Below are 57,671 nucleotides of genomic sequence, written 5' to 3' on the forward strand. Positions count from 1 at the left end.
GCCGAGCTTGATATACAGCTCGACCGCGCGAATTCTGTCAGCATGGGAATACATGAACTACCTCCTGGTGGTCCAAGTTTTAGTCCGCATCCCCAATGGATCATATTCGTGCGATAACCAACAGCCATTTGTCGCCGAGCTTGTCGATCGATCGCTTCCGGATTTTATTGGCAAAGTGCCTGTCGAATTTCTCAGCCCTAAGTCTCACGGTCTGACGAGAGACGATGACCCCACGAGCTGCCAGCACATCCTCGGCCATTCGCAGACTGAGCGGAAACCGGACATAGAGCTAAACGGTATGGGCAATCACGTCAGGTGGAAATCGGTGGCGACGATAAAGAGGATCGCGGGCAAGTCTGGTCATATAGCCTTATTCGACGCCCGGTTAACGTTCACTGCCTTCAGTAGCACTTCCTTCTTGCACCAGCAGGATCAGGCAGAAGCCTGTGCACCTAGACCAAACGAGACCATCGCAGCTTCACACGCACGCGTAAACCGCATCGACGGACCTTCTTTGCCGGCGGCAAGTTTGCTGACGCGTGCTCCCTCTAACAGCATGGATAGCGTATCAGCCAAAAGTTCAGGATCGCTTACACCTGTCGAACGACAAAGATCGGCGAGCCGGGAATGCTGTTCCATCTTCAACGTTTCTATTATCGCATGTGCAGGGTGCGCTTGCTCTTTCAACTCTACCGCAGCATTGGCCAAATCGCATCCATAGGGCTCGCTGGAAAGACATTGTGCGCGCGCTTTAACCCATGCCGCGAGCTGAGCCCTCGGGTCGCCCGGGTTCTCTTTTTCGAGATCTTCCCAGGCTTTATCGAGCGTTCGAGAACTGTGCTTGAGCGCTTCACACACAAGATCGTCCTTGGAACCAAAATGTCGGTATAAGGTCATCTTGTTGGTTGAGGCGGCTTCGGCAATGGCATCAACACCGATGCCGCGTATCCCATGTTCACGAAAGAGTTGGCAGGCCGTTGACACAATCCGGTCACGAGGTGCGATTTTCTGCTCAGAAGCACGATCAGATGTCTCGGATTTCATGAGTTTAATTTTTACCCTCAAGCGGTGTTGACATGCGTGTTACCGATCGGTAACTATCACAAAAGTTACTTACCGGTAACACCTTGGCGCGAGCCCGTCAAGCAATCGCCCGCTTTCACAGCTTAGGAATTATCGAAAGGAGACTGAGATGAGACAGACGATAGACGAGATGACGCTCGCCGAGATTTTCGCAGATCCACTGATCCGTTCAGTCATGCGCGCCGACGACGTTGGTCTGGACGATTTCAAAGAGTTGATGCATTCGGCGGCGACGTCCTTGACGACACGCGATGGCGCAGCATTTGCTGAACAGTTTGAAACGAGCGGGCCTGCAGCTTCATCGAAGCGTACACTCGTAACCGCCGTGCAGCCCTTGTTCGCAGGTTTCTTTAAGCCTTGCGCTGCCCATATGTGAATGTGGCCTGCATCACCATCTCACAAGTCGGGCTTATCCGCGGTGGGATGGCTAATCGCACGCTGATCTTTAGATATTGGTATCTCCTGCGCCCGTTTGGGCATGAAGAAATTGTAAAGTATTTAACTATAACTAATCGCAAGAAAACCAGCGAAGCACGGTCGTGGAACAATCGGTTCTAGCCCGTGTTTTGCGAAATGCGGCCCGGCGTTTCCGCCTGTTGGCGGGGCTGTCGTTTCGCCCGCGGAATGGTGACCTGCCCGTATTTGAAGGGGCAGGCCGGCGTTTTTCGGCGCATGCATGATGCAGTTGCGATCAGAGCCGATGATGCGGCTACCGAAGCCTTGATGATCGAGGTTACGCGACGTGCAATGTCAGTCTTGCCGAACACCTCCGGCACGGGGAAGGAGCGGTATTCATGCCCTGAGGTTATCCGTGTCATTTCTCCAGAATGCCAGTATCCGCACCAAAATTCTGTCGCTCATTTTACCGCTCTGCATCATCGGTCTGGGTGCAACAGTATATATGTCCGCCCGTTACAAAAACGCGGACACGCTCTATTCAGAGTTCATTGCCGGCGACAATGCCGCGCTTGTCGAGCTTTCTCGTGCCAACCGCAATCTTCAGGCGGTGGCTTACGGTGCTTATCAGGTAATGGCATACGACACCTCCATTCCGGATTTCGCCATCGCCAAAGGCGAGTATAATACCGACAAAGGCGAACTGATCTCGCGATTGAACAACGTCAAGGCCATATTCCCGGAAGAGACGGCCACAATCGACAAACTGCTCAAACAATCTCAGAGCATCATCACAAGCACGGATAAGGCCGTCGAGCTTGGCTCCGCTAATCGTAATCAGGAGTCCGCGGCGGAACTCCTGAAGGCTGATGGGCAAATTCGCGCGGCCGGAAACGAAATAGGCTCGTTGCTGGACAAGCTTACCAAGGGTGTTGCAAAAGGCAGCGACGATCTGAGTGGCCAGACGAATTCCACGATCCTGACCTCGCTTGTTGTGGTTGGCATCAGCTTTGCAGCCGGCATCATTCTCGCACTTTTCGTGGCCTCGCGTGGCATCACAACGCCGATCGCCCGCCTGCGGGAGCGTATGGTGTCGCTGGCAGGCGGCGATACGGCAGCCGAGATCGATGGCATGGACCGCAAGGACGAAGTCGGCCAGATGGCGGTTGCCGTTCAGGTGTTCCGCGAGAGTGCGATCGAGCGCATCCGCCTTGAACAGGAAACAGAAGCCAATCGCAGCCTTTCGGAAAAGGAACGCATCGCGCGCGAGCAGCAGAAGGCCAAGGAAGCTGCCGACGTCAAATTTGCCGTCGACAATCTGGCAACCGGTCTTTCGAAGCTTTCGGATGGCGATGTGTCCTACCGCATCGGCCAGCCGTTCACGGCGACACTCGACGGTGTTCGTAACGACTTCAACATGTCCGCCGAAAAGCTGCAATCGGCATTGACCCGGGTTGCGCAGAATGCCGGTGGCATCGGCGCGGGCGCAAACGAGATCAAATCGGCCGCCGACGATCTGGCCAAGCGTACCGAACAGCAGGCAGCAGCCGTTGAGGAGACCGCTGCCGCTCTGGAAGAGATCACCACGACAGTGAAGGATTCCACCAAGCGCGCGCAGGAGGCCGGCCTGATCGTCAGCCGCGCCAAGGCAGGTGCCGAACAATCCGGCGAGGTGGTACGTCGCGCCGTGGTCGCCATGGAGCAGATCTCCAAATCCGCCAACGAGATCAGCAACATCATCGGCGTGATCGACGAAATCGCCTTCCAGACCAATCTTCTGGCGCTCAATGCTGGCGTAGAAGCCGCGCGTGCGGGCGAGGCGGGCAAGGGCTTTGCCGTTGTCGCGCAGGAAGTGCGCGAACTGGCGCAACGCTCCGCCAATGCGGCCAAGGAAATCAAGGCGCTGATCACCACCTCGAACGATCAGGTGCAGCAGGGCGTTCAGCTGGTGGGCGACACCGGCAAGGCACTGGCGACGATCGTATCGGAAGTGCAGGAAATCAACCGGCACGTCGTCTCCATCGTGGAATCCGCGCAGGAGCAATCCTCTGGCCTCCAGCAGATCAATACCGCGGTCAACCAGATGGACCAGGACACGCAGAAAAATGCGGCGATGGTGGAAGAGACCAACGCTGCCAGCCACAATCTGGCCAAGGAGGTCGCTTCGCTCAACCAGCTTCTCGCGCAGTTCAAGCTCGCCGATACCGCCTATCAGCAGAAGAGCCAGCCCGCTCCGGTTCGCAATGCCGGCGGCAACGACAGATACGTAGCATCCCCCGTACGCGCGCTTGGCCGCAAGATTGCATCCGCATTCTCTGGTAACGCTGCTGTCGATACGTCAAAGGACGACTGGCAGGAGTTTTGATCGGCGATCGGTCAACGACATGAGCATCGGCGGGGGATATCCCCGCCGCCAATCAAGGACTATGCCACGCAATCGGAAATCGTTTGCGTGGCATAGTTTATGCCAGAGGGGCGGTGACGAACATGTCTGGCAATCTTCGCAATACATTATCCTTCACGCAGCGCGTCGCGACTATGGCCGTGGGGATCTTTTTGGGCACGGACTCATTCTCGATGATGTTTCGGATTCAATTGGTGTGATTTCCGAAGTGGAATCAGCGCCATGCGAGCCCAGTTTTGACTTCCGACCTGATCCCGGCCAGTTTGAACGTTGAATCGATGCATGATGCCACCGATGCGATCGTTGTCACTGCGTCCGCCGGGTCAACGGACTCCATATGTCCCCGTTGCGGGACCGTTTCCCGTCGAGTTCATAGCCGTTACCCTCGGGTGATCGGTGATCTGCCGCGTACGGGTCGACGGATCGCATTGCATCTGTCCGTCAGGCGCTTTGTCTATAGTGCTACCAACTGCCATCGAAAGATTTTTGCCGAGCGCTTCGGTGAGGGTGTGACCTCACGCTCCCTAACCAACTTCACTGCCTCAAGCTTGTACTCGCGGCTGAACTCCCTTCGTTGCATTTATGCACTCCAGTTTCATTGGAAGCACCTTAACTTGGTGTCCACGAAACCGGCAGCAGGCCAACACTCACTTTACCGAGTTTATGATCACGGGTATCCGTTGAGTCGGGCAATAGCCCCACCAGCAGTGATGTAAGGGCAATTCCGGAGACAGTGCCGTGGACGTTAATCTCAAAGAAGCTGAGTGGCTGAATAAACCTGTAGTGTGGGAAGCCACCGAGACGGGTCTCTCTTTAACCACCGAAGCAAACACTGACTTCTGGCGTGAAACACATTACGGCTTCACGCGCGACAGTGGCCATTTCCTAGGTGTAATGGTCGTGGATGGTTTCACAGCGAGTGTCCGCGTCCAAGGCGAATTCCGGTCTCTCTACGATCAGGCCGGTCTTATGGTGCGCATTGATGAAAATCGATGGGTGAAGTCAGGCGTTGAGTTTACAGATGGCGAACGGTTTCTCAGCACAGTCATCACCGATGGAAAATCCGACTGGTCAGTGTCCCAGCCCTTCAAGGAGCTTGAAGATTTCTATATCCGGATCACATTGAAGGAAGGCACGATGCGTATTCAGGCATCCTCCAATGGGAGCATTTGGCCGTTGCTGCGGCTTGCTCCGTTTCCTAAAGTTTCCCATTATTTCGTTGGTTTGACTGCATGTACGCCTGAGCGTGGCGGACTGGATGTCCGGTTTTCGGAGTTTTCAGTCGGTGCGGCGATCACTACCGATCTCCACGACCTGTCCAGCTAGCAGCTATTTAAGAGAGTTCTTCACAAATGCCGTCTCGATCTATCGTCCTTGTAACAGGTGCCAGTAAAGGGATACGAGCAGCCACGGCCTCTCGGCGCCAGTGCCGCCTGGTCAGACACTACACAAATCAGTCTTGGTCAACCGGTTCGCCCGATTTCGACACGACGGTGGACCCGTACGGTTCTCGCGACGAAATAATCAACGCATCGTCCTGAAGCGGGCGGACAAGATGTTTTGCCTCGTCCCACGGCGCCCGCATCCAGATGTCCGTGTCCTCTTTCGTCAGCAACAGAACCGGCATGGCTTTCTCATGGATCGGTTTAACGAGATCGTTGGGGTCTGTGGTCAGAAAACCATAGAGATCGTCGGTCGTGAGCCCGTCCCGAACCTTTCGGACGCTTTGCCATTGCGGCACATGGATGCCGGCAAAAAACATCAAAGATTTCTCGTCATCGCGGGCAAACCAGGCATTGGGCACATTGCCGCCTTCCTCTCTGCTCGCCGGATCCGGTTCGGCGAAGCTGGTGACTGGGACAAGGCATCTGTGTTCGACGTCGAACCATCGCGTCCAGTGCGGGAAATTGAGCTTACGCACGTTTGTCGTGCCGCGGTCGGCCTCCATGCGGATCAGCTCCTCGAGATCAAATGGCTTGCCCTTGGCCGCGAGCTTCTCGGCCTTGGCTTTGGCCGCTTTCTCCAAGGCGAAGCGAGGGGAAGGTAATCCCCATCGCGCATGCACAAGCTGCTTCTTGCCTTCCGCCGTGTTGCGGACGATCGGCCCCATTTGGTCGGGGTTCATCTGATAGGCTGGCATCAGGTTAATCAGGCTTTCGGCGTCCTGAGCCCATTTGGAGACCCAGTCCTTGTCTTCCATCCGATATAGATTGCACATGGCAGCAATTCCTCCGTTGCGACCGAATGCAGTTGTGTGGTGAGTTCCGCCTGCGTCGCTAGTCGAGCTTGTAAACGTCGGCATTGTCTTGCCGTTCCCGCAAGCCTTTGTAGGAGGCATGGCGTAGCTTGCCGTCCGCCGTCCACGCCCGGAACTCGATCTCCGCAATGAGGGTCGGCTCGACCCAGACAATGTCTGCGTGATCGGCATAGGATGCAGGTAACTGCTTCCGTTTCCAGCGCAGCTTGTCGAGCATCTTGCGCAGCCTGGTCATCTCGGCGTCCCTGAAGCCCGTGCCAACATTCCCGACATGAATGAGCTCGGCACCGCGATAGGCAGCAAGCACCAGAGAGCCGAAGCCGCCGGGCGATGTCGTCGATGGCTCGTAGCCAACAACCATGAAGGCTTCGCTCTTAACGCACTTGATCTTGACCCAGTCGCCGGTCCGGCCGGAGCGATAGGGTTGATCCAATTGCTTGCCGACAATGCCTTCGAGACCAAGGCTGCCAACGTGTTCCAGCAGGATCGCGGGATTGGCGTCAATGGTTTCCGAAAGGCGGATCGCGCCGTCGTGCCCCTTCAGCGTATCCTCGAGAAGATGCCGGCGCGAACGGTACTCCACGTTGCGCAGGTCATGGCCGTCGAGATAAATAAGATCGAACGCGTAGAGGATGGCGTCCGAAGCTCGGTTGCCAGCCGTCTTTCCAGACGCACCCAACGATTTCTGCAGCAGCCCGAAATCCGGCCGCCCTTCATCGTCAAGCACAACCGCCTCGCCATCAATGATCATCGTTGCCGGGCCAAGCGCCCGGGCAGCCTGCTCGATCGCCGGAAACCGGTGCGTCCAGTCATGGCCACCACGCGTGAGGATGCGGACCCCTGTCGGCTCGATATGGATAGCCAGGCGATAACCATCCCATTTCAGCTCCCAGCTCCATTGGTCGCCTTGTGGAGGGTGCGCCTTCAATTGGGCGAGCGCCGGCTCGACGCGATCGGGCATCGGATCAAACAGCAGCTGTGGCTGTGCGGGATTGCGCTTCCGACGCGGCTTTGACCGTAGCGGAGCTTCGGTATCACGAAGGAGCGGCTTTGATCTCGGTGGCTTCGTCATGCAAACGAGTTCAGCACGAAAACCTTAAGAAGATTGTGACGCCGTTCATCTATCCCCGCTATCCACCGTTTTAAACCCGACGGACGCAAGGGCTGCAAAAATTTCTGTTTCCCCTTACCTCCTTGAATCCTATTCGAATCTTCGACTTTGCTAATACTGGGATAATATTCCTCAACCATGTGGTGCTTGACTCTTTTGCATTACGAGAACAAACAATGAACATATAGCCCGTACGACATAATGTCGATCCTTTGAACACGACCTTGAAGGGAGCCGTGAACGATGACTGCTGCCCGCCAGAGGGTGATTTGCGACTTGCGAGACCGCATCGCGTCGATGGAAGGGGTATCCGCGAAGCGGGCCGGAACACTTTCTTTTGGCGTTTCCGAGATCGATGCGGCCTTGCCTGGCGGGGGCCTCGCCTATGGCGCGCTGCACGAGTTTGCAGGCGGTGGCTCCGGTACTGTCGATGGTGCAGCGGCCGCCCTTTGTGTTGCCGGCATTGCCGCAAGAACAAAAGGCCCCGTCATCTGGTGTCTGACGCGGCCGGATCTTTTTTTCCCAGCTCTTGCCCATGTGGGTCTGCATCCCGACCGCGTCAACTTTGTTGAATCCGACAAGGAAGAGGATGTGCTGGCCAATATGGAGGAGGGCCTTTCCTTCGGCGGACTTGGTGCCGTCGTCGGTGAACTTGTTCGCCTGCCTATGGTCAGTTCCCGCCGCCTGCAGCTTGCAGCCGAGCGAACCGGGACCATGGCGCTCGCGGTCCGCCGATGGCGGCGACAGACGGAGGCCAATGACTTTGGGCAGCCGACGGCCTCGACCACGCGGTGGCGTGTCAGCGTGATGCCGTCAGAGGAGTTGCCGGTACCCGGGGTGGGCAGACCTCAATGGTTTCTGGAATTGATGCGCGTGAAAGCGGGTGAGTGTGCTGAGTTTCTCGTGAGGGCGTGCGATGACAAGGGTCGTCTCGATCTATCTTCCGGATCTGCCGACGGATCGCATTCGTCGGGCCGATCCGTCTATTCCGCCTGAACAGCCAATCGCCGTGATCGCGAGAAGCGGTTCGAAGCGATGGGTGTCTGCTGCCGATCCGGCTGCCAGAAAGGCGGGCGTGCATGCCGGCATGGCGGCGGCAAAGGCGCAGTCGCTGTTTCGCGGCCTGATGCTGGTTGACGCAGATTCGCAAGCCGATCAAGCCGCGCTGGAGCGCATCACGCTCTGGGCGCTGACGATCTATTCGCCGATCGTCGCCGTCGACGGGATTGATGGTATCGTCATGGATACGGAAGGCGCCGATCATCTGCAGGGTGGTGAACTGCCGATGGTGACGAAGATCGCCAACCAGTTTCTTGCCCGAAAACTGACGGCGCGCGTGGCGGTTGCCGACAGCTGGGGTGCTGCCCATGCTTGCGCCCGCGCAATCAATCGCGAAACGATTGTCGTTCCTCCGGGCGAGACGGCCCGTGCCGTCGAAAAACTGCCGATTTCGCTTCTGCGCCTGCCGTCAAAGATCGTCTCTGATCTGCGCATTCTCGGTTTCCAGACAATCGGCGAGCTTGCCAACACCCCGCGGGCCCCGCTGACATTGCGCTTCGGTCCGGAGGTCGGCCGCCGTCTCGACCAGATGCTCTGTCGTGTCGCCGAGCCGATCGAACCGATCCGGACCGCAGAGCTGGTTGAAGTCTCCAAGGCCTTCGCCGAACCGATCGGGGCTGCGGAAACAATCAATAAATATGTTGGCCGTCTGGTTGTCCAACTCGTTGACGAACTCCAGAAGCGCGGGCTTGGCGTTCGCCGTGCCGACCTGATCGTCGAGAAGGTCGATGGTACGAGACAGGCCATCCGCGCCGGAACCGCCAGGCCCGCCCGCGATGTCGCCTGGCTGACAAAACTGTTTCGGGACCGGACGGAAAAGATCGAGCCGGGCTTCGGGATCGAAAAGCTGATCCTGCTCGCCGTGATAGCCGAGCCTCTCGAGGAGGCTCAGAAAGCCTCTTCTCTGGTCGAGGATGAGGTCACTGATGTCACGCCGCTGATCGACCTCTATGGAAACCGGGGGCAGAGGGTCTATCGCGTCGCACCGGTCGCCTCCGATGTGCCGGAACGCTCTGTCCAGCGCATCAGCCCCGTCGCCGAACCGATCGCCGTTGCCTGGGTCAGCCATTGGCGCCGCCCCGTTCGTCTCTTGCCGAGACCTGAGTTGATCGAGGCGATCGCGCTGATGCCGGACCGGCCCCCAGTCTCCATCGTCTGGCGTGGCAAACGCCGCAAGGTCAAATGTGCCGACGGCCCGGAACGCATTTTTGGGGAATGGTGGCAGCGAGATGCCGAAATGGACGCCGTGCGCGACTATTTCGTCATCGAGGATGAAGCAGGCGAGCGCTTGTGGGTGTTCCGCTCCGGCGACGGTATTGATCCGGAAACCGGGTCACACCGCTGGTTCTGCCACGGGATATTCGCATGAGCTATGCCGAGCTCCAGGTCACGACACATTTTTCGTTTCTGCGTGGTGCCTCGTCGGCGCAGGAGTTGTTTGATACTGCAAAACTCCTTGGGATCAGTGCGATCGGCGTCGTCGATCGCAATTCGCTCGCAGGCATCGTCCGCGCCCTTGAAGCATCCCGCGCGACAGGTCTCCGCCTCGTCGTTGGCTGTCGCCTCGACCTCGCCGACGGTATGTCGTTGCTGGTCTATCCGATGGATCGTCCGGCATATTCGCGCCTGACCCGGCTGATCACGCTTGGCAAGTCGCGCGGCGGCAAGAACAACTGCATTTTGCACTGGGACGATGTCATGGCTTACTCGCAAGGCATGATCGGGATTCTGGTGCCGGATTTGCCGGACGCCACATGCGCAGCACAGCTTCGCAAGTTGGCGCACGTTTTTGGTGATCGCGCCTATGTATCGCTGTGCCTGCGCCGGCGACCCAACGACCAGATGCGGCTCCATGAGATTTCCAACGTGGCGGCACGGTTCAGGGTCAAAACCGTCGTCACCAATGACGTGCTGTTTCATGAGCCGGGTCGGCGGCAGTTGCAGGACATCGTCACCTGCATCAGGCACAATACCACGATCGACGATGTCGGCTTCGAGCGCGAGCGTCATGCCGACCGATATCTGAAGCCTCCGGAAGAAATGGCTCGCCTATTTCCGCGCTATCCGGAGGCCCTGGCACGAAGCATGGAGATCGTGCGTCGTTGCAAGTTCTCGCTTGAGGAACTGACCTACCAGTACCCGGAGGAAGCCATTGTGCCGGGCAAGGATGCGCAGGCCTCGCTGGAGCATTATGTCTGGGAATGCGCGCCTGACCGTTATCCGGAAGGCCTGCCACCGGATGTTTTAAAGACCGTTCGGCACGAGCTCGATCTCATCCGCACCATGAAATACGCGCCGTATTTCCTCACCGTGTTTTCGATCGTGCGCTTCGCCAGAAGCCAGGGCATTCTCTGTCAGGGCAGGGGATCGGCGGCCAACAGCGCTGTCTGCTATATTCTCGGCATCACATCGATCGACCCCTCGACCAATGACCTCCTGTTCGAGCGTTTCGTCAGCCAGGAACGCGACGAGCCACCGGATATCGATGTCGACTTCGAGCATGAACGGCGCGAGGAGGTCATCCAATGGATCTACAAGACCTACCGACATGACAAGGCAGCCCTCTGCGCCACCGTTACGCGGTATCGTGCCAAGGGAGCGATCCGCGATGTCGGCAAGGCGCTCGGCCTGCCGGAAGACGTGATCAAGGCGCTGTCATCAGGCATGTGGTCCTGGTCGGAGGAAGTGCCCGACCGAAACATCCGCGAGCTCAATCTCAACCCCGACGACCGGCGCTTAGCGCTCACCCTGAAACTGGCGCAGCAGCTGATGGGTGCGCCACGCCACCTTGGCCAGCATCCAGGAGGATTTGTCCTCACCCATGACCGGCTGGACGATCTCGTGCCGATCGAGCCGGCAACGATGAAGGACCGCCAGATCATCGAGTGGGACAAGGACGATGTCGAGGCGCTGAAGTTCATGAAGGTGGATGTGCTCGCACTCGGCATGCTCACCTGCATGGCAAAGGCGTTTCATCTCATCCGTGAGGATAAGGGCGAGGATCTCGATCTGTCTACGATCCAGCAGGAAGACGCAGCCACCTACGCAATGATCCGAAAAGCCGATACGCTCGGGACCTTCCAGATCGAAAGCCGCGCGCAGATGGCGATGTTGCCGCGCCTGAAACCACGCACCTTCTATGATCTCGTCGTGCAGGTGGCGATCGTCCGGCCCGGTCCTATCCAGGGCGACATGGTGCATCCCTATCTTCGCCGCCGCGAAGGCAAGGAGCCGGTAGAGTATCCCACACCCGAGCTTGAGGCCGTGCTCGGCAAGACGCTGGGCGTGCCGCTGTTTCAGGAGAGCGCCATGCGCGTCGCCATGGTCTGCGCCGGTTTTACCGGTGGCGAGGCCGACCAGCTGCGCAAGTCGATGGCCACCTTCAAGTTCACCGGCGGGGTCTCCCGCTTCAAGGAAAAACTCGTCTCCGGCATGGTCAAGAACGGTTATTCGGCGGAGTTCGCCGAAAAGACCTTTTCCCAGCTCGAAGGTTTCGGCAGCTACGGTTTTCCGGAAAGTCACGCGGCATCTTTTGCGCTGATCGCCTATGCATCGAACTACATCAAATGCCATTATCCGGATGTCTTTTGCGCGGCGCTTTTGAACAGTCAGCCGATGGGCTTTTATGCGCCCGCCCAGATCGTCGGCGATGCGATCAAGCATGGCGTCGAGGTGCGACCTGTGTGCGTCAACCGCTCGCGCTGGGACTGCACTCTGGAAAAGATCGGCAGCATTGATCGGCATGCTGTCCGGCTTGGGTTTCGGCAGGTAAAGGGACTGGCTGTCGCTGACGCAGCGCGGATCGTGACGGCACGAATGAATAGTCCTTTCTTATCCGTCGATGACATGTGGCGCCGGTCCAGCGTGCCGACGGAGGCCCTTGTCCAGCTGGCAGAGGCCGATGCCTTTCTGCCATCGCTCAAACTCGAGAGGCGCGACGCGCTTTGGGCCATCAAGGCGCTGCGTGATGAGCCATTGCCGTTGTTTGCCGCCGCGACTGAGCGGGAGATGGCGGCAATTGCTGAGCAGCAGGAGCCGGAGGTCGCCCTTCGGCAGATGACGGATGGGCACAACGTCATCGAAGATTACAGCCATACGGGCTTGACGCTACGGCAGCATCCGGTTGCGTTCCTGCGCAGGGACCTGTCGGCACGCAACATCATCCCTTGTGCGGAGGCGATGAATGCTCGGGATGGGCGATGGGTTTATACTGCAGGTCTGGTGCTGGTGCGCCAGAAGCCCGGGTCGGCCAAGGGTGTCATGTTCATCACCATCGAGGACGAAACAGGCCCTGCCAACATCGTCGTCTGGCCGTCACTGTTCGAGAAGCGCAGGAGCGTGGTGCTCGGATCCTCGATGATGGCAATCAATGGGCGGATTCAGCGGGAAGGGGAGGTCGTGCATCTTGTCGCGCAGCAACTCTTCGACCTGTCAGCGGACCTTGTCGGTCTGGCTGATCGGGATACCGGGTTCAGGCTGCCGGCGGGGCGGGGCGACGAGTTTGCCCACGGCGGCGGCTGGCCGGATTCGCGTGATCGACAAAAGCCTGTTGTCCCGCGGGACATGTTCACACCCGATCTCCATATCGATACGCTGAAGATAAAAAGTCGGAATTTTCAGTGATTTTTCGCTATCCCGGGAGCCGCGCCGCTTGGCGTCCCTCGAGGGCCCCCGCAGCATTTTTTTGGAAAACAGTAGAGTTGGCGTGCAGCCATGGGTGCCACATCAGCGCGATCATTACCGAACGAGGCTGAGCATGTATGGGAGTGGGACGACAGCGCGCTCTACAGCGGCGAATGGTTCGAGATCGCCGACGCATCCCACGACTACACGTTTGAGATACTGCCGCCGCTCTCGATCAAGGCCGGGATATTCGCCATGCGCGAATTCCCGAACGGTTTGGTCACCAGCATCCTCTTCTCTCTGCCGGTCGACGGGTGCCTCTGGCACTTCCGCGGTTATTGCGACCTGGCCGACAAGAGCTCGCCCGAACGCATGCAAAGCGCTGTCATCGAACGCGAATCCAGGCCCTCCCTTGTGATGACGCACGACGAGAAGCTGGAACATATTTGGTCGCGCATTGCGGACGATTGTCTCGGTTATGCGGCATAATTCCTCCGTCGATGGACTTTCGTGAACGCTCGCGCGACAGGAGGATGCAATCGCATCATTGCGTGCCCGTGCACATCTGCCGGGTGGCTCAGGCCAAACGGGACCACGAGCCGATAGTGACGTCGGCGGTTGTGATGACTGGGCAAGCTGCGGCTTGGACGTTGGATCGGCGCGGCCTGGCGCAGGTCTAGCGTGGTTTCCTCTCAGCTTCGGCATCCGAGGTTTGCCTCTGGCCGTTCCGTCCTTCGGTTTCGTGGCGTCTGAACCGGCGCCCGTTCGGTTCAAGGCCGCTGTCGCGCCGCGGGGCGGCCGGTCATGCCGCTCTCGACAAAGCAGGCACGCGGGCTTCGCAAGGGCTTGTCACCCCTGCTTGACCGCCTGACTGCTTCGCTCGATCTGGCCTGCCCGAGCCCTGATCCGCCCGGATAGCGCCTGTTCCTTTCGACCGCACCGAAGGACGGAACGGCCAGGGGGCCGACACTTCGGCGAAGCAAAGGAGACCACCATGGCAAAGTCAGCAACCCAATCCCGTCAATCAATCCGCCAATCCGCCCGCGTCGTGCCGCTGCGCAGAGGCGCCACCCTCGAAATGGTCCGCCTTTCATGCCCCGATGAAACACAGGCGCTTCGGATCGCCGAAAGCTTCGGGATCGCCATTGTCGACAGCGATGGCATCCGTGGCATGCACGAGCGCCTGATCGTCGAAACCGCCACCGCACTTTCCGATGGCCTTGGCGACCGGGCGATGCAGATCCATCTGCAGCGCATCGTCGGGGCCTATGTCGGATCGGCCCATGGCGCCGGCCAGTTCTACTCCCGCGCCGTCACCGAGGCGCGGAACGCCACCGCCAAGAGCGCTGCGGATGCCCGCGACGAGGATCTCGACGGTCCGGTCGGCTATGAGAGCGCCGCCCAGCGCAAGCGCGAATTCGCAGCCGACATGGGCATCCAGGCACATGCGCTCAGAATGGCGGCCGTCGGCGCTGTCGCAGCCTATGAGCAGGTGGTGGGCGAAACATGGAAGCCCTTCGACCGGCCGGTCGAAAATCCCGGCCAGACGCTCGACCGCAAGGCGGCAGCAGTCCAGCTGTCAGCCTTCGAATAACATCCATCACGGCGTGGCTCCGGCCCCGCCTTTGTTCACGTCGACGAAGGTGTCCTGTTCTCGTCAGCTCGAAGTAACGAGGGCCTGTGCCGGCCACCGCCTTCGGATCAACGACGGGACGCGACTTCAATGCGTCGACAGAAGGTCCCAACCTCAACCGCGCCGTTGCTAAGATTCCATCGGCTACCGTGCGGCAGAAAGTGGTCCTGCTGGCGAAGCCCTCGCATTGGCTGCGGATGAAGATCGGGAATCTGTCCATTGCGACCCCGTCCCGCCTTCGGTCTGCCGGGCCGAGGGTCTCGCGCAAGGGCTTCGCCCTCCTTCACGTTGTTACGGCGCGTTCCGCGTGCGCTCATCCCTGATCTCCCCGGCTTTTGACCGACGTGACGGGGTCGCGATGGTCGCGACCTCCGAAAACGGAGGTTCAAGGATATGAAAAGAAAAGGGCAGGGCGAGCGCGCCGATCTCTATGCGCGGATCACCGACAGGATCGTTGCGGATCTGGAAAAAGGCGTCCGTCCGTGGATGAAGCCCTGGTCGGCCGCAAACACGACCGGACGGATCACCCGGCCGCTGCGCCACAACGGCGAAGCCTATAGCGGTCTCAACGTGCTGCTGTTGTGGTCGGAGAGCACAGCGAGGGGCTATGTCTCGCCGACATGGATGACGTTCAAACAGGCCTTGCAGCTGGATGGAGCTGTTCGCAAGGGCGCGACCGGAACGACGGTCATCTATGCAAGCCGCTTCACCAAGTCGGAGACCAACAGCAATGGCGGCGAGGTGGAGCGCGATATTCCGTTCCTTAAATCGTACACGGTGTTCAACGTGGCGCAGATCGACGGCCTGCCTGACCACTATCATGGTGTACCCGAACCGCTCCTGAGCCCGATCGAGCGGATCGGTCACGCCGACGAGTTCTTCCGCAATACCGGCGCAGTCATTCGGCACGGCGGCAAACAGGCATACTATTCTCCGGCCATGGACTATATCCAGATGCCACCGTTCGAAGCCTTCCGCGATGCCGCCGGGTATGCGGCAGTCCTCAGCCATGAGGCGACCCATAATGCCGACATCCGGATTATGCCGACAACTCTCCGGATGAGCCGGAAGCCGTTGCCTCCGGCTCACGGGTCCCGGCATAATTAGAGGGATTCAAGGAAGGCGAGCAACTTGTCGTCCGGTCGATATCTTCCTGGATTATCGGCGGGAGCCGTTAATCGGGAAAGGGCCTTTTCCTTGAGCCGCAGATCCGCATGAACGTAGACCTGCGTGGTCTCAACATTTTCATGCCCAAGCCACAGCGCGATAACCGTCTGGTCGATCCCGTGGTGCAAAAGCTCCATCGCGGTGCTGTGACGCAGGACATGCGGACTGACCCGTTTACCAACAAGCGACGGGCACGATTTCGATGCGGTGAGCACGTGCCGATGGACGATGTCTTCCAGCGCGTCCCGACTGAGCCGTGTCCCACGATTGCTTGGGAAGAGCGGATCATCTTGACCGCCCCTCCGTTCCTTCAGCCAGGATTCCAAAACCTTGACGGTTTCCCGCCGCAGCGGTGTTGTCCGTTGCTTGCGACCTTTGCCCTCGCACCGGATGTGAGCCCCTGTGCCGACCACGACATCGCAGCACCGGAGGCCGGTGATCTCCGAGGCTCGCAAGCCTCCCTGCAACGCGATCAGCAGGATTGCGTGGTCACGGCGCCCAATTCCGGTCGACCGATCTGGGGCTGCCAGCAGAGCATCGATTTCTTCACGATCGAGGAACTCGACAGTTCGCCGGACATGACGTTTGCTCGGCATGGCCAGTATCTTCTGGCAATGCAGCATGTATTGCGGTTCGCTCATCGCCACGAAGCGGAAGAATGAGCGGATGCCGGCAAGTCTGGTATTTCGGCTGCGAGCGCTGTTGCCGCGCCGGGTCTCAATGTCGCAAAGGAAGTCGGCAACCAGTTCGATGCCGAGATCGTCAATCGACAACTTTGTCGGTGATTTGCCGATCTTTTCACTCGCATAGCGCAGCAATAAGCGGAAGGTGTCGCGATAGCCGGCGATCGTGTTCGGACTTGCATTCATCTGGGTGCACAGCCGGTCGGTGAAGAACTGCTGTACGAGCGAGGGAAGCAATGATCGGCTCATAAGCTTCCCTCCAGCGCCAGAGCGCGCTCAGCGCGGGCGGAGGCGAGGGCCAAAAGTTCCGGCACAGCCTCGATATACCAGTAAGTATGCTCGGGGCTGACATGCCCGAGATATGTCGTCAGCTTGATCATCTCGCGAGTGACGTCCATGCCGGATCGATACCAGATCAGCATGGTGCGGACGGCAAAGGTGTGGCGCAGATCATGGATTCGTGGACCACGTCCGTGCTTATGGAATCTCTGCCTCGCCCGCAGACCAAGAGTTTGGCAAACGAGGGCGAAGTTGTATCGAACACCGCAGTCACCGACCCGTTCACCATGGTCCGCGACGAAGAATGGCCGGGAGCGACGTTCAAGCAGCCGATCCCGCTCCTTCGCGTAAGCCGCAAGCTGAAGTGCGGTACACCTCGACACCGGGATGAGCCTGGCCTTGCCGAGCTTACCCTTCCGCAGTGTGAGAACGCCATTCTCAAGATCGACATCGCCGCTGTCGAGCGAGATCGCTTCGCTGATCCTGAGCCCGGTGACCGCGATCAGGCCGAACAAGACCGCATATGTCAGCGGCCGGATTCCGTTGGTCGATGGCAATGCTGCTGCCGCTTCTATGATGGCGCGGATTTCTTCCGGCTTGTAGATGTAGGGCCTGCTTCGCCGATGACGGCTAGGGATGAGGTCACTTGAAGGGACCTGGTGCTGAGGATCGATGCTGTGGAGCCACTGCGCAAATATCCGGACGATACCGAGCCGTCGTGACCACGTCTGCTGGCTGGCAACGCCGAAAGACTCACGCCATCCGATAAAGACCTCGGCGCTCACATATTCCGTGCCCATCTTCTCAGCATGTTCGATGAAGCGCCTCAGTATCCGCTCATCCGTGCGAAGTTCGAACCCGAGGCCACGGCGGACGGCTAGATAGCGATCCAGTTCTTGAGACAGCGTGCTCATGCTGCACCTCCTGTAGTCGGCCACGGCTGAGCAATGGTACGCAGACCCTCGACATCAAGCCTTGCGTAAATCATCGTGGTCGCACGGGAGCGATGGCGCAGCGTGTCGCTGATTTCCTCCAGAGAAGCGCCATTCTGAACCAGATTGGTCGCCAGACTGTGGCGCAGGATCTGGGCCCCGACATAGGGTGCTGGTGGCTTTAACCCTGTGTGTTCGTAAGCCTTGCGCAGGATCTGATTTAGAACTTGCGCATCTTTGAACGGACGGTGCGGTGCTCGGTCTATGACAAACAGAGATCGCGACGTCGTAACGCGCTCGAGCTTGATGTAGTCCGCAAGCGCCTTTCCGACCTCGGGCAATAGCGGCAACCTGTCGTGTCTGTCGCCCTTCCCACGAATGAGGATTTCACCTGAGCGCCAGTCGATGTCATCGATCTGTATGGCGACTACCTCTTGAGGACGCAGAGCAAGGCGCGCCATCAACAGAACCATCGCGTAGTTGCGTAGGGTGGATGGTGCCGTGTCGCGCACCGCGGCCAGGATCATCTCAACCTGTTCCAGCGAGAGATGACGTGGAAGCCGAGTTCCGAACCGCTGCGCCACACGCGGCACGGCCTTCGCCAGGTTTGCAGACGTCTTCCCAGCCTTGAACAAATAGCGGAAGAAGTTTCGCAGGTGTGACGGCACGGTTTTGTCTCGCGGTGCCCTTTGGACGACGCGCATATGCAGGAACCGGGCGATGTCGGAGGCGGATATACTCCCAAGATCATCGGTCTCTTCAGGGAAGCGGAAGTCAAGGAACTGCCCCGCAAACCGCCAGCTATCGGTGATCGTGCGTTCACTCAATCCCCGCTGACGGCGCAAATAGTCTTCATAGGCTATCCGTAGTTCCAGCCGCGCCGCTTCTCTGGGCGACAGCGCCGGACGTTGCCTCGTCACGCCACGCTCCGCAAGAAAGCGCCCAAATCGCTTCATCATGAACTTCGCGTAGGACGCTCGGGATTCGATCCACCCCATGGCTGCGATGAGTTCGGAGGCTCGCCTTTGATCGAGGTCAGATGCAGCCATCCCGGCCCCGTGCATTGCTTTCGCAACATCGTTGATGCAGCTCAGGTACAGGGTGATCGTGCTTTCTGCATGATCGAGCGCGACCATCTCATCGACAAAGGCCACGAGATGGTCCTCGAACAGCGAGAAGGCACAGGCGTAGAAGTAGCGATAGCGACTGATCGTCATGGTATTCTCCTTGTTTCGAACAAGGAAAGACGGCGATCAATTCACATGCCGTGCAAGATGTATGGCGGTGAATCGAGGATGTGGCTGTTGTCCTTTAGCCGGAACCCCGGGCGTAGCGGTTGGCGCAGAGATCCATATTTAGCGACATGTGCGATATGCACGTTCTGCCCATAATCGGAAGCACAGCCGTTCTTGACATAAGATTCGATAAAGCTTTTAGTTTGCTGGCGGCTCAAACAACAGTTGGGTTTGCGAATTCAGAGTCATTTGCTCATAGAGGTCCCAATGCGCCGAGTCCCTTCTCACGAAAATCACGTTCGAATTTCTGAGAAGTTGAGGGTTCATGCGCACTTTGAATCTGGGCATCCTGGCCCATGTGGATGCAGGAAAAACTAGCCTAACCGAACGACTCCTTTTCGACGCCGGCGTCATTGACAAGCTCGGTAGTGTCGATAGCGGCAACACCCAGACCGACAGCCACGAGCTGGAACGGCAGCGTGGTATCACGATCCAGGCCGCTGTTGTCTCCTTCAATCTCGGCGACACGACGATCAATCTCATCGATACGCCCGGCCATCCCGATTTCATCGCCGAAGTCGAGCGGGTGCTCGGGCTGCTCGACGCGGCCGTGGTCGTCGTTTCTGCAGTCGAGGGCGTGCAGGCGCAGACGCGGGTGCTGGTGCGGGCCTTGCAGCGACTATCCGTTCCCTTCGTCTTCTTCGTCAACAAGGTCGATCGCCTTGGAGCGCGTTATGAGGAGGTGCTACAGTCCATCGCCGGTCAGTTGTCCGTCCGCCCGATCGCCATGTCATCCGTCAGCAATGCCGGCAGTAAACTTGCTGAGGTGGTGGTTCTTGATCCGCACCGAGAACCGCTTTTTACCGCCCTGTGTGAGGCTTTGGCGGAGAACGACGATGAACTACTCGGCGACTTTCTACAGGCACCGGATCGTCTGACAGCCGAAAGGCTTGAATGCGCGCTGCGGAAACAGGTCGCCGACGGCATGGTGCAGCCGGCATTTGCCGGCGCTGCGATGACCGGCGTCGGCGTGCCGGCTCTGGCATCGGCGATTGCTACCTCGCTTCCCGGCCGCCGTCTCGATCCAGGGGCTAAGGTTGTCGGCAAGATATTCAAGATTGAGCGCGGATGGGGCGGCGAGAAGCTGTGCTATCTCTACCTCTCATCCGGTACCGTCCAGGTCCGGCAATATGTGAATCTTCCCCAAGGACCGGCGCGCGTGACCGGAATCCATCTTTTCGAATCCGGCAAGGTTCACAGCGCCGACAGTTTCAGGGCCGGGCAGATCGCCCGCGTCAGCGGTCTCAACAATGCTCGGATCGGGGACTTCGTGGGTTCGGATCTCCTCGCAGATATCAAGCCAAATTTTGCGCCGCCGACGCTGGAATCTCGCGTTCAAGCGCAGCGTCCGTCTGAGAGTGCGGCGCTTTGGCTCGCGCTAAACCAGTTGGCTGAACAGGATCCGCTAATCGACCTGCGCAGAAATGAGGATACGAATGAGATGTTCGTATCCCTCTATGGCGAAGTGCAGAAAGAGGTCATCCAATCTACCTTGGTAACGGATTTCGGCGTCGAAGCGACGTTCGAAGATAGCACCGTCATCTGCGCGGAGCGGCTCGTTGGAACAGGTACCGGCCTTCAGGTCATTTTCAAGGAACCGAATCCATTCCTGGCGACCGTTGGCCTGCGCGTTGAACCGCGACCGGAAGGGGCGGGAAACAGTTTCGCTCTGGAGGTGGATATTGGCCAGATGCCAGCAAGTTTCTATCGGGCGGTGGAGGAAACCGTGTTTGAGACGCTCAGGCAAGGAGTCTTCGGCTGGCAGGTCATCGATTGCCACGTGGCCATGACGGCAGCCCGCCAGAGCTCGCCCTCGACCACTGCGGCCGACTTCCGGCAATTGACGCCCTGGGTCTTGGCGACGGCACTGTCGACGGCGCAAACCATCGTCTGCGAACCGATCGACCAGTTCCATCTTGAAGCGCCTGGTGAAAGCCTCAATCGGCTGCTGACCGTGCTTACCAAATCGGGCGCTGTGATAAAGGAGACGGCCATCATGGAAGGTATGGTACGGTTGGAGGGGCATGTCGCCTCCGAGAGAATCCAGGCCATCCAGCAGCAATTGCCTGGCCTGACGAGCGGCATCGGGACTATGGAGACATTCTTCCATCACTATGCCCCGGCAACCGATCCCCAACGTTCGCGCAGGCGTTCCGGCATCGATCCGTTCAGTAGTCGCGAATATCTGCTCCGTTTGTCCCGAAAATAGTGATTTTCTGGCACTGAGCTTCTGTTGTTGGCGCGGGAGGGCTATCCGCATCCGTCCTCGAATCCCTCTAATTATGCCGGGCCCAATGAGCCGGAGGCTAACGCTTCCGGCTCAACCGAACAGTTGTCGGCATAATCCAGATGGCGGCATTATGCGTCTTATGCCGATATCGGCATAAGACCCACTGGACGGCGGCAGAACATCGCGTGGGACGCGACCTGTCGCGCTATGCCAAGGACCGGACGGAGCGAGCGCGGGAAGAACTCATTGCCGAACTTGGCAGTTGCTTCCTCTGCGCTGACCTCGGTATCGCGCCGGAACTTGAGCCGCGGCCGGATCACGCGTCCTATCTGCAGTCATGGCTCTCGGTGCTGGCCAACGACAAACGGGCAATTTTCCAGGCGGCCGCGCATGCGCAGCGGGCGGTCAATTATCTCCACGGTCTTCAGCCAAGGGCGGATGCCTGCGCGACGAGGGAGGCAGTGTAATAGCGCCCCTCTCTTTTTAGAGCGTCCTTTGGTACTGCTCCCAAAATCTGAATCCGGGCAGCGCGGATTGACCGTTCGGGAGGAAAGCGAAGGCGATCTTGTTCCGTGCGGGCGCGAGCCAGTTTTGCTGCGACTGGCCCTAATGCGTTGCGCATCAGCAACAGGTCATGTTTGCGGATACGAGCAAGCATGGGCAACATGTGCCCGATTGAAAACCGGAGCCGCCATCGAGAAGGAAAGTTCGGCGACGCTCACCGGACTTGTCGCATTGGCCCGGCAATGCCCAAACGATCGATGTGGCCATTGCTGCCATCCATTCGGGCATAGGAAGTGGGCGCGGCCAACGCGGCCTCGATTTGACATGTCTGATCGAAGAGCGGCTGCGCCTCGATCGTTCTCCCGCAACGGCATCGCCCCCTTTCTTCCCCTGCGACCTGCGTTCGCATTCCTCGCGGTCCAAGAAAGCCGTCTCCCGCCGCCCTCCATTGCATTCCGGTCCCTTAAGGATGCGGTCCGATCGTCCCCGATCAAATCGACAGTCATCGAGGACGCGATGGTCGCGGCCCGATCAAACCGAAAGGATCACGACAATGGCAATCATCGGCGAATTCACCACCAACGGCAACACCATCCTCGGCCACGTACGCACTCTGACGGTCTCCATGAAGGCCCGCCTGAACCCGATCGAACGCACATCCCGCGACGCTCCCGACTTCCGGATCATGTCCGGAGCGGCCGAAGTCGGCGCCGCCTGGAGCCAGGTTTCCGGCGACGGAGAGCCCTACATCTCGGTCAAGCTCGACGATCCGAGCTTCCCGGCCCCGATCAATGCGGCACTTTGGCCGACCGAGAGGGAAGGCGACTATACGTTGGTCTGGAACCGCCCGAAGCGCGACGCCTGATCAAAGACGAAGCCCTGCCGGAAACGGCGGGGCTTTTCCCTTGTTCAAACCAAGAAGGAACCGGGCATCTAGCCCGCTTCTTCTTCTGGTCGCGATACGGAGAGGCGGGGTCTGCTCAGAGTGACCAATCGTGCCGCGAGCAAATGCCGGCCTCAAGGACTTCGCGTGGCCCCCCGATTTTGCTTCCGCTCCGGTTCCCTGCGCTTCAACAAAACCGGCACCCCACTCGCCGCCTCTGGCGGTCGCCGACGCGATCCCTGACCCCGTCATTTCCTCACGCCCGGCGGCGTCATCTTTCTCAAAAGTCAAGGAGATGACGATGCTACTGGAACAACATATCGAAGAACTGCGCGCCTTATCTTGACAGTCTGCACCGACTCTACCGACCTTGGCTACGTCGATGCGCATGCTGAGGGAAGGCGCTTTCCAGGCCGGTCGCAGCGCTCCCAAATAGCTGGCGGAGGCCGGCCTGGAGAGTGCCGGTGGCTCCAGCACCTCCCGTAGACGCGGGCTCCCGGGTGGGGGTCTGGGGGAGGGTTGGACAAACGATGCATATTCTTGACACTTCATCAAAGATCACGCTCGATGAGCGGCGGGCCGCCGATGGCCTCGATGCCTATGTGCCGCGTATTTTATGCGACGGTGAACTGTACGACGCCGACGTTGACCGTTTCTTTCTCGACCTGCCGCTCAACGGAGTTCGCTCCCGGCACTCTCTTCGCGCTTACAGCTACGACATCATGGTGTGGTTGCGCTTCCTCACGGAAGTCTGCGACAAGACCGTCTGGGAAGCTGCCCGCGCTGATGTCGTAGCCTTCCACCGCATTCGTAGAAGAGGCGAACCGGGAATCCGGATCTCGGCGGCGTCGTGGAACAGATCAATCGCAGCAATCGACAAGCTGTATGAGTGGGGAGTACGCGAGGGACTTCTGCCTTCGAGCCCTTTTTCGCATCGCGAGATCTGGCGACGCAATCGGACGCGTGGTCAAGGCAAGTTAATCACGCGCAATGATGCATTCGAAGGACGTGCCAATCAAAACACCATCCGTTTTGTCACGCTTGAGGATTTTCGACAGTTCCGGGACGTCGGGCTACGCGGCCTTTCTGCAAACGGAGCGGAGCGCCCGGGCGCACGCGACAGGAACGGACTTCGCAACGCGTTGTTTGCGGAGATGCTGGTGGTAACTGGCTTGAGGCTGGAAGAGGCCTCATTTCTTCTGGTGTTCGAGCTCGACGCTTTGCCTGCGGCGAATGCGTCTCGTCGTCAGACATGGCTCAATTTGCCGGCAGGTCTCACCAAGGGCGAGCGCGGACGGGCAATCCTTATCCCCGACGGTCTGCTTCAGCGGCTCCAGACCTACATTCGTGTTGAGCGCACCCACGCAGTCACAAAGTTCAAGGCCCGCGAAGGTTGGAACCTCGTAGAACGTCCAATTCTGGTGCGTCGACCGACCGCGTGCTCAGGGAATCTTTTACTCGTCGACGGGCGAACTGTCCCGCTGGAAGTCTTCTCGCCGGACGAACGGGAGCGTTTGGTCATCTGTGATGCGGATAGCACGCCAATCGAACCAGCGGTTTTGTGGGTGACGGAGGTCGGCCAGCCGGTGCGCCCAAATTCCTGGGAAGTCGCATTCGCACGGGCGTGCCATCGCTGCCAGGCGAACGGACTGCCGATCGACATCAGTCCACATCAACTCCGGCATACCTTCGCAGTCCATATGCTCGCAATGCTGATTCAGCGCCAGCTCGATGGCGGTTCCCTGGCGAGTTCGGCCGGACCGGCGGAAGGCTATCGCAGGATCCTCGGAGATCCCCTGCAACAGGTGCAGCGGCTTCTGGGTCATGCAAGTCTCGAGACCACCTCAATTTATCTGGATCATATCGCCACCCGCGCAGATACAGTCGACACCGCCGTCGCCGAACTGCTTGCACTGCTACCAGGCGGGGACCGGCTATGAGCCAGCATCCTCGCAAAGGCCGAGCCGTCTCTTTCAATCGCGAGTTGGCCATATCCCCGTGCGATGAGCCGGAGACAGTGACCGGTTTACGATTTATCATCGACACACAGGATGGCAGCAAAGTCCTGATCGACTACGCTCATCTTGCCCCGCGATGGCTTGCGATTGCTTTCGCACGAGCGCTACGACGACTTGCTGGTCTGGGTGGTCGCCTGTCCGTCAAATCAACTGTTACGGACTACGTGCGTATCTTGCCGATGTTCTTGACATACCTGATCGAGACAAAAAATGAACCTGATGCCGCTGATCGCCTGAGGGCAGATCATATCGATGGCTTTGAAGACTGGTTGGCGGCAAAGGGCAAGTCGAACATTCATCTGCTGTTTATTTTGACGAAGATCATTGCGGCGCTACGAGAAGTGGCATCCGAAGGGGCTGTTGCATTTTCTGAGCAGCTTCGCGATCGGCTGGCCTATGTGACGCTGAGGCCGATACCACCATCGCATCCACGCAATGCATACAGCCCCTACATTGCACGGCAGCTCCGCGATGCTGCCCGTGCGGATATCATGGGGATCGTGCAACGCCTTCGCGATCGTAAGCCAATGAACTCGCACAGCGGACTGCTGGCTATGGAGAAAGAGATCCATGCGCACATCGAGGCCAACGGTATTGTCCGCCACACAGATCCCAAATACCACGTTCTCAACGATGCCCGAAGGGTCCATGGCCTCTCTTCGGAAAGGCTCTGCCATCAGCTTCACGAACGACACTATTTGACGTCTCACGATGTCATCCCGCTCATGGTGTTTTTGGCGCTTGAGACCGGCCTGGAGCCCGAGTGCTGCAAGAGCTTGAGGGTTGATTGCCTTAGGAACCCTGCAAATGGCACAGTCGAGATTGCTTATGTCAAACGGCGGGCTCGTGGCGCTGAGCATAAGACACTTCGTGTGCACGATGGCGGTCCGCGGACGCCAGGCGGCCTGATCAGGCATGTAATCGCCTGGACTGCTCCCGCCCGTAGACACCGACCCACCGACTGCCTTTGGCTGTACTATGGGCTTGGCGGACTAAAATCCGGTGTCAATCATCCCCAGCACCGCATCGACGCATGGACGGCACAGCACAACATTCGTGATGATGACGGTCGGCCTTTCCATCTAACGCTTTCGCGACTTCGCAAGACGCACAAGGCGCTTTGGTACCTAAAGACCGAGGGACACATGACGCGTTTTGCGGTCGGTCATACCAAAGAGGTGGCGGCGCGGCACTATGCCAATGTTCCAGCACTCCTCCCTCTGCACGAAAGCACGATCGCCGATGCTTTCACCGAGGCTGTCACATCGGCTTCGTCGTCAATTGTTCTGACGCCGGAGGAAGAACAGACCTGGCGAAGCGATCCGGTTGCCGCTTTAGAGGCCGCCCCAGCGGGGTGCGATCCGATGTCACTTCTCGATGGAAAGCAGGATATCTGGCTGGCAAGCTGCGGCGGTTTCTTCTCCAGCCCCTATGCCGATCCCGGCTCGCCTTGTTCGCAACCCTTCTGGGGCTGTCTTGAATGTCGGAACGCTGTCATTACCACTCGCAAGCTCCCCGCAATCCTCTCGTTTCTCGCTTTCCTTGAAGGCCAGCGCTTGTCGCTTTCCGCCAGCCATTGGGCGGCGAAGTTCGCAACCGCACACGCACGCATCACCATGCAGATCTTGCCAGCATTCGGTTCTGCGACCGTCGAGGAAGCACGTCGTGTACTCGCCAGCGAACCGGTGTCCAACTACATGCCGCCGGAGGCGTTACAGTGAAGGCCATCGCAAATCTTCCCATCGTCACTACGGATTTCGACATCCGCCCCGTGCTGACCACCGCAGCTTTGCGCCCCGGTTTCGAGCGGTCGGCCCTGTCGCGCTATGGCGACGACAGATGGGACTTGAACCCTGCGGTTTTTCGCGAGAACGCCCGTAGCTCCGACGCTACTGTGGATTTCAGTGTTATCGACGACCCGAAGATCGCGGCGGCTCTTCGAGATTACCTGTATGTCCGACTGAACACTGATCTGCCGGGATACAAGATGCGAGCGACGCCAGTGAATGTCCGGCGCCTTTTCCGTTGCGCGCGCAGCTTCTTCGATTTCATCAAGGTGGCTCATGGTGTCTTCGACCTCCGCAGCGTCAACCAGGCCCTGCTTGACGATTTCGCCAGGTTTCTTCGTCGTGGTCGGCGGCCGATCATCGTCATGCAATTATTAGGCATTGTGTTCGACCTGTATGTCTTCCGCAAACACCTGACCGTGGCGAAGCTCACCTTTGAGCCATGGGATGGTCGCAAGCCCGCAGAGGTCGCCGGGTATAGATTTAGGGCGGAGGAGAACCGTACACCGCGGATCCCGGAAGCGATCATCAAACCGTTGCTCGCATGGTCGCTCAAATATGTGACTGTATTCGCGCCCGACATTATCGCCGCGCGCAATGAACTGCTGGCACTCCAACAGCACCACGAGGCGCTCAGTGCTGAAGATGCGATCACGCATCGCAACGAACGACGAGCGCAGCGACAAGCTCGCTTGTATGCATATCTCGATGAACGCCGTCGGCAGGGTCGCGGCATTCCAGCCTGGCCTGTCAGGATCGGCGGGCCAGCATCATTTTCGGGGTTAGAACCGCCTCTGAACTGGCAATTGATCTATCTCCATATCGGCGCCGACGCCAATCTTCAACGATCTGCCGGCGGTCAACCCAATGACGAGATGCGGCGCACCGTCGAAGCTGCTATCGCCGAACTGGGGACCGAGATCGGCGGAATGGATACGCAGATTTCAGTCGATCCTGATACCGGCCGGCCCTGGCGGTCTCGTTTTGATGCGCGGTCGTTGGCGATAGAGGAGCGGATGCTGCAAGCCGCCTGCTATGTCGTCTGCGCCTACCTGACAGGCATGCGCGACAGTGAAGTGCAGGCGATGCGTCCCGGCTGCTTGTCGGTCACTCGCAGCGAGGACGGGCTGATCAACAGGCACCGCGTGAAGTCGGTCGCTTACAAGGGCAAGGAAGTGCGGGGCGAAGAGGCGGAATGGATCACCATCGCACCCGTGGCGACGGCGATTTCAGTCCTCGAACAGCTCAACCTCCGCTCTGTGCAGCAGCGAGGCACCCTGACGCTTTGGCCAGTCCTGTCTCTCGCACACGCTCGCAAGCAGGCGCTCGCAACAGACGTCGTCACCCGACTGAATCAGTTTCGCGATTATCTGAACGATCGATTTGGAACCGAGGCCGAGCCGATCATACCGCCAGGCCCCGATGGACGGCCGTGGCAACTGACGACGCGCCAGTTCCGTCGAACAATTGCCTGGCACATAGCCAACAGGCCCTTTGGGACGGTCGCAGGAATGGTCCAGTACAAGCACGTCTCCGTTGCGACCTTCGAAGGCTATGCGGGCTCCAGCCGATCAGGATTTCTGACAGAGGTCGAGACTGAACGGCGCCTCGGGCAGATGGACGATATCCTCACCTATTTCGACGAGAGGCAATTGGGCTCCGGGCTTTCCGGCCCTGCTGCGGTACGGATCGCCAAGTCGCTTGACGGCGCGGCGTCCGAGTTGCACCCGCTTTCCGGCATGATTGCTGACCGTGGTCGCCTCCGCGTGATGTTGGCCGACACGGCGCGCGCCCTCCATGTCGGCGTGTTGGCCGATTGCTTTTTTGATCCTGCTACCGCCGTCTGTCTTCGCCATGCCGCCGGCAACCAGTCTGCTCCGATGATCTCGCTGTGCGAGCCGTCGAGATGCCCCAACGCCTGTATAACGGCACGCCACCGCCCCGCATGGGCAGGGGCGGCGGAGAATGCCAGGGGCGTGCTGAAGGAGAAGAGATTGTCCGAACTTCAGCGCCTGGCCGTCGAGCAAGACCTCCAAAGGATCGAGAAGGTTCTTTCCAATATCGACGTCACAAGACGATAGCTCTTTATGGAATACGGTCGCGTCCCCTGGTCGGGTCCGCGGATTCTCTTCTTTCTGCCGTCCTACTTTACGGCTGCTCACCCCGCCTCAAGGACGAGCGTGGGCCCCCGATTTTGCCTCCGCTCCGTTTCCCTGCGCTCCGACAAAACCGGCACCCCACTCGCCGCCGCTGGCGGTCGCTTCGCGCTCCTTGACCCGGGCTTCGTGCGCACGTCGCCCGTTGACGTCATCAAAAAGGAGACGATCAACATGACCACTCTCGATCAAATCAACGAACTGCGCGCGGAGCTTCGGAGCTGCTATTTCACCAAGACCGAACGCGCTATGGCGGAGGCCGAGCTTGCCGCCCTCGTCGCTCAGGCCCAAGCTGAGGATGAGCAGTTTGCAAGCGACATCGCACTCTATCTCGCTGACCTCGAATGAGGGCGGCGATATTTCTTTCTTATGATGTCGCACGCCGGAGCGACAGCAGCATCTCCATAAGAAGATGTCGAAGGGGCGAGGAATATGCGCCTATACCCGCCGGCTTCCTCGTCGTTTTTTTGCTCAGCCTGGGACCACTTGCAATTTGAGCTTGATCTCACGCCTATTTGCCGCAATATTGCCACCATCAACGGACCCGCCCTGCGGGTGGCTTCTCCGGGCGCCTATCCCCCGGCAACCAGCTAACTCCTGCACATATCTTTCTCGATATCGCTGCCATGAGTATTCCGATTGGATCTCCCCAATGACCAAGACGGCCTGATCACGCCATAAAACCGACGTCGGTCACCACACGGCGCTTGCCGTGCCCTACACGCTCACGATCCGTGCGCGCGACGTCACCCACCCATTCACAATTGACCCGCCGCGCTGACGGACTCCCAAGCGTCGCCGGCATGGAGAACACCAACTTGAATCGCGATTTCATAGGAACCCTCAAAACCGAATGGTTCGGCAACATCCGGGCGGATGTGCTCGCTGGGCTTGTCGTGGCACTGGCTCTCATCCCCGAAGCCATCGCCTTTTCAATCATCGCTGGCGTCGATCCGAAGATCGGCCTCTACGCCTCGTTCTCGATCGCCGTCCTCATCGCCTTTGTCGGTGGCCGTCCCGGTATGATTTCGGCCGCCACTGCCGCCACCGCAGTCCTCATGGTCACGCTGGTGCGCGACCATGGCCTCCAGTATCTCTTGGCGGCCACCGTCCTGGCAGGTCTTATCCAGATCGTCGCCGGCATTTTCCGCCTCGGTTATCTGATGCGCTTCGTCTCAAAGTCGGTGATGACCGGCTTCGTCAACGCGCTTGCCATTCTGATCTTCATGGCACAGTTGCCGGAGCTGACGAACGTTCCGATGCTCACTTACATCCTGGTCGCGGCCGGCCTCGGGATCATCTACCTGTTCCCATACGTGACGAAGGCAGTGCCTTCACCGCTGGTCTGCATCGTGGTCCTGACCGCGCTGTCGATCGGTTTCGGCTTCGACATCCGCACCGTCGGCGACATGGGTGAGTTGCCTTCGACCCTGCCGATCTTCCTCATCCCGCAGATCCCGTTCAATCTCGAAACGCTGATGATCATTCTGCCCTATTCCGTGGCAGTGGCGGCCGTGGGTCTTCTGGAATCGCTGATGACGGCGCAGATCGTTGATGATCTGACCGACACGCCGAGCGACAAGAACCGCGAATGTGTGGGCCAGGGCATCGCCAACACCGCAACCGGTTTCATCGGCGGCATGGCGGGTTGTGCGATGATCGGCCAGTCGATCATCAATGTGAAGTCGGGTGGCCGGGGACGGCTTTCTACCTTCTGCGCCGGCGTCTTCCTGCTGTTCATGATCCTGGTGCTTGGCGATCTCGTCAGCCAGATCCCGATGGCAGCGCTGGTTGCGATCATGATCATGGTGTCGGTCGGCACCTTCTCCTGGTCGTCGATCAAGAACCTGAGGGATCATCCGCGCTCGTCCTCCATCGTCATGCTGGCGACGGTCGTAGGCGTCGTCTACACGCACAATCTCGCCATCGGCGTTCTGATCGGCGTGCTGCTCTCGGCGGTCTTCTTCGCCTGGAAAATCTCGCAGATCTTCCGCGTCACCTCGGCCCTGTCGGCTGATGGCGCACATCGCACCTATACGGTTGAAGGACAGGTCTTTTTTGCCTCGGTCGACGATTTCAACAAAGCCTTCGATTTCAAGGAATCGCTCGACAAAGTCACCATCGATGTCAGTCATGCCCACATCTGGGATATTTCCAGCGTCGCGGCCCTCGACATGATCGTGCTCAAGTTCCGCCGTGAAGGCGCCGATGTCGAGATTATCGGCCTCAATCAGGCCAGCGAGACCATCGTCGACAAGCTCGCCATTCATGACAAGCCCGGCGCCATGGAACGCCTGATGGGCCACTGAGGGAGGAACGAACAATGACAAGAATACTCGGACTGATCGACGGCTCGCCCTATGCCCAGAGCGTATGCGACCACATTGCCTGGATCGCGGGCAAGGCCGACGTGACCGTGGAGCTGCTCCACGTCATTGGCAGGCGGGATCTCGCCTCGGAGCCAGTCAACCTCAGCGGCAATATCGGGCTTGGTGCCCGCACGGCGCTTCTTGAGGAACTGGCCGAACTCGATGCGCAGAAGGCCAAGGTCGCCCACAAGCGCGGGCGCCTGTTGCTGGACGAGGCAAAGGCCCGGCTCAACGAGGCTGGCGTTGCAAACGTCGAGACGAAGCTTCGCAACGGCGATCTGGTCGACACCGTGCTGGAGTTCGAGGCCAACGCCGACATCATCGTCATTGGCAAGCGTGGCGAGGGCGCTGACTTCGCTAAGGGCCATCTCGGCTCCAACCTGGAGCGTGTGGTGCGCTCGACCCACAAGGCGATTGTCATTGCCTCGCGGGCGTTCAAGCAGGTGACCAAGCTGCTGATCGCCTATGACGGCGGTGCCATGGCCATGAAGACGGTGGACCAGGTGTCGCGTAGCCCGATCCTCGGCGGCCTCGGCACCAAACTGGTGATGGCGGGTGCTGATACGCCAGAGAACCGCAAGAAGCTCGATGATGCCGCAGTAATCCTTAAGGCGGCCGGGTATGCGCCGGAAGTGGCCTTGGTGCAGGGCGCGGCCGACAAGGTGATCTCGGAGATGGTGGAAAAGGAAGGTTTCGACCTTCTCGCCATGGGTGCCTACAGCCATTCGCGGCTGCGCTCCCTCTTCATCGGTTCGACCACCACTGAGATGATCCGTTCCTGCAAGGTGCCGGTCGTCATCTTCCGTTGAGCACAGACGGGCGGGCATTTTGCCCGCCTTCTTGTCCGAAGCATTTGGGAGGAGCGATCATGTCGCGACAAAAGCAGACTCTGTTTCTGATCGACGGAAGCCACTATGACCGTTTGCGTTCAGTGTTCGAGACACCGTTCGATCTGCGCAAGCTGGCTGACGCTGCCAATGAAGGCTTGCCCGTCGATCAGGCGGTTTACTACCGTGACGTTCGCGATGATAACGAAGCGGAACGCCAACGGCCCCTTTTTGGCTGGCTCAAACATAACGGCTTCGTCGTGAAGGGCCGCACCCATGATCGTGGAGACCCACGGGAACGATATGGTACCAATCTCGTCCAGATCGCCGTCGATGCGTTTTTGCTCGCAGAACCGGGGGACCACGTGATGGTACTTGCGGGCGATGGGAAGCTGGAGCCGATGTTTGCCGGTCTGCGGGATTACGACATTAAGGTCACGTTGATTTCGACCCTGGATGCGTCTTCAACCATTGCGCCGCCTCCGATGCTCATCGATGCGGCCGACACCTTCATCGACGTGAAGACAATCATCGGGCGACTTGCTCTGGAAAAATCCGACACGCGACAAGCCGATTGAAGTCTCACGCTTTACCGACCAGAAAGGTGGAACCGCGAAGGCGGCTCTGCATTTTCGCCATGCTCAGCGGGAGCCCTAAGCGAACATTCTAGAAAGCCGTAAATGGTTAGAGCCTATTTTGATTTCGCCAGGATCAACTGGCAGCAGCTCCTGTTCGGCGCACTACTGATGGCGCTCTCGAGCTTCGGGCAGACCTATTTCGTTTCCGTGTCTGGCTCGTACTTCCGCGAAACCTTCAGCCTCAGCGACGGCGGTCTCGGAGCAACCTATGCGGCCGGCACCTTCCTGAGCGCATTGACCCTGACCTGGGCCGGTCGGCTGATCGACTACACGACCGTGCGCCGTTTCACCTGGTGCGTGGCTCTGCTTCTCGCCATGGCCTGCGTTCTCGTTGCAGCCAGTTCCCATTTCATCATGCTGGCGGTGGCCTTCTACTTTCTGCGTCTCGGCGGACAGGGCTTGATGACGCACACCGCATTGACCGCAACGGCACGCGCGTTTCCGCAGGATGCCGGAAAGGCGCTTGGGCTGATCGCGCTTGGTCTTTCCGTCGCGCAAGGTCTTTTTCCGATCGCCGGCGTGACCATGATGGAACATCTGGGCTGGCGCACCGCCTGGATGATCAACGCGGGTCTCGTTGTCGCCGGCGTTTCGGTCGCTTTGCTGTTTCTGCCCCGACAAGGCGACCAGGCAATTCGCAGCCGGAAAGACAAACCTCGCAAAGGCGATGAGAAGGCCAAAGCACTCTGGCGCGATACCCGTCTGCTTTTGACTTTGCCAGCCGTTCTCGCCGGGCCGTTCATTGTCACCGGCTTTTTCTTCCACCAGGCGCGTCTGGCCGAGCAGAAGGGCTGGGACATTTCCACGGTCGCCGCAAGCTTTGCCGCCTTCGCCATCGTCCAGGCAATTGCCTCTGTCGTCATAGGACCTGTCATTGACAGGATTGGACCGAAGAGCCTGTTGCCCGTCTTCCTGTTGCCGCAGGCCTTGGCAATGTTTGTCCTCGGCCTTGTCAGCGCACCATGGATCGCGCCCGTCTACATGATTCTCATGGCGATATCGATGGCACTGGGCTCCACCCTGGCAACCGCCCTATGGGTCGAACTGTTCGGAACGCGAGAACTCGCCCGCGTGCGCTCCTCCGTCGAGGCGGGGATGGTTGTCGCAAGTGGCGCGTCCCCCATCATGATGGGCCTGTTGATCGACGCTGGCATACCCCTGTCGTGGCAGGCACTCGGCTGCTCCGTTTATACGTTGATCGCGTCTGCGCTGACATTGAAGGTGAAACGTAAATCGAGCGAAGAAGTCGTTCAGGATACGTGAGGCGCCGCGATTGGCAACCTCTGCGGGATCGTGTTGCGCAGTCTCAGGCGATCTCACCGCGAGGTGGTCACAATCTCCCACGGACAATAATCGTGGTTGACTGTCAGGATAACGTGCGGAGATGAACCATTGCCACCCGGACGAGCGTCGCCAGATTGCAGCGGAGCTGGAACTGGCGCTGGCGGAACTGGCCGTTATCATGGCCGAGCAGGACGGTTCCGTTGACGCCGTACCGCCCTTCTGAGGGCGGCATACACCCGCAATGCTGCCACCATCGTCCGATTGCCATCTAGATCGAGATCAGCTTTAAGCGTCAAGGCAAGCAGCGCCAATGATACTCCGCCGCCGGGAGCCGCTTTGGCGGCTCCCCCTGATGATCCCGCTTACCGCGGTTCGGCTCACTTGTTCAGCACATCTTTCAGTGCTTTGGCAGGCCGGAACGTAAGCTTCTTCGCAGCGGCAACCTTGATGGTGGCGCCGGTTGCCGGATTGCGAGCCTCACGCTCCGGGGTATCCTTGATCTTGAACTTGCCGAATCCCGGGATAGATGTTTCCGCTCCGGACGTGGCTGCCGTCGTGATCGACGCGAAGACGGTTTCGACGATCGATTTCGCCTGGGCTTTGGTCAGGTTCTGTTCGGATGCGATCTTGTCGGCGATTTCATTGGTTGTGGTCATGACGGTTTCCTCGTTAAAGACGGGAAAACCCTTTCAGGCGATCGTTACTTTGTCATGCGGCGATGTCCTTAGAGTGGCGCTCCTGCCGGGGTTTCCACAGCTTCTTGCCGGTTGATAGCCCCTTTTGCGCTTCTGCAGTACCAGTTCGAGAAAGCGCGATATCGCATCATTCTCATTGCCGAACACCTCGGTCATCTCCCCGCCAGCCTTGCCGATCCGTCCCCAGCTTCGCACGACGGCTATTTCGCCAAAAAGGGTTGGCCGGATCGCAAGCGCGTAATATCGGGCCATGTTCCTGTTGGCGTCGATCCTCTGGCAATAAAGCTGGTAGTGGTGTGTTCCCATCCCCGCATGATCGGCGATGCTCGCGATCTGGTCCAACGAGACTTATGAATCGAAAGGTCGCTTCCGATTCATTTCTGTGATGGATGCCTGTTGCGGTTTCGGCAGTGTCCGATCATCCTCACGGGATCAAGCTTCCCGGTCTGAACGATACGCCCGGGCGCGATCGTCGAGGTGAGAACAGCCGGTGAATCAGATGGCGAGCTGTCTTCGCTTCCAATCGTCAGTCGGTCCATGTTCAGGCATCGCATGTTTTCGAAAGAGGAGGATCAAATGGCACCCTTTGAGGAAGCGGCGGCCGCGACGACTACGATAAAGGAGCATCTGTCATTTACGCTGCGGAGGCTTTAGGGTGGGTTTGGCCAATAGAAGCCGAATACGGTCCGCAAGAAAACGCCTGAGCCGTCAAGGTCCCAGCTTGGCAAACCTGTTGGGCCTGGCGTGCATATCCATGTCCTTCCGCCTGAAATAGATCGCCCGTCCGCAGCGGATCGGACTGTGGCCCTGGACGATGATGATCTGCTCGTCCTTGCGCATCGATTGCGTGATTTCGTGCGGCATTATAAGCGGCCGGCGCTGGAAAGTGATGCTTTCGGATTTCCGCGACGCGCTGTTTTTCATACCCCTGCCGAGATTGCGAGAACTGCCTTTGACTTCGACAGTCATTTCTCCACATTGGGCTGAGACGTTGCGGGCGGTATCCAGTGCCTTGATTGCTGCGTAGCTCGCGAAAGCGCAGCCGTCGATCCACGACACTGCACCGTCTTTTCCGAAGTGCCGTTCCAGTTGCCCGACGGACTGGTACATCAGCATCATGCTAACGCCATACTTGCGACCGCGATCGCGCGCCTCTTCAAGCACGCGCATGTAGCCAAGCAGATCGACTTCGTCCAAAATGAACAACGCTCGCCTCGTGAACGCACCATCCGCTTCGATCATCGCGTTGATCAGCGAGCCGATGATCACCCGACCGATACCGGGATAGGACCGCAGGATCGATGCGGGGATATTGATAAAGACGTCTTTCTTTCCGCCAGCGATCTCGCTCGATTTGAACGTGTTGCCGCAAACCAGTGCCGCGTAATTATCGAGCGAAAGCCATTGCGTATCCTTCGATGCCGTCGAATAGACGCCTGAGAATGTTTGCTCGGTCATGTTAACAAAGACGCCGAGCGTTTCGCGGACGAAGGCGGACGCGGAGTGTTCCTGTACGTCGCGCAGCATGGCGAGCACGGAGGTTTCCGGCTCGGAGACGATCTGGCGCAGGCTGCGCAGGTTTCGCCGTCCTGCATATTCCGGTGACAGCATCACATGCGCTAGAAGACCAGTCAGCAGATTATGCGCCTGCGATTGGAAGTAAGAGCCAGTCGACGATTCGAAGCGCAAGCTTTCCGAGAGTAACATGTGCGCGATGCCGACAATGTCCTCTTCCTTTTTTTGCGAGTGCTCGATGCCGTCGAGCACGTTAAATCCCATGACCGGATTTGCCGGATCGAGCACAACAACCTCTCGGTCGAGTTTATCTCTTCGGTGGTCAACGACCATCGGGGCCACCTCGGTGGACGGATCCAGGCAAATGAGGGGGCCTGTATATCTGAGCGCCGTCGGCACGACGTTGCTGGTGGTCTTGAAGCCACCAGAGCCTGCGAAGAAAAGCATGTGGGTCGAATCGAAATCCTGAGCGTAGGTCAGCAGCGGGGCTTTGCCGCCACGTCCCCAGGTGGCCGGATCGTTCGGATCGAACGGCAGCTCATGGACGAGTTCCTTGTCCACCCTGTAGCGCTCACCGATAACGATTTCGCCATCATCGGGAAACAGCCGTGCCGCCGCCGACATCGGCAGCCAGTCTGCATCTCCGAATGTTCCGCGCCTGGCGCGCGTCACCTGTTCGGGCACGACGCTGGAGATGCGCGCCGCGACCGCGGCCGCCATGAACCCCGCCGCTGCGCCAATGACCGCAATCATGTCGACGAATGACGGCGCCCGATCCCAGGTCAGCACACCGCTCTCTACGAGCGGCTGAAGCCGCCCGAACTCGCGCAACCCGTAAAAGCCGGCCATCAGGAGAAAGCAGAGAAAGCTTGCCAACGCCACGGGTCTTCGCCGATGGAGGGGCAGCGCCCAGACCGCCAGCAATCCAGCCAGCGGCCCGAACAAAAGGACGGGCACCGGTGACGCCCGAAGGAACCAGTATTGCGTCTTGCCTGTGATGCCGGTCGCCAATTCAGGCCAACGCCAGTGGGCGACGTAAAAGGAAAATCCGGTGACGGCGATGGGAACGATGATAAGCAACAGGCTCGGATGCTGTTTGGCCTTTCCCTTCATTCCGCCACCTTCAAAAAGCGTTCTAACCCGCCGTTGGATGCCGCATCTCTGAAGGCCAGCTCTCCGATATCGCACAGACGCCGATGTTCAGGTGTCCCCTGCACGACCCGCTTCATTTCGAGAAGCCCGCCAAGCAGGAAAGCCCGATCGGCGTTCGACAGGCCCGCGCGAACGACAATGTCGCCGAGCAAGAACTTTTCTCTCGCTCCCTTCTTTCGGTCAGCTGTCATGTGGAGCCTCCGTTTCCGAACCAGTCGCTCCATTTGCCTGTCCACGCGGCGAAGCAGGTGAGCCAGCGGCCTGCTTGTTCTCGCCGTTGCGAAATCGCGCTGCGATCTCGTCGAAGATGCGATCCACCTCCTCATCAGCGATCTCCATCTCTGCCAATCCCGACTTCGTCGCCGCACGCGCGAAACGATCAGCTGATTTTACTATTAAAGTTTTTCTTCGTTCGCGAAGCTTCTCGATTTGAGCATCAATATCCATGAGCGCAGGCTTGGTGGCCATGGGCAAGTCCTTTCAACGTCTTTGGAAATTTCTATCCCGTCGTTTAACTGACTAGAAAATGTTAGTCAAATACGCTACCGTACACAAGCCCCCAAACGTCGATAATGGAAATCCCAACAGGGCCGTCTTCTGGAAACGCAGCATCGGTCTTGTCAGGCCGATTGATTTGAGGGCGCAATATACGTCGCTGACGCGACGTGCCTGGAAGGACTGGAGACGTTAGTGGCGATCATGTTCGTCAGAGCGCAGGTGATCAGCAGGGGAGCGGGACGCAGTATCGTTTCGGCCGCCGCCTATCGTCATCGGGCGCGGATGATGGACGAACAGGCCGGAACCTCCTTCAGTTACCGTGGCGGCGGCGCCGAACTGAAACACGAGGAGTTGGCGCTGCCGGACCAGGTACCGGCCTGGCTGCGCGCGGCCATCGATGGGAAGAGCGTCGTTGCGGCCAGCGAGGCGCTTTGGAATGCAGTGGACGCATTCGAAACTCGTGCCGACGCGCAGCTTGCCCGCGAGTTGATCATCGCGCTTCCGGAAGAGTTGACGCGATCAGAGAACATCGCCCTTGTGCGCGAGTTCGTCCGGGACAACCTGACGTCCAAGGGCATGATCGCCGACTGGGTTTATCATGACAGGCAAGGCAATCCACACATCCACCTGATGACCGCGCTTCGACCTCTGACGGAACAGGGTTTCGGGCCGAAGAAAGTGCCGGTGCTTGGCGCCGACGGCGAGCCGTTGCGGGTCGTCACCCCGGACCGACCGAAGGGCAAGATCGTCTACAGGCTCTGGGCCGGCGACAAGGAAACCATGAAGGGCTGGAAGATCGCCTGGGCGGATACGGCCAATCGGCATCTGGCGCTTGCCGGCCATGAGATCCGCCTCGACGGGCGTTCCTATGTCGAACAGGGGCTCGACGGGATTGCCCAGAAACATCTCGGGCCGGAAAAGGCAGCGCTCGCCCGCAAGGGTGTCGCGATGTATTTCGCGCCGGCCGATCTCGCGCGCCGGCAGGAGATGGCCGACCGGCTGCTGGCCGATCCATACCTACTCCTGAAACAACTCGGCAACGAGCGCTCCACCTTCGATGAACGGGACATCGCCAAGGCACTGCACCGCTATGTCGACGATCCGGCCGATTTCGCCAACATACGCTCCAAGCTGATGGCCTCTAACGATCTCGTACTGTTGAAGCCGCAACAGGCGAACCTGCAGACCGGCAAGGTGGCCGAACCTGCGGTCTTCACCACACGCGATATCCTGCGCACCGAATACGACATGGCGCAGTCGGCGGAAGTTCTGGCCCGGCGCAAGGGCTTCGGCGTCGCCAACGCGAAAATTGCGGCGGCTGTCAGAACCATAGAAACCGGCAATCCGGAAAATCCGTTCACGCTTGATCGCGAACAGGTGGAGGCTGTCAATCATGTCGCCGGCGACACTGGCATCGCCGCTGTGGTCGGGCATGCCGGTGCGGGAAAATCGACGCTGCTTGCCGCGGCGCGCATCGCCTGGGAGAGCGGCAACTACCGCGTCTTCGGGGCGGCGCTTGCTGGCAAGGCGGCCGAAGGGCTTGAGGATAGTTCCGGCATCAGATCGCGCACGCTCGCCTCATGGGAACTTGCCTGGGAGAACGGACGCGATCTCCTCGACCGGCGGGACATCTTTGTCATCGATGAAGCTGGCATGGTCTCGTCGCAGCAGATGGCGCGTGTGCTCAAGCGCGCCGAGGAGGCCGGAGCCAAGGTGGTTCTGGTCGGCGATGCAATGCAGCTTCAACCGATCCACGCCGGCGCAGCCTTTCGGGCGATTTCCGAACGGATCGGTTCTGCCGAACTTGCCGGTGTGCGGCGCCAGCGTGAAGAGTGGGCGCGAGAGGCCTCCCGTCTTTTCGCCCGCGGCAAGGTCGAGGAGGGGCTGGATGCCTATGCGCAGCGGGGGCGTATCGTTGAGGCGGAGAGCCGGGCTGAAGCTGTTGAGCGCATCGTTGCAGACTGGACGCGCGCTCGCCGCGACCTCATCCAGCAACATGCCGATAAAGAACAGCCGGCCCGCTTGCGTGGTGACGAACTGCTCGTTCTCGCCCATACCAATGACGACGTGAGGCGGCTCAATGAAGCGCTACGCATCGTCATGAAAGATGAAGGCGCCCTGACCGTCTCTCGTGAATTTTACACGGAGCGAGGCGTGCGGGAGTTCGCCGTCGGCGACCGGATCATCTTCCTCCAAAACGCCCGGTTCCTCGAGCCGCGCGCGCAAAGGCTTGGGCCTCAATATGTCAAGAACGGCATGCTCGGCACGGTCGTCTCCACCGGCGACACGCACGGCGGCCCACTACTATCGGTCCGTCTCGATAATGGCCGGGATGTCATCATCAGCGAAGACAGCTATCGCAATGTCGATCACGGCTATGCTGCGACCATTCACAAGTCCCAAGGTGCGACCGTCGACAGGACATTCGTGCTCGCAACCGGGCTGATGGATCAGCACCTGACGTACGTGTCGATGACACGCCATCGCGACCGGGCCGATCTTTATGCCGCTCGCGAGGACTTTGAGCCGAAGCCGGGATGGGGCAAAATATCCCGGGTTGATCACGCCGCAGGCGTCACGGGCGAGCTGGTCGGAACCGGCAATGCGAAGTTCAGGCCGCAAGACGAGGATGCCGATAAAAGCCCCTACGCCGATGTGAAAACGGACGACGGAAGCGTGCATCGGCTCTGGGGCGTAAGCCTTCCGAAGGCCCTGGAGGAGGCCGGCGTGTCGGAAGGCGACACGGTGACGCTGCGCAAGGACGGTGTCGAACGGGTGACGGTGATGGTGCCCGTCATCGACGAAAAAACGGGAAAGAAGAGGCTCGAGGAACGGACGGTCCATCGAAACGTCTGGACTGCCAAACGGATTGAAACGACAGAGGTTCGCCGGCAGCGCCTCGAGGAGGAGAGCCATCGGCCGGAACTGTTCAAGCAACTGGTGGAGCGTCTTGGCCGCTCCGGCGCCAAGACGACGACCCTCGATTTCGAGAGCGAGGCCGGCTACCGGGCGCACGCCCGCGATTTTGCCCAGCGTCGCGGTATCGATACGCTCTCTGGGGTCGCAGCCTGGATGGAGGACGGAGCGGCGCGGCAGCTGGCGTGGCTGGCGCAGAAGCGCGAGCAAGTGGCGAAGCTTTGGGAGCGGGCGAGCGTGGCGCTCGGCTTCGCGATCGAAAGCGAGAAGCGTGTTTCCTATAGTGAGGAACGAGCCGAAACCCGGACGGCAAAAATTCCGACGGATCGACAATATCTCATCCCGCCGAAAACATTGTTTTCCCGTAGTGTCGGCGAGGATGCCCGCCGCGCGCAGCTTCGCTCAGATCACTGGAAGGAACGCGACGCCATTCTTCGCCCAGTCTTGCAAAAGATTTATCGCGATCCCGAAGGTGCGCTTGCAAGACTGAACGCGCTTGCCTCCGACGCGCGGATTGCGCCCCGCGAGCTTGCCGACGATCTTGAGGCCTCGCCGCAGCGTCTCGGCCGTCTGCGTGGATCGAATCTTCTTGTCGATGGCCGCGCGGCCCGCTCCGAGCGCGATGCGGCGGTGTCGGCCTTGTCCGAATTGCTGCCGCTGGCGCGTTCCCATGCCACAGAGTTCCGCCGCCAGGTCGAACGCTTCGGCATGCGAGAGGAGCAACGGCGCGCGCATATGTCGTTGTCGATCCCAGCGCTTTCCAAACCGGCTATGGCGCGCCTTGCCGAAATCGAAGCCGTACGCGAGCGCGGTGGCAAGGATGCCTACAAGACGGCCTTCGCCTACGCGGCGGAGGATCGCCTTTTTGTTCAAGAGGTGAGGGGGGGCAACGACGCTCTCAACGCTCGCTTCGGCTGGTCCGCCTTCACCGACAAGGCAGACACTGTTGCCCAGCGCAACATGATCGAGCGCATGCCGGACGACCTTGACCTCGACCGGCGCGAAAAGCTCAATCGTCTTTTTGCCGCCATACGCCGCTTTGCCGAAGAACAGCATCTTGCCGAAAGGAAAGATCGCTCCAGGATCGTTACCGGCGCCAGCGTCGTGCCTGGGAAAGAGACGGTGCCGGTGTTGCCAATGCTTGCAGCTGTAACAGAGTTTGAAACCCCGATCGACCACGAGGCGCGGGAGAGGGCGCGAGCTGTTCCTCACTACAGTCAAAATCGCGCCGCCCTTGCGAACGCGGCAGCGCGTATCTGGCGCGATCCGGCAGGTGCTGTCGGAAAGATTGAAGATCTGATCCTGAAGGGCTTTGCCGGTGAGCGGATCGCTGCGGCCATCAGCAATGATCCCGCTGCCTACGGCGCGTTGCGAGGCTCCGGCCGTATCATGGACAAATTGCTCGCTGTCGGCCAGGAGCGGAAGGAGGCTTTCCGTGCCGTCCCGGAGGCGGCAAGCCGTGTGCGGTTATTGGCCACCTCATTTAGGGCCGCATTTGATGCAGAGAGGGAGGCGATCACTGAGGAGCGCCAGCGCATGAGCATTGCCATCCCGGGACTGTCGCCGTCCGCCGAAGATGCACTGAGAGAACTCTCAGTGGCGATGAAGAAAAAGAACGGCAGGCTCGACGTTGCTGCCGGCTCGCTCGATCCCTCCATTAGTAAGGAGTTTGCAACCGTCAGCCGCGCCCTCGACGAGCGCTTCGGCCGCAATGCCATCCTGCGTGGAGAGCTGGATGTTATCAATCGCGTGCCGCCTGCTCAGCGCCGTGCGTTCGAGGTAATGCGGGAACAGTTGAAGGTGCTGCAGCAGGTTGTCCGCATGCAGGCAAGCCAGAACATCGTAGCGGAGCGCCACCGGCGTGTACTCGACCGCGCCCGCGGCGTTATCCTCTTTAACCAATGAATGGCTAACACCTGTGCTGAGCTTGTCCCTCATGCTGTTCGCTTACGGCAATGCGTTGCGTGGCCGGAAGATGGTCAGCCGGATCAGAAGTTTTAATGACCGCTTCAGTAGCTGGCAGTTCCAAGGGCAGTTATTAAACCCACTTTGATGGGTTGAATAAATTGAAAATATGCATTAATTGAACCATTGAAAGGGTCAATTAATGCGCCTAACGCTCCAAACCCATTTTTATGGCCAGTGGGATCACGCCGCGACGCTAGAACTTAAGGATGACGCGGCCGGCTTCCAGGGCGCGTCCATCGTCGATTATGATCTCGACTATTTCGTCACAGTTGCATCTGCGGAATTCGCTGGTGGCAAAACGGTTCGTGACCATCGCGCGTTATCTGTCCGATATCCCGTTGATCTCGAAAATCGATATAGCCGCCGCTGGCCGCCCTTCCTCTTGGATCTTATGCCCCAGGGGCATGCAAGGCGAAAGCTTGCCGAGCATCTCAGTCTTGCTGAAGGCTCGCGCGCTTCCGATCTCCCGCTGCTTCTGCGATCGGCGACGGGCGGCATAGGCAATATCCGGATCAAAGAAGCGGCGGAGGCCGAGACGGAACGGCTGCGCGGTGTTGAGCGCCAAGGGGTTACAGAAGCGGAAATCCTTGAGCGCTCGGATCATTTCATGGAAGTCGCCGATCGCTTCGGAATGCTCGCCTCTGGCTCAAGCGGCCTGCAAGGCGAATGGCCTAAGGTCTCGATGACCCAAGCGAATGACGGTCTCTATTATCCCGACAGCTTCGTGACTGATGATGAGGCCGTGCGCCACGTCATTGTCAAGCTGGTCCGCAGCAACGAGCCCGTGGACCGCATTATACTCGAAGGCGAAGCCCTCTATTCGCGGATCGCTCAGGAGATCGGCCTGAATGTGCACGAACCTTCGACCTATGCCGAAAGTGTCCTGATCATTCCTCGGTTCGACCGGAAGAAAAAAGAAGGTGGCGGAACCGTTAGGCTGGGCCAAGAAAGCCTGGTATCCGCGATCGGCGTTGCTGATTTCGGTCATGTCGGCTCGCACGAGGCCTACATCGACGTTTTGCGCCAATATTCTGCCAATCCCTTCGCGGACATTGTCGAATACCTGAAGCGGGACATCGCCAATTTGGCGCTCGGCAATCCCGATAATCATGGCCGAAATTCTGCACTAAGTAAGCACCAGGACGGCACGATCCGCCTGTCTCCGCTCTTTGATTTCGCGCCAATGCGGCTCGCCAAAGAGGGGATCGTTCGTTCCACCCGCTGGGCCATGATGAGGGACGGTGGTCGCGATCACCTTCCCGATTGGAAACGCATTTGCGCTGAACTGATCCCCGATCCTGATGAGCAGAATGCGCTCGCAGCTGAGCTTTCCGTGTTTGCCGAATACCTCCGGCAAACACCGGCTATGGCGAAAGATATGGGTGGGTCTCCGGAAATTCTAGAGCGTGTAATGGGACGCTGCATTGAAATCGCCGAGAGCGTTCTGGCGGCGTGCCAGTGATACCGGAGGACCGCTAAATGGCTCGATGGAGAAAGCCAACGAAAGAGGAAATTCTTGAGAACCGGCGAACACTGGCGGAACGCGCTCGGACTGGCGATTTGAGGTTACCTGAGGCTGTTGTTGAAATCCGAAGAGGGCTTGGTTTGACGCAGGACGAATTCGCCAAGACGCTATCGCTCACCAGGCGCCAAGTTGCTGAGATCGAAGCCGGGACGGCGAACCCAACGCTCGAAACTTTAGGGAAGATTGGCCGATTGTTCGGATTTACTGTGGGGTTTATTCCGAAGGCGCAATGATGGCTGAGTTTTCTCGAGGGACGGGCGTTGGAACCACGCAAGGAAGCGATGGCGAGGATCAAAATCAATCGGCTGCTGGAGGCCGCTGGCTGGCGCTTCTTCGATGACAAGCGGTCCCGCGAACGTCGTTCTTGAGCCGAACGTCAAGCTGAAGCCTGACCACATCGAAAGTCTCGGTGCGGACTTTGAGAAAAGCGAAAAGGGATTCGTCGATTTTTTGTTGCTGGGCAACGACGGCAAGCCGCTGATCGTCTTGGAAGCGAAATCGGAAGATAAAGATCCTCGTATAGCCCCACCTGCAAGCGTATTCGCGCATTCTGACCTTGCCATCAATGTCGTAACGGCATTTTTCGGAAAGCCCAATCGAGCTTGGTCAATGTGCGAGGAAAACACCGCTTACTGCTCTGATCCCTGAAAACTGAACCAGTTCATAACTGGAGTTTTCCGCGATAACTTCCCGGTTGGGAAAAAGGAGCGGAGGCATGAAGGCATCGAAGTTCTTGGACGCCCAGAAGTCGTTCATTTTTAAGCAGGGCGACGGCAGCGTGCCAGTGGCGAAGACTTGCCGGAATGCGGGGATAGGTAACTTCGCAAGTTGCTCGGCTATGCCCTTAACTCGCTTGTCTTTCCGGGAGAGTTAAGAGGCTCCCTGATCCGAAGCCATCTTGTGTTATCCTCAGCCAGTGCTCCCTCCCTGGGGCCCCGTCACTCGAGTGCCCCGCCATCGGCGCGGTGCCATTCGAGCTCCGGGAGCAGATGGGTAGCGACCTGAGAGAAGGTTGCCTGCAGCACGGACCGCATCCCGAGGAGTGTCAAAGGATCCTCGGCCTCAATACGAAGGTGAAGCCCACCGACTGCGTGGGTGATGATGACGCGCCCCTCGTCAAAGGCAATCAGTGGTTCAGAGTGATTGGTGGTGATTGAAAGAGACCAGCCGCGCAGAGTGCCGCGCAGCAGATCGAGCGTCCGATCCGGATCAGCGACCGACACGAACGTTTCGGAAATGTGTTTGGCCATAAGAAATTCTCGGTGACGGGTCAGACAAATAGCAAGGCCGGAGCAGCGGCAGCGCGTGACGCGAACAGCGGTTGGCGATAAAGTGGCTCATACACTTGGAGTTTTCCGCAAATGGCAGCGAGGAGGCTGCATGAACCCTTTGATGCGACGCAACAGACGATCAAAGGCACGGAAGTAACCGTTTGACGTTCATCATTCGGCACTCCACCAAGGCGCGGTTAATGAACGACGGTGCCGCTAGCCGCCAAGGTCCACTACCAACTTAAAGTTAATTTGGGAAAGCGCTTTAGCCCGCTATTCTTCAGCCGCGCCTTGCTCGGCAATCTCACGACCGGCGTCTCTCTCAAGCGCCGATATATGATCGCGGCATACCTCGGCCACCAGACTGAGCAGCAGTTTTGCTCGCTCGCCAATCCAGTCAAGCGCTTCCTGGCTGATTTTGTACTGGCTTGAGTAGCGTGCTTTTACGTATGCTTCGTTTATCGTATTGAACCATGCTCTCTCTCGATGGTGATCGCGAGGGAAGGCCTCGATCAGTCGACGATCCCGTTCTTCTGCGAAGGATCGCAGGACTTTCAGGTTGTGAGACGCCGGCGTGTAGTTCGTCAGCGTTAAAAGCACGCTGGCATAAGCCTGCTCGATCGCCTGATGGAGGAGGAATGCTGCCTCATTGATATCTCCTTCCCGGTTGTAGAAGTCAAACCCCTTCTTGTATTTCGAAGCCGCGTTAAACCTATGGTCAAAATGCTCTTTTGCGACTCGCAAGTGCTCTTCCGGTGTCAACATCTTGGGTTCGGCAAGAGGTTTATCGTCCAACTCGTAGAGAGCGATGCCTTCCTTGCGGATGTCGGAAAAGAAATGCTGGCTCGCCTGCAAGGATGTGTTCACTTCTCGCAGCGAGTGGACGATGATCTGCACGGGTCTCTTTATCATCTTGTCACGGATCAACCTGTCGGCAGCCTTGTACCAATATTCCGCAAAATCCGTCAGCTTGCGGTTGTTGACGATCACAAGAAGATCGAAATCAGATCTGTACCCTTTGGATGTGAACGGTTCGTCCACCTGCGTACCCCTGGCATAGGAACCGAAGAGGATGATCTTCAGGATGCGGCCACGCTTTTTGAATTTCGCCGTGCCGCCCTCCAGGGCATCCTCGAATTCTTCGTGAATAATCTCCAGCGCGCGCTGGAGCTCCGTTTGTATTTGCGGGGGAATATGATCGAGCGATGTTTTCATGGTCGGCAAATGTCTTCTCTTCTCCGCAACAGGCTGGATTCGTCCGCCTCAATCTGTAGTTTACATCACACTTTGCTGGCAACAAATGTTGCTATCCGCAAAACCCGCCGCTCATTCTCGTCGCAAGACCGGCCTTCTGAGTGACTACAGCCTGATACGGATTTACGATATTGCCTGGTCATCCATGATCTCTGACAGAGCTGCGCAAAGTCCCGTGATTTCCTCAGGTGTATGGTCCGACGTGACACAAACGCGAATGCCGGCCTTCCCCTTCGCAACTGTCGGGAAGAAGATCGCCGAGCCGTAAATTCCCCGATCGAGCAGCGCCCGGGTCCCATTGACGGCACGCTCTTCGGTGCCAAGGTTCACTGTCCGAATTGGCAAGGGAGTTCCGCTTTGCTCTGTCACCAACATCGAGTCCAGAAGTGCGATATTGGAACTGAGAGCCAGCTGTCTTCGCAAAAGCTCGTCGCTGCGATGTATTGTCAACGAACCTGAAACTGCACCAATTGCCGCAACGTTCAATGACGCAGAAAAAGCGTGCGCGACAGCAAAACGACGGAATAGTTCTTCCTGACGCGCCGTACCAAGCATCAACATTCCGCCCGAGGCGCCAAAACCCTTTCCGAGCGACGCGGCTATGATAGTTCGCTCGCCGAGTTCGTTTCCGTATTGTGACCTCACAAATCCTTCACCGTTCTTCCCGCAGATTGATACGCCGTGGGCGTCATCGATGTAGAGAAACAGACCGTATCGATCCTGCAAGTAGCGCAGATCCCGAATGGGCGCATTTCCACCCATCGAGTAGACGCCGTCGCAAACGTAAGCCACGGCCCTGTTGGACCGGCACAACTCCTCCAATGCATCTAGATCATTATGGGCCAACGTACGGACCTGCGTTTCCAGAGCGATTGTGCCCTTGTGAAAGGCGAGTGTTGCGTGCGCGTGGCGGTCAAAAACCATCATCGGCCTGATGCCGCCGGTGAGGTGTCCGGAGGCGACGATAGGTAATGCTCCCATGTTCGCCGCCAGCACCGTTGTGTAGGTGATGACCCTCGCCTGGAAGAGATCTGAAAGCGAATTTTCCAAGTCGCGGAGGATTGCAAAATTCAGTCGGGTCCTTGCACATGACCAGTGCAGTGCCCGGTATTCCTCAATCGCCTTGATCGCGCCGTCTATGACGAGCGGGTGATTGTCGAGGCCCAGATATGAACAACGCACGAAATCAGTGATGCGCTGCGATGGAAAGCCGTCAAAAACGAGATCTACCTGCCTCGCAGCCCTTGGCCGCGCATATAGGGCCATCAAGCCCTGCTGGTGAGCCGAGTTGAAATAGTCTTCGGCATGATCTATCAATCCCCCGGTGTTTCGGCTTGCGTGCTGCAGCGTTTTGTCGGTCAACATTTCTCAGGTCCCCTAACCAAAAAGATGCATGCAGGATCGGCAAATTATCGCAACGATCAACAAACGCTCTCGGAAGATTTTGAGAAATCTCTGTAAACCTTTGGCGTCATAGACCAGAACGGCGCTTACGCCGGCTGCGAGGCTACATCGATGGCGTAGCCGCTTGATCTCGCAGTTCTGATGATGTCGAAGCCCGCCGCTTTCTTCAGGTGCCGCCTGATACGGCCAATGTGAACGTCAACCGTCCGTGGTTGCACGTAAACCTCATTCGGCCACGCCGCTGTTATCAACTCGTCTCGACTGAACACTCTCCCGGGAGCCGTAAGAAGATGTTCGAGCAATTTGAACTCGATCGGTCCCAAAGTGAGCTCGACGCCGCTAACCAAAACGCGTTTGCGTTCTGGCCAAAGCTCGATTTCGCCCAGTTTAAGGGATGCGTTTTGTGACGTTGTCGCGACTGGTTGTTGCCGTACAGGGTTTATGCCTTCGAGAAAGCCCAGCAGATGTGGCGGCCAGAATGGGCGGATCAGGCACTGATCCGCGCCTGCACGCATGAGTTCCATATAGGCTTCGGTGTCGCCGTTGGGAATGATGGCAAGTACTGGCAGTTTTTCCGTCTTGTCACACGATTTGATGCGTTGGCAGATGATGGCTGCCCCATGGTGATCGCGATCCACATCGAGGATCAGTCCGACGATGTCCAGCTGGGCAACTTTGTCGCCGATTTCGTTTCTAGCGCAGAGAACCGCCCGCGTGCCCTCCGTAGAGAGAATGTGCTTGAGCATCGCAAAATAGTCCGCGTTCTCCGTAAGAATTGCGACTGCGGCTTTGGCTTCTATCCCGTGCTGCATCTCAGATCCTCAATACATAACGTCTGTTCGTAGCCGTCATATGATGTCACAAAAAATAATGCAATCACCGGTAGCCATTTATATAAAATAGAATAATCATCAAATTATCCTCGATATTCCGGCAAGTCGCTTGAAGACGGAGCGTATTATGTGACATCATAAAGATGCTTTCTGAGGCCCAATGCGCTTCATGGGCGGGAAAGCCGTAACCTGATCGAATAGCCATGGGCGAACATGCAGGCGCTGCGCTCTGCATCTCTGAAACGAGCCTGAACGCCCGGCATATTCGTTGTTCCGCGCTGGGTGGCTCGGAGGTTACATGCGTAGTTGGAAAAGTACAGGCATTGCCGATAGCGCCGGCGATGACATTCTCACGTCTTGCGATGAAGCCGACGCCACGGCAATTGCCAGAGTGATTTTCGGTACAGATGCCGCGCTCGCCGTCGCCTTCAGTGCTATTGATGCACGCCTCGACGGGAGGGATCGCGATTTTCTTTTTTGGGCCAGAGTTTTTCGGTCGCTTACTGACGTATGAATTGTGCGCCGGATTATAATTTTGTGGCCGAATATCCTGCGGAGCGCACGGTTCTGATGACGTTGTGACCGTGTCGGTTCAAAGACCGTCTTATTTTGCCGATGTGAATGTCCACCGTACGCGGTTCGACATCGGCATCCTCGGGCCAGCAATTCCGAATGAGTTCGTCACGGCTGACGACCCTGTCTGTGTTTCTTGCAAGATACAACAGGATCCTGAAATGCAGGGGCGATAGACTGATGTGCGTCTCACCCCGCCGGACCCGGACGGATGCAACATTGATTTCCACGTCGTCGAGAAAAACGCTGACATCAGTTGGTGCAGTTGTGTTGCAACGCAGGCCAAACTTGAGAAACTCAAGCAGGTTGCCCGGGTCAAAAGGGCGCCTCACCAGATAGTCAAATACGGATGATTGAACGCCGTCTATCTTTTTATTGTCAAGTGGGAAGCCGACAACTCGAATGTCCGGCTGTTCTTTCTTTATAAGAACCGCTGAGCGGAGCAGATCGTCCATTGCAAGGCAGATCAGTACCGTGCGGCGTTGTGGCTGACTATTCGCATCATCCGGTAAAAACATGTCGAGGCTAGGCAGCAGGTCGACGTCGTGGCCGGCCTGCTCGAGAATGTAACGCAAAATCAGGTAGAGCTCCGGGTCAGTCGTGTGGATTAGGATCGAGTGACGCACGAGCATCTCCCTTCGCTTTGTTTTCTGCGTCTGACAAGTTGTGGGTTAGGCGGGCGTGTACTCGCCGCCGTTGATGTCTATGATCGCTCCATTGACGAAAGCGGCTTCATCGGAGACTAAAAAGCCGACCAGCCGTGCCACTTCTTCGGCCTCTCCTAGTCGCCCGGTGGGTATTCGTTTTGCTGCGTCGAGATTGACTGGCGTCGCCGCGGTTCCCGCCATTGGCGTCAAGATGCGACCCGGAGCGGCGACATTGATTGTAATCCCGTCGGCTGAAAATTCGCTGACGAGCGCACGGGCCAGGCCAGCGAGCCCGGCTTTTGATGCTGCATATGCCGCGCCGGCGATCATAGGCCGTGTTCGACCTGCAAGCGAGCCGATGAGGACAATCCGGCCAAATCCCTTGTCGACCATACCTGGTAAGGCTGCTTGACAGCAGAGCATGGCGCCCGTCAAATTCACGTCCAGCACATCATTCCACTCGTCCAGGTCGACCGAGGTAAATCGCTTGGCCACACCGTCCGTTGCTTTCGGCGAAATGCCCGCGCAATAAACCAGTAGTGCAGTGGACGACCACAAGGTTTCGACATCGCGAAAGAAATCGGCAACCTCGCCTGGATTTCTGACGTCGCAACAACCGACCAATAGCTGGTTAGATGTTATTTCAGCCTCGAAGGACGAGCGCGCGGCCTTCGCCGCGCTTTCTGTCTGCCCAAAAACCGCGACCCTGTGGCCAATACCGAGTAAATGTCGTGCAACCGACAGTCCGATACCGGACGTGCCTCCGGCGACCACTGCGACTCGGCTCTGGCGATCTCTCGTCATGCCGCACTGTCCATCTGAGCAAAGAGAGAAAGTGCCGGGTGAGCTTCGGGATCGGTCATAACCTCTATCAGCAACGGCAACTTTCTTTTCTTGATCTTTTGCATATGGGCCTTGAGGTCCTGCGGTTGCGTGACCCGGACCGCATCGCATCCGCACGCGTGTGCAATCTTGACGTGATCGACTTCTGCAAAATGGCAGGCGGTTGTGTACTTTCCGAATTTTACAGTTTCGGCATCACGCTGGAAGCCAAGAATTCCGTTGTTCAGCACGATGATCGTGATCGGAATTTGCATGCGGACCAGTGTTTCAAGCTCGGCCCAGCTGTGCGCAAATCCCCCATCTCCCACCAGCGTTACAACATCGCTCTCACGTGCGGCGACCTTGGCTCCGATTGCAAGGGGAACTCCCCACCCAAGTCCTGCAAGACCCCGGGGGGTGAGCACACGTGTCCTTTCGGAAGAAATTCTGAGTTGTCCGAGGACCCACATCGATGAATAACTAGCGTCCGCCACCACTGTGGTGTTTTCATCGATAACTCCCTGAAGTTCGGCCATAATCCGTTCGGGACGAAGCGGTGAGGCCTCAGAGCTGTAGTAGGCTCGGCGATCATCATTGAATTTCCTCCAGCTTTCCCGAAGACGGTTGCAGACAGCCTCGCGGGAAACGATTCTGAGGTGCAAGTCACAAAGCCTGATCCTTTCGCGTAGGCCGGCCAAGGTCTCCCGTGCGTCACCAACAAGACGAATTGCCTCAAAATTCCGGCCGATCTCCTGTGGATCGGTATCTATGTGAATAATCTGGGCATCGGAACTATACTGGCGCCAGTTGTCTGTTCCATTCTGGTTCGTCCTCGTGCCGATTAAGACGACAAGATCCGCTTCGCGAACGATCTCGACCGTGTGTTGACCCAGTGACTTCGGACCGACAAGAGATGCCAGTACGCCTCCTGAAAGAGGGTGCCACTCATCAACTGAGCCCTTGCCCATATTCGTTGTGAACACAGGTATCGAGCATTCGTCCTGCAGCAGTCGCAACTGCTGGGCAGCCCCGGAGGCGTGGATGCCGCCGCCTGCTATCACGACAGGTGCGCGTGCGTTCGCAATCGCTTTCGCAGCGATATCAAGATCTTTGTCGGCGGGACGTGATCTGTCGAGCGGCCAATGGCCGAGATTGTTCGTTCTTCTCCTTGAAGGGGTAGTAGATACGGATCGCAAAAGATCCGCAGGAAGAAGCAGGACTGCGGGACCTGCTCTGCCAGACGAGGCGGCGGTGAACGCGGCATCGATGTAATCGTCTACCCGCTCTTCCACGGAAACACGACGAACCCATTTTGTGCATGACTGAAACAGGCCGATGTGATCGAGGTCCTGAAACGCGTTCCGATCAGTCTGATCACGCTCCACATCCTGTACAAGTGCAACGACCGGGACGCTAGCCTTGAGTGCTTCAGCCAGCGGAGCAACCAGCAGCGCCGCCGCGGGCCCGTTCTGGGCTGCCACGATCCCGATTTTGCCCGAACGCCTGGCGTAACCATCGGCCATGGCGCCACCCATGTTTTCCTGACGATAGGCAATCTGCGTTATACCGATCTTTTCGGCCGCCAAAATGACCGCCGACGGAAGGCTTTGTCCAAAGATCACCTCCACATCATGGCGCCTCAACGCTTGGGCAATACGCTCAGCGACGGTTGTTTCATGAACTGCAGTATCCATTATGCGGCCTCCCAGGCATGTCGATCGAGATTCACGAGGAAATCGTCAAAGACGGAAACAATGTCACCCATGTCATTGTCCGTCATGGGCGTTGATAGCGACGCAGCGGCGCCGTAGGGCATCAAGATCCCATTGTTTGCAAAGTGCCTGCGCAGCAGTTTCAGAACGACGTCTTCCGAAGCTGTCGGAATGCTGTCCTGGTAAGAAACCGGCGCCACTTTCTTGGCGTGTATTCGAAAAAGCGAAGCCGCTCCCGTCACGCTCAGATTTGCGCCGTGACGTTCGATGCGTGACCTCAACCCCTCGCGAACCAGGTTGCCCATATGTTCGAGACGTTGGAAAGCATCTTGCGTCAGGGCTTCCATTGCAAGACGGCCAGCGACCATCGACACGGGATTTGCAGAAAAGGTTCCGCCTTGCGTCAATGGTGCCTTACTTCCTTGCTTGCCAAAGGCCGACATAATCTCCTGACGTCCACCGACTGCCCCTACTGGAAAGCCACCGCCGATGATCTTCCCCATTGTGACGAGATCCGGCTCCAGACCGTAGCGCGCTGACGCTCCATTGAAGCCCTGGCGGAGGTTCAGTACTTCATCCGCGATAATGACGATCCCATGTTGCTTCGCCACCTTGTTGATTGTTGCGATGAACTCCTGTGTCGGCTCTATGAGACCTGCCCGGCTGGGCATCGGATCGATAAGAATAGCCGCAAGGCGCCCGGCATTCATCGCGATCTGTTGCTCCAACTGCGCGGGGCAGTTAAATTGGAGGAGCACGACCTCATCTATGACGCTTGCTGGCATGCCTGGATAGGCGGCGCAGGGCGTATTCGACGATGCGTGCTGGCCCGCCTCCGCCCAGTCATATGCGCCGTGGTACGCACCCTCCACCCGAGCGATTGCGACCCGGCCGGTCGTTGCTCTAGCGGCTTTGATGGCAAACATGACGGCTTCCGTTCCACTCGCGACAAAGCGGACCTGCTCAACAGCCGGAATCCTGCCTACTAGCAATTCGGCCAGATCGATTTCATGGTTCATCGGATTAGCAAAGCAACTGCCTGTTCTTAGTAGTCCGGCGATCGCTTCAGTTATGGGGGGATAGGCATGTCCGTGGATCAGGGTCGTGAAGTTATTGTTTAGATCCAGCATACGGTGCCCGTCGACGTCGGTCACAAACGCGCCTTCCCCGTAGGCAACAAAGATCGGGTGGGGATCCAGCTCAATTGTCGCGCGTGTGACACCGCCTGGAAAAACGGTGGAGGCGCGTTCAAAGAACGCGATGGACGTTTGCCGGTCGGTGGGACCTGTTAGCGGGGTATTCGACGATGACAGCATTGAACCATAAAACCCTTGTCCTGGAGGAAGACAGGCACACTGCACCCGTCATTTGCAATTTTGTTGCAACAAAAATTTGATGAGTCAATATGTGACGTCAATTTTAAGTTCGGGTTATAATTCGTCTGTCACCGATACGGCGTTGCGAAGTTTGCGGTAACCCTCCCTGATATCGTTCTCTATCGCCGCCCGCACGCCGGCCGGGTCTTTGTCAATAAGAGCCTCAATCGCGACCATGTGATTGTGGACACCCTGGCGGTTTTGCGCGTACTCGGGGTAGAGGTTGAGAAGTGTAGGGCCAATGCGCGCCCACAGGGTTTCAATCATGCTGAGCAGGCCGGTAAGTCCGGATAAATTATAGATGGCAAAGTGGAATTCCTTGTTGTGCCACAGAGCATCGTGATACCGGCCCGCTGCTAAATTCTCGTTTATAACTCTTTGTATATCAATGAGTTTTCTATTTGTTGCTTCGTCGGGATTCCTTGCTCCGTATTCCGCGGCGGTTCCTTCCAGGGCGATCCTCGTAACGGTGATATCGCGTAATTCCGCCTTTGTGAGCGTCGGAACGATGAGCGTCTTGGGGCCGGAAAAAACAAGTACCGATTCCGTTGTCAGGCGGTTCAACGCGTCGCGCGCAGGCGTCGTGCTCACGTCGAGTTCACTGGCTATCCCCCGGACAGTAAACTTGTGCCCGGGAGGGTAGCTGCCGCGGATCATTCTCTCCCGTAGCACGTCATAAACCATGCTTCCCATTCGCTGGCCTTGGGCGCCGGTATCGCTCTCATCACGTAAAATGTCGATCATTTTCCCCTCTTGTTCCGTTGACTCATCGCATTTTTGATGTCACAAAAATGGAATGCAAAGTTTTTGCGAACGCTATGTGACATCATGCACGCTATTAGCATCTAATCTGTTACGCGTCGCTGGCTTGGCAAGATAATCTTGAAAGCTGCTCCGAGCACTCGTTTTCACGTTCGTCGCGGCATTAAAAAAACGGAGGGGTGAGGTATTGATAGGTGAGACTCTAAATCTTGACGGGCTCGCGAAGAGCTATGGCAACGTCGTTGCAGTCGCTGGTGTTGACGTCCGCGTGGAGCCAGGCGAGTTCGTGTCAGTGCTGGGCCCATCTGGGTCAGGCAAGACCAGCGTCCTGACGATGATTGCTGGTTTTGAGCGTCCCACGGCAGGCAGGATCGTGATCGGCGACCGAGACGTGACCGACCTTGCGCCGAATAAGCGAAATATCGGGATGGTCTTTCAGAAATACGCGCTTTTCCCCCATCTCACTGTCCGTCAGAACATTGCTTTCCCGCTAAAGCTCAGATCGCGGTGGCGCTCCGGATGGAAGCAACGGGCAGACGACATGCTTGACCTCATTCACCTGGCCGGTTTTGCTGACAGGTTTCCTTCTGAACTGTCGGGTGGCCAGCAGCAGCGTGTGGCGGTCGCACGAGCGCTTGCGTTTGAGCCGCCCGTTATGCTGATGGACGAGCCCCTCGGCGCGCTTGACAAGAAATTGCGTGAAGCCATGCAGTTCGAAATCAAGCGCATCCAGAGACAGGTGGGAGCAACCGTCCTTTATGTAACGCATGATCAGGAAGAAGCGCTGACGATGTCCGATCGCGTTGCGATAATGCAGGGTGGAAACATCGTCCAGATAGGAGCTCCTTCCAGTCTTTACCACGCGCCCGCAACCCGTTTTGTTGCTGATTTTGTCGGAAAAATGAGCTTCGTCGGAGGAGAGATTGTTTCTTTTGAAGACGACGGGATGCTCGTGCGATTGGCCGACGACGTATTTGTCCGGACCGCTTCTGTCGATGCGGCACGGGCGGCACTCCGGCTTGGTGACGAGGTAATTCTTGCCATGCGTCCCGAGAGGATCGCCTTGAAAAAAAGAGGTCCTCGAGGTTTTGGGGCAATACCAGCTCAGATCGAGAGTCTTGCATTCGTTGGATCATTCCATGCGTTCATGGTCCGTCTGGACCTGCCTGGATCACCGCTGGTGGAGGTTCAGGTCGTGACCGGAAGTGAGGTAAATTTCCGCGCCGGTGATACGGTCGATCTCGTACCCGACCCGCAGGCTGTTAGCTTTTTTGCAAAAGAGGAGACGTCTGCGGCATGAGCGCTTCTTCACCCGCTTCCAGAGCACTCGCCAATTTACAAAGTGTGATGTTTTCTACGCCCTCTGCAAAAACATATTCCCATGCAGGCGCATTGCTTTTGCTTCTGCCAGCTGCACTCATACTTTTGACAGGGTTCGTTTATCCTCTGGCAAGGCTCGTCGCACTCAGTATGCCGGACATGAGCCTCGAGCTGTACATCCGCATCTTTCGCGACCCGCTTTATCTAAACGTCCTGTTCTCCACGACGGTCGTGGCACTTGCGGTTATGTGCTGCTGCCTGCTCCTAGGCTTTCCTGTAGCCTACGCGATGGTCCGGCTCAAACACCCCTGGGCCCTCATATTGACGGGATGCGTGCTCATTCCGCTCTGGACATCGGTCCTGGTCCGATCATATGCCTGGATTGTGCTGCTTCAGAGAACCGGCATTATCAACCAGGCACTTCTCTCGAGCAAGCTCATCGACGAGCCCCTGCGCATGATCTACACACAGGGTGCGGTCATCGTCGCAATGACCCATGTCCTTCTTCCATTCATGATCATGCCTATTTTTGCGGCACTGCGGGCTATCCCTCAGGAGTACGTTCAGGCGGCAATGAATCTTGGCTCAACTCGATTGCACGCCTTTCGCGCAATCATTGTTCCTCTGAGCCTTCCTGGGATATTTGCGGGCTGCGTTATCAGTTTCGTTCTTGCACTCGGTTTCTACGTCACCCCGGCGTTGGTAGGGGGAGCAGGATCGCTCATGATGGCAACGCTCATCGGTCAACAGACGACTGTCCTGCTCGATTGGCCTTTTGCGGCTGCGCTCTCAACCTCACTGTTGGTCGTCACGCTTGCCGTCGTAATCATATTTCGAAGAACACTTTCGCTAAGCAAGGGGCTGAACAGTGGCATCTGATAGTTCAACATTTCCGGTCCGGCCTTCTTTGGCGCGGCCACTGCGCAATGCCGTCGGACGGTATCGCAATATCGTACGGATCTATACCGCAGGCTTCTTCGTCTTCCTGATAACGGTATTCTTGATCCTGCCGACATTTCTCGTCATCCCGATGAGCCTGAATGACGGCAGCTACCTTGCGTTTCCACCGCAAGGCCTCACTTTAAAATGGTATTGGGCGTATTTCTCTGATCCTGACTGGATGTCGGCAACATTGTTCAGCCTGCAGGTCGCATTCGCGACAGCTATCGTGGCAACAACCATTGGCACGACAGCAGCGCTAGCGCTCGCAAAGAGCAGATTGCCTTTTAAGGGGCTTCTGCAGAGCCTTGCGCTTGGGCCAATGATCGTCCCGCACGTGGTTCTGGGTGTATCGCTTTACCTGGTGTTCTCACCGTGGAGAGTAACGGGGACGTTTGCAGGCTTTGTTCTCGCGCACACAGTTTTAGCCATCCCCTATGTCATGATCGTGGTGGGTGCTGCGGTGCAGAAGTTTGACCCTTCGCTCGAACTCGCGGCTCTCAACTGCGGCGCAAATCGATTCCAGAGCTTTTTCCTCGTGATGCTGCCTAATATTGGCCCGAGCGTCGCCGCGGCTTCGGTCTTTGCATTTCTTGCGTCGTTCGATGACGCGACGGTTTCGTTCTTCATCTCTGACATTGGCGGGAAGTCGATTGGACGCAAGATGTTCGAAGATATCGATTTCAATCTCACGCCAGTGATCGCCGCCGCGTCAACCGTGCTCGTCGCTATCTCGCTCGTGCTCATGACGGCGGCGCAACTTTTGACTACTCGAAGCAGACACTAACTCCACATTAACTGAAGAGGATTTGAAATGATCAGATCGGATCAGACGCCGAAGGCTTGCCTGAAATCCGCGTTTTACGTGTTC

At 58.1% G+C, this 57,671-nt stretch carries 49 protein-coding genes, 4 pseudogenes and 1 other annotated feature (1 of these 54 running past the window's edge); of the genes and pseudogenes, 31 read left to right on the top strand and 22 right to left on the bottom strand.

The window, feature by feature from the left end:
* Nucleotides 1–118: 118 nt before the first annotated feature.
* Together FB593_RS27925 and FB593_RS23945 are read right to left on the bottom strand one after the other, a co-directional pair.
* Nucleotides 119–364 (bottom strand): annotated as a pseudogene (locus FB593_RS27925) (IS6 family transposase); the annotation flags it as partial.
* Between the two features lie 68 nt (nt 365–432).
* Nucleotides 433–1,044, bottom strand: coding sequence for a TetR/AcrR family transcriptional regulator (locus FB593_RS23945; RefSeq protein ID WP_145167095.1), 612 nt, complete (start codon nt 1,042–1,044; stop codon nt 433–435).
* A gap of 148 nt (nt 1,045–1,192) precedes the next feature.
* Here FB593_RS23945 and FB593_RS23950 point away from each other — a divergent pair, with 148 nt between their 5' ends.
* Nucleotides 1,193–1,459: a hypothetical protein gene (locus FB593_RS23950; RefSeq protein WP_080802594.1), complete on the top strand. Its 267-nt coding sequence runs from the start codon at nt 1,193–1,195 to the stop codon at nt 1,457–1,459.
* A gap of 178 nt (nt 1,460–1,637) precedes the next feature.
* Here the strand turns inward: FB593_RS23950 and FB593_RS27725 are convergent, their stop codons facing one another.
* Complete coding sequence (locus tag FB593_RS27725; RefSeq protein ID WP_236776499.1) at nt 1,638–1,901, bottom strand: hypothetical protein; 264 nt, start codon at nt 1,899–1,901, stop codon at nt 1,638–1,640.
* On the opposite strand from FB593_RS27725, the gene FB593_RS23960 reads away from it, so the two are divergent.
* The 3 genes and pseudogenes from FB593_RS23960 to FB593_RS23970 all read left to right on the top strand — a co-directional run bounded on the left by FB593_RS23960 (nt 1,895) and on the right by FB593_RS23970 (nt 5,209).
* Nucleotides 1,895–3,844, top strand: a complete 1,950-nt coding sequence (locus FB593_RS23960) for a methyl-accepting chemotaxis protein (RefSeq protein WP_145167096.1) — start codon at nt 1,895–1,897, stop codon at nt 3,842–3,844. The genes FB593_RS27725 and FB593_RS23960 overlap by 7 nt on opposite strands.
* Nucleotides 3,845–4,161: 317 nt before the next feature.
* Nucleotides 4,162–4,281 (top strand): annotated as a pseudogene (locus tag FB593_RS28095) (hypothetical protein); the annotation flags it as partial.
* A 340-nt stretch (nt 4,282–4,621) separates the two neighbouring features.
* Entirely contained in the window at nt 4,622–5,209 is a 588-nt protein-coding gene (locus tag FB593_RS23970) for a DUF1349 domain-containing protein (RefSeq protein ID WP_065687550.1), read from the top strand.
* A gap of 127 nt (nt 5,210–5,336) precedes the next feature.
* Here the strand turns inward: FB593_RS23970 and FB593_RS23975 are convergent, their stop codons facing one another.
* Together FB593_RS23975 and ligD are read right to left on the bottom strand one after the other, a co-directional pair.
* Nucleotides 5,337–6,101: an SOS response-associated peptidase family protein gene (locus FB593_RS23975; protein ID WP_145167140.1), complete on the bottom strand. Its 765-nt coding sequence runs from the start codon at nt 6,099–6,101 to the stop codon at nt 5,337–5,339.
* Between the two features lie 58 nt (nt 6,102–6,159).
* Nucleotides 6,160–7,212 (bottom strand): non-homologous end-joining DNA ligase, encoded by a 1,053-nt coding sequence (ligD, locus tag FB593_RS23980; protein ID WP_145167098.1) that lies wholly within the window; start codon nt 7,210–7,212, stop codon nt 6,160–6,162.
* Between the two features lie 282 nt (nt 7,213–7,494).
* Here ligD and FB593_RS23985 point away from each other — a divergent pair, with 282 nt between their 5' ends.
* From FB593_RS23985 to FB593_RS24010, 6 genes and pseudogenes are all read left to right on the top strand, one after another.
* Nucleotides 7,495–8,247, top strand: coding sequence for an ImuA family protein (locus FB593_RS23985; protein ID WP_145167099.1), 753 nt, complete (start codon nt 7,495–7,497; stop codon nt 8,245–8,247).
* Entirely contained in the window at nt 8,168–9,679 is a 1,512-nt protein-coding gene (locus FB593_RS23990) for a Y-family DNA polymerase (protein WP_186447964.1), read from the top strand. The genes FB593_RS23985 and FB593_RS23990 overlap by 80 nt, the downstream gene beginning before the upstream one ends.
* Complete coding sequence (locus tag FB593_RS23995; RefSeq protein ID WP_145167100.1) at nt 9,676–12,933, top strand: error-prone DNA polymerase; 3,258 nt, start codon at nt 9,676–9,678, stop codon at nt 12,931–12,933. The genes FB593_RS23990 and FB593_RS23995 overlap by 4 nt, the downstream gene beginning before the upstream one ends.
* A gap of 90 nt (nt 12,934–13,023) precedes the next feature.
* Nucleotides 13,024–13,422, top strand: coding sequence for a DUF1419 domain-containing protein (locus tag FB593_RS24000; RefSeq protein WP_145167101.1), 399 nt, complete (start codon nt 13,024–13,026; stop codon nt 13,420–13,422).
* 505 nt (nt 13,423–13,927) lie between these two features.
* Complete coding sequence (locus tag FB593_RS24005) at nt 13,928–14,527, top strand: hypothetical protein (protein WP_076846236.1); 600 nt, start codon at nt 13,928–13,930, stop codon at nt 14,525–14,527.
* 432 nt (nt 14,528–14,959) lie between these two features.
* A pseudogene (locus FB593_RS24010) lies at nt 14,960–15,589 on the top strand (ArdC family protein); the annotation flags it as partial.
* An 80-nt stretch (nt 15,590–15,669) separates the two neighbouring features.
* Here FB593_RS24010 and FB593_RS24015 read toward each other — a convergent pair.
* From FB593_RS24015 to FB593_RS24025, 3 genes are read right to left on the bottom strand one after another with little or no spacing between them, the layout of a single operon-like run.
* The gene (locus FB593_RS24015; protein ID WP_145167102.1) at nt 15,670–16,665 is read right to left on the bottom strand and encodes a tyrosine-type recombinase/integrase; all 996 of its coding nucleotides are present in this window, start codon (nt 16,663–16,665) and stop codon (nt 15,670–15,672) included.
* A complete protein-coding gene (locus FB593_RS24020; protein WP_145167103.1) occupies nt 16,662–17,609 on the bottom strand; it encodes a tyrosine-type recombinase/integrase in 948 nt (315 codons plus the stop codon). Before FB593_RS24020 ends, FB593_RS24015 begins: the two co-directional genes overlap by 4 nt.
* Nucleotides 17,606–18,844 (bottom strand): tyrosine-type recombinase/integrase, encoded by a 1,239-nt coding sequence (locus FB593_RS24025; RefSeq protein WP_145167104.1) that lies wholly within the window; start codon nt 18,842–18,844, stop codon nt 17,606–17,608. The genes FB593_RS24020 and FB593_RS24025 overlap by 4 nt, the downstream gene beginning before the upstream one ends.
* Before the next feature lie 343 nt (nt 18,845–19,187).
* Between FB593_RS24025 and FB593_RS24030 the strand changes: the two genes are divergently transcribed.
* The 12 genes and pseudogenes from FB593_RS24030 (at nt 19,188) to FB593_RS27930 (ending at nt 33,841) form a co-directional block, all read left to right on the top strand.
* Nucleotides 19,188–21,131: an elongation factor G gene (locus FB593_RS24030; protein WP_145167105.1), complete on the top strand. Its 1,944-nt coding sequence runs from the start codon at nt 19,188–19,190 to the stop codon at nt 21,129–21,131.
* 179 nt (nt 21,132–21,310) lie between these two features.
* Nucleotides 21,311–21,619 (top strand): annotated as a pseudogene (locus tag FB593_RS24035) (zincin-like metallopeptidase domain-containing protein); the annotation flags it as partial.
* Between the two features lie 590 nt (nt 21,620–22,209).
* Nucleotides 22,210–22,521, top strand: coding sequence for a DUF736 domain-containing protein (locus FB593_RS27620; RefSeq protein WP_003517402.1), 312 nt, complete (start codon nt 22,210–22,212; stop codon nt 22,519–22,521).
* 548 nt (nt 22,522–23,069) lie between these two features.
* Nucleotides 23,070–24,479, top strand: coding sequence for a tyrosine-type recombinase/integrase (locus FB593_RS24050; protein WP_145167107.1), 1,410 nt, complete (start codon nt 23,070–23,072; stop codon nt 24,477–24,479).
* Complete coding sequence (locus FB593_RS24055) at nt 24,476–26,278, top strand: hypothetical protein (RefSeq protein WP_145167108.1); 1,803 nt, start codon at nt 24,476–24,478, stop codon at nt 26,276–26,278. The genes FB593_RS24050 and FB593_RS24055 overlap by 4 nt, the downstream gene beginning before the upstream one ends.
* Nucleotides 26,275–28,425 (top strand): integrase, encoded by a 2,151-nt coding sequence (locus tag FB593_RS24060; RefSeq protein ID WP_145167109.1) that lies wholly within the window; start codon nt 26,275–26,277, stop codon nt 28,423–28,425. The genes FB593_RS24055 and FB593_RS24060 overlap by 4 nt, the downstream gene beginning before the upstream one ends.
* Before the next feature lie 249 nt (nt 28,426–28,674).
* On the top strand, nt 28,675–28,848 hold the full coding sequence (locus FB593_RS27625; RefSeq protein WP_186447965.1) for a hypothetical protein: 174 nt from the start codon (nt 28,675–28,677) through the stop codon (nt 28,846–28,848).
* A 189-nt stretch (nt 28,849–29,037) separates the two neighbouring features.
* Nucleotides 29,038–29,089, top strand: a sequence feature (sul1 is cis-regulatory element that is thought to sense ions involved in sulfur or methionine metabolism; They are found in Alphaproteobacteria).
* A 214-nt stretch (nt 29,090–29,303) separates the two neighbouring features.
* Nucleotides 29,304–30,809 (top strand): SulP family inorganic anion transporter, encoded by a 1,506-nt coding sequence (locus FB593_RS24070; RefSeq protein WP_145167111.1) that lies wholly within the window; start codon nt 29,304–29,306, stop codon nt 30,807–30,809.
* A gap of 14 nt (nt 30,810–30,823) precedes the next feature.
* On the top strand, nt 30,824–31,678 hold the full coding sequence (locus tag FB593_RS24075; protein ID WP_145167112.1) for a universal stress protein: 855 nt from the start codon (nt 30,824–30,826) through the stop codon (nt 31,676–31,678).
* A gap of 59 nt (nt 31,679–31,737) precedes the next feature.
* Nucleotides 31,738–32,274 (top strand): NYN domain-containing protein, encoded by a 537-nt coding sequence (locus FB593_RS24080; RefSeq protein ID WP_145167113.1) that lies wholly within the window; start codon nt 31,738–31,740, stop codon nt 32,272–32,274.
* A gap of 102 nt (nt 32,275–32,376) precedes the next feature.
* Nucleotides 32,377–33,597, top strand: a complete 1,221-nt coding sequence (locus FB593_RS24085) for an MFS transporter (RefSeq protein WP_145167114.1) — start codon at nt 32,377–32,379, stop codon at nt 33,595–33,597.
* Between the two features lie 121 nt (nt 33,598–33,718).
* Nucleotides 33,719–33,841, top strand: coding sequence for a hypothetical protein (locus tag FB593_RS27930; RefSeq protein WP_013637336.1), 123 nt, complete (start codon nt 33,719–33,721; stop codon nt 33,839–33,841).
* 154 nt (nt 33,842–33,995) lie between these two features.
* Here the strand turns inward: FB593_RS27930 and FB593_RS24090 are convergent, their stop codons facing one another.
* The 5 genes from FB593_RS24090 to FB593_RS24110 form a co-directional block, all read right to left on the bottom strand.
* Nucleotides 33,996–34,274 carry an HU family DNA-binding protein gene (locus tag FB593_RS24090; protein WP_145167115.1) on the bottom strand — a complete coding sequence of 93 codons (279 nt, stop codon included), beginning with the start codon at nt 34,272–34,274 and terminating at the stop codon, nt 33,996–33,998.
* A 33-nt stretch (nt 34,275–34,307) separates the two neighbouring features.
* Nucleotides 34,308–34,619: a WGR domain-containing protein gene (locus FB593_RS24095; RefSeq protein ID WP_145167142.1), complete on the bottom strand. Its 312-nt coding sequence runs from the start codon at nt 34,617–34,619 to the stop codon at nt 34,308–34,310.
* 402 nt (nt 34,620–35,021) lie between these two features.
* A complete protein-coding gene (gene traG, locus FB593_RS24100; protein WP_145167116.1) occupies nt 35,022–36,941 on the bottom strand; it encodes a Ti-type conjugative transfer system protein TraG in 1,920 nt (639 codons plus the stop codon).
* The gene (locus FB593_RS24105; protein ID WP_003517392.1) at nt 36,938–37,171 is read right to left on the bottom strand and encodes a conjugal transfer protein TraD; all 234 of its coding nucleotides are present in this window, start codon (nt 37,169–37,171) and stop codon (nt 36,938–36,940) included. Before FB593_RS24105 ends, traG begins: the two co-directional genes overlap by 4 nt.
* Nucleotides 37,161–37,448, bottom strand: a complete 288-nt coding sequence (locus FB593_RS24110) for a TraC family protein (protein WP_145167117.1) — start codon at nt 37,446–37,448, stop codon at nt 37,161–37,163. The genes FB593_RS24105 and FB593_RS24110 overlap by 11 nt, the downstream gene beginning before the upstream one ends.
* A gap of 222 nt (nt 37,449–37,670) precedes the next feature.
* Here FB593_RS24110 and traA point away from each other — a divergent pair, with 222 nt between their 5' ends.
* From traA to FB593_RS27935, 4 genes are all read left to right on the top strand, one after another.
* Nucleotides 37,671–42,299 (top strand): Ti-type conjugative transfer relaxase TraA, encoded by a 4,629-nt coding sequence (traA, locus tag FB593_RS24115; RefSeq protein ID WP_145167118.1) that lies wholly within the window; start codon nt 37,671–37,673, stop codon nt 42,297–42,299.
* Nucleotides 42,300–42,501: 202 nt separating this feature from the next.
* Nucleotides 42,502–43,824 carry a type II toxin-antitoxin system HipA family toxin gene (locus FB593_RS24125; protein WP_145167120.1) on the top strand — a complete coding sequence of 441 codons (1,323 nt, stop codon included), beginning with the start codon at nt 42,502–42,504 and terminating at the stop codon, nt 43,822–43,824.
* 17 nt (nt 43,825–43,841) lie between these two features.
* Entirely contained in the window at nt 43,842–44,120 is a 279-nt protein-coding gene (locus tag FB593_RS24130) for a helix-turn-helix transcriptional regulator (RefSeq protein WP_003517384.1), read from the top strand.
* A gap of 103 nt (nt 44,121–44,223) precedes the next feature.
* Complete coding sequence (locus FB593_RS27935) at nt 44,224–44,535, top strand: hypothetical protein (RefSeq protein WP_321186318.1); 312 nt, start codon at nt 44,224–44,226, stop codon at nt 44,533–44,535.
* A 290-nt stretch (nt 44,536–44,825) separates the two neighbouring features.
* Here FB593_RS27935 and FB593_RS24140 read toward each other — a convergent pair whose 3' ends face one another.
* From FB593_RS24140 to FB593_RS24155, 4 genes are all read right to left on the bottom strand, one after another.
* On the bottom strand, nt 44,826–45,137 hold the full coding sequence (locus FB593_RS24140) for a DUF2218 domain-containing protein (protein WP_145167121.1): 312 nt from the start codon (nt 45,135–45,137) through the stop codon (nt 44,826–44,828).
* Nucleotides 45,138–45,431: 294 nt separating this feature from the next.
* The gene (locus FB593_RS24145; protein WP_145167143.1) at nt 45,432–46,373 is read right to left on the bottom strand and encodes a nucleotidyltransferase and HEPN domain-containing protein; all 942 of its coding nucleotides are present in this window, start codon (nt 46,371–46,373) and stop codon (nt 45,432–45,434) included.
* 162 nt (nt 46,374–46,535) lie between these two features.
* The gene (locus FB593_RS24150) at nt 46,536–47,777 is read right to left on the bottom strand and encodes an aminotransferase class I/II-fold pyridoxal phosphate-dependent enzyme (protein ID WP_145167122.1); all 1,242 of its coding nucleotides are present in this window, start codon (nt 47,775–47,777) and stop codon (nt 46,536–46,538) included.
* A gap of 125 nt (nt 47,778–47,902) precedes the next feature.
* Nucleotides 47,903–48,628, bottom strand: a complete 726-nt coding sequence (locus FB593_RS24155) for a winged-helix domain-containing protein (protein WP_145167123.1) — start codon at nt 48,626–48,628, stop codon at nt 47,903–47,905.
* Nucleotides 48,629–48,947: 319 nt separating this feature from the next.
* On the opposite strand from FB593_RS24155, the gene FB593_RS24160 reads away from it, so the two are divergent.
* Nucleotides 48,948–49,163 (top strand): hypothetical protein, encoded by a 216-nt coding sequence (locus FB593_RS24160; RefSeq protein WP_041694754.1) that lies wholly within the window; start codon nt 48,948–48,950, stop codon nt 49,161–49,163.
* 13 nt (nt 49,164–49,176) lie between these two features.
* On the opposite strand, the gene FB593_RS24165 is transcribed toward FB593_RS24160, so the two are convergent.
* The 5 genes from FB593_RS24165 to FB593_RS24185 form a co-directional block, all read right to left on the bottom strand.
* Complete coding sequence (locus FB593_RS24165) at nt 49,177–49,854, bottom strand: winged-helix domain-containing protein (RefSeq protein WP_080850419.1); 678 nt, start codon at nt 49,852–49,854, stop codon at nt 49,177–49,179.
* Nucleotides 49,855–49,893: 39 nt separating this feature from the next.
* Nucleotides 49,894–50,673 (bottom strand): SDR family oxidoreductase, encoded by a 780-nt coding sequence (locus FB593_RS24170; protein WP_145167124.1) that lies wholly within the window; start codon nt 50,671–50,673, stop codon nt 49,894–49,896.
* Nucleotides 50,670–52,385: an acetolactate synthase catalytic subunit gene (locus tag FB593_RS24175; protein ID WP_145167125.1), complete on the bottom strand. Its 1,716-nt coding sequence runs from the start codon at nt 52,383–52,385 to the stop codon at nt 50,670–50,672. Before FB593_RS24175 ends, FB593_RS24170 begins: the two co-directional genes overlap by 4 nt.
* Nucleotides 52,385–53,719, bottom strand: a complete 1,335-nt coding sequence (locus FB593_RS24180) for an aspartate aminotransferase family protein (RefSeq protein ID WP_145167126.1) — start codon at nt 53,717–53,719, stop codon at nt 52,385–52,387. The genes FB593_RS24175 and FB593_RS24180 overlap by 1 nt, the downstream gene beginning before the upstream one ends.
* A 114-nt stretch (nt 53,720–53,833) precedes the next feature.
* Entirely contained in the window at nt 53,834–54,523 is a 690-nt protein-coding gene (locus FB593_RS24185; RefSeq protein ID WP_010974389.1) for a GntR family transcriptional regulator, read from the bottom strand.
* Between the two features lie 205 nt (nt 54,524–54,728).
* On the opposite strand from FB593_RS24185, the gene FB593_RS24190 reads away from it, so the two are divergent.
* The 4 genes in view from FB593_RS24190 to FB593_RS24205 are tightly spaced (at most 27 nt apart) and all read left to right on the top strand, a layout consistent with a single transcriptional unit that may run on beyond the window.
* Entirely contained in the window at nt 54,729–55,841 is a 1,113-nt protein-coding gene (locus tag FB593_RS24190) for an ABC transporter ATP-binding protein (protein WP_145167127.1), read from the top strand.
* A complete protein-coding gene (locus FB593_RS24195) occupies nt 55,838–56,740 on the top strand; it encodes an ABC transporter permease (protein ID WP_145167128.1) in 903 nt (300 codons plus the stop codon). Before FB593_RS24190 ends, FB593_RS24195 begins: the two co-directional genes overlap by 4 nt.
* The gene (locus tag FB593_RS24200; RefSeq protein WP_145167129.1) at nt 56,730–57,587 is read left to right on the top strand and encodes an ABC transporter permease; all 858 of its coding nucleotides are present in this window, start codon (nt 56,730–56,732) and stop codon (nt 57,585–57,587) included. Before FB593_RS24195 ends, FB593_RS24200 begins: the two co-directional genes overlap by 11 nt.
* Before the next feature lie 27 nt (nt 57,588–57,614).
* Nucleotides 57,615–57,671, top strand: the 5' end (the start) of a protein-coding gene (locus FB593_RS24205) for an ABC transporter substrate-binding protein (RefSeq protein WP_145167130.1). It continues 1,026 nt past the right edge of the window; only the first 57 of its 1,083 coding nucleotides appear in the window; its start codon is at nt 57,615–57,617; its stop codon lies off the right edge, out of view.

This window comes from Rhizobium sp. SJZ105, from assembly GCF_007828365.1.
Taxonomy (GTDB): domain Bacteria; phylum Pseudomonadota; class Alphaproteobacteria; order Rhizobiales; family Rhizobiaceae; genus Agrobacterium; species Agrobacterium tumefaciens.

Bases quoted from the DNA above. Each gene is read 5' to 3' on its own strand.
- FB593_RS23945 (WP_145167095.1), bottom strand. From the start codon at position 1,044: ATGAAATCCGAGACATCTGATCGTGCTTCTGAGCAGAAAATCGCACCT.
- FB593_RS23950 (WP_080802594.1), top strand. From the start codon at position 1,193: ATGAGACAGACGATAGACGAGATGACGCTCGCCGAGATTTTCGCAGAT.
- FB593_RS27725 (WP_236776499.1), bottom strand. From the start codon at position 1,901: ATGACACGGATAACCTCAGGGCATGAATACCGCTCCTTCCCCGTGCCG.
- FB593_RS23975 (WP_145167140.1), bottom strand. From the start codon at position 6,101: ATGTGCAATCTATATCGGATGGAAGACAAGGACTGGGTCTCCAAATGG.
- ligD (WP_145167098.1), bottom strand. From the start codon at position 7,212: ATGACGAAGCCACCGAGATCAAAGCCGCTCCTTCGTGATACCGAAGCT.
- FB593_RS23985 (WP_145167099.1), top strand. From the start codon at position 7,495: ATGACTGCTGCCCGCCAGAGGGTGATTTGCGACTTGCGAGACCGCATC.
- FB593_RS23990 (WP_186447964.1), top strand. From the start codon at position 8,168: ATGACAAGGGTCGTCTCGATCTATCTTCCGGATCTGCCGACGGATCGC.
- FB593_RS23995 (WP_145167100.1), top strand. From the start codon at position 9,676: ATGAGCTATGCCGAGCTCCAGGTCACGACACATTTTTCGTTTCTGCGT.
- FB593_RS24000 (WP_145167101.1), top strand. From the start codon at position 13,024: ATGGGTGCCACATCAGCGCGATCATTACCGAACGAGGCTGAGCATGTA.
- FB593_RS24005 (WP_076846236.1), top strand. From the start codon at position 13,928: ATGGCAAAGTCAGCAACCCAATCCCGTCAATCAATCCGCCAATCCGCC.
- FB593_RS24015 (WP_145167102.1), bottom strand. From the start codon at position 16,665: ATGAGCCGATCATTGCTTCCCTCGCTCGTACAGCAGTTCTTCACCGAC.
- FB593_RS24020 (WP_145167103.1), bottom strand. From the start codon at position 17,609: ATGAGCACGCTGTCTCAAGAACTGGATCGCTATCTAGCCGTCCGCCGT.
- FB593_RS24025 (WP_145167104.1), bottom strand. From the start codon at position 18,844: ATGACGATCAGTCGCTATCGCTACTTCTACGCCTGTGCCTTCTCGCTG.
- FB593_RS24030 (WP_145167105.1), top strand. From the start codon at position 19,188: ATGCGCACTTTGAATCTGGGCATCCTGGCCCATGTGGATGCAGGAAAA.
- FB593_RS27620 (WP_003517402.1), top strand. From the start codon at position 22,210: ATGGCAATCATCGGCGAATTCACCACCAACGGCAACACCATCCTCGGC.
- FB593_RS24050 (WP_145167107.1), top strand. From the start codon at position 23,070: ATGCATATTCTTGACACTTCATCAAAGATCACGCTCGATGAGCGGCGG.
- FB593_RS24055 (WP_145167108.1), top strand. From the start codon at position 24,476: ATGAGCCAGCATCCTCGCAAAGGCCGAGCCGTCTCTTTCAATCGCGAG.
- FB593_RS27625 (WP_186447965.1), top strand. From the start codon at position 28,675: ATGACCACTCTCGATCAAATCAACGAACTGCGCGCGGAGCTTCGGAGC.
- FB593_RS24070 (WP_145167111.1), top strand. From the start codon at position 29,304: ATGGAGAACACCAACTTGAATCGCGATTTCATAGGAACCCTCAAAACC.
- FB593_RS24075 (WP_145167112.1), top strand. From the start codon at position 30,824: ATGACAAGAATACTCGGACTGATCGACGGCTCGCCCTATGCCCAGAGC.
- FB593_RS24080 (WP_145167113.1), top strand. From the start codon at position 31,738: ATGTCGCGACAAAAGCAGACTCTGTTTCTGATCGACGGAAGCCACTAT.
- FB593_RS24085 (WP_145167114.1), top strand. From the start codon at position 32,377: ATGGTTAGAGCCTATTTTGATTTCGCCAGGATCAACTGGCAGCAGCTC.
- FB593_RS27930 (WP_013637336.1), top strand. From the start codon at position 33,719: ATGAACCATTGCCACCCGGACGAGCGTCGCCAGATTGCAGCGGAGCTG.
- FB593_RS24090 (WP_145167115.1), bottom strand. From the start codon at position 34,274: ATGACCACAACCAATGAAATCGCCGACAAGATCGCATCCGAACAGAAC.
- FB593_RS24095 (WP_145167142.1), bottom strand. From the start codon at position 34,619: ATGGGAACACACCACTACCAGCTTTATTGCCAGAGGATCGACGCCAAC.
- traG (WP_145167116.1), bottom strand. From the start codon at position 36,941: ATGAAGGGAAAGGCCAAACAGCATCCGAGCCTGTTGCTTATCATCGTT.
- FB593_RS24105 (WP_003517392.1), bottom strand. From the start codon at position 37,171: ATGACAGCTGACCGAAAGAAGGGAGCGAGAGAAAAGTTCTTGCTCGGC.
- FB593_RS24110 (WP_145167117.1), bottom strand. From the start codon at position 37,448: ATGGCCACCAAGCCTGCGCTCATGGATATTGATGCTCAAATCGAGAAG.
- FB593_RS24125 (WP_145167120.1), top strand. From the start codon at position 42,502: ATGCGCCTAACGCTCCAAACCCATTTTTATGGCCAGTGGGATCACGCC.
- FB593_RS24130 (WP_003517384.1), top strand. From the start codon at position 43,842: ATGGCTCGATGGAGAAAGCCAACGAAAGAGGAAATTCTTGAGAACCGG.
- FB593_RS27935 (WP_321186318.1), top strand. From the start codon at position 44,224: ATGACAAGCGGTCCCGCGAACGTCGTTCTTGAGCCGAACGTCAAGCTG.
- FB593_RS24140 (WP_145167121.1), bottom strand. From the start codon at position 45,137: ATGGCCAAACACATTTCCGAAACGTTCGTGTCGGTCGCTGATCCGGAT.
- FB593_RS24145 (WP_145167143.1), bottom strand. From the start codon at position 46,373: ATGAAAACATCGCTCGATCATATTCCCCCGCAAATACAAACGGAGCTC.
- FB593_RS24150 (WP_145167122.1), bottom strand. From the start codon at position 47,777: ATGTTGACCGACAAAACGCTGCAGCACGCAAGCCGAAACACCGGGGGA.
- FB593_RS24155 (WP_145167123.1), bottom strand. From the start codon at position 48,628: ATGCAGCACGGGATAGAAGCCAAAGCCGCAGTCGCAATTCTTACGGAG.
- FB593_RS24160 (WP_041694754.1), top strand. From the start codon at position 48,948: ATGCGTAGTTGGAAAAGTACAGGCATTGCCGATAGCGCCGGCGATGAC.
- FB593_RS24165 (WP_080850419.1), bottom strand. From the start codon at position 49,854: ATGCTCGTGCGTCACTCGATCCTAATCCACACGACTGACCCGGAGCTC.
- FB593_RS24170 (WP_145167124.1), bottom strand. From the start codon at position 50,673: ATGACGAGAGATCGCCAGAGCCGAGTCGCAGTGGTCGCCGGAGGCACG.
- FB593_RS24175 (WP_145167125.1), bottom strand. From the start codon at position 52,385: ATGGATACTGCAGTTCATGAAACAACCGTCGCTGAGCGTATTGCCCAA.
- FB593_RS24180 (WP_145167126.1), bottom strand. From the start codon at position 53,719: ATGCTGTCATCGTCGAATACCCCGCTAACAGGTCCCACCGACCGGCAA.
- FB593_RS24185 (WP_010974389.1), bottom strand. From the start codon at position 54,523: ATGATCGACATTTTACGTGATGAGAGCGATACCGGCGCCCAAGGCCAG.
- FB593_RS24195 (WP_145167128.1), top strand. From the start codon at position 55,838: ATGAGCGCTTCTTCACCCGCTTCCAGAGCACTCGCCAATTTACAAAGT.